Origin of the sequence: Parvimonas oralis, from assembly GCF_047608425.1 — a bacterium.
Taxonomy (GTDB): Bacteria; Bacillota; Clostridia; order Tissierellales; family Peptoniphilaceae; genus Parvimonas.
In genome coordinates this window covers 1-57,671 of the sequence record NZ_JBLKRS010000004.1, presented here as the reverse complement: position 1 = coordinate 57,671, position 57,671 = coordinate 1, and the positions used below count along the sequence as shown (strand labels likewise).

The window sequence follows — 57,671 nt, the reverse complement described above, 5'->3', positions numbered from 1 at the left end:
TTGTGAGATAAAGATAAAAGCTACTGTTAAACAAGAGCAAGGTTCTGTGTCATTTGATTCAGAAACGAAATTAACTTATTCTGATATAAATAAAGTTGAACCGATAAAAATACCGGATGAAGTTAAAAATGCTCCGGAAATGAAATAAAAAGGCAATTAAAAATATATTACTATATAGTTACACATTGACTAAGGAGGTTAATTATGAAAAAATTACAAAGAATATTAATGGCTCTTGCTCTTTGTTCTCTTTCTATTGGAGCAGTAGGCTGTTCATCAAATAGTAAGATGAGTAATGAAGAAATTGTCAAGAAGATTGACGAATCTTCGAAATCGGTAAAGAGTTCGAAGTCAAAAGTGGAAAGTAAATTAAGTGTTAATCTTTCAGGTAAAAGCATAGTTACAACTGTTACAATGGACGCAGAAGCTACTGAAAATCCATTTGTCGTAAAAATAGATGGAAAAGTAGAAACAGGCGGGAAAAGCAGAGATATTAATATGTATATGCTGGGAGAAAAGATATATATAAAAAATATTTACAATCAGTGGGTACCTGCTAAAGATGCAAATTTAAGAAAAGCATTTGAAGACAGAAAAAATACTGCTAATTTTAATAATATGATAGAACTTCTAAAATCTGTTGAAAAGAATTTGAAGGTAGAAGAAAAGGGTTCAAATTATGAAATTACTTATTCAGGAACGGATGCTTCAGCTAAAGAATCCTTGAAAAAAGCTATAATTTCAACTCAACAAAACTCAGAAAAAATTCTTAAAAATATGGAAATTGAAAAACTTGAAATAAAATACCTAATTGATAAAAAGACATTTTATCCAACAGACTGTGAAATAAAGTCAACAGTTAAGGTTTCGCAAGGAACCAAAGAAATATCCTTTGATATGGATATAAAAGCAAATTATTTCGACATCAATCAAGTTAAAGAAATAGCAATTCCTGATGAAGTAAAAAATGCAAAATAATTGAAGAAAATAGAGAAAAATAATTTAATGCAGACTAAATGTCTGCATTTTTGCTTCAAAACTTATATTTACATTTTATTAAAGATATATTAAAATGTAATTAGCATTTTTTTTGGAGGTGTGATATGAAGATAATACAAAAAATTCTAGTATTTTTAACTATTTTTTCGTTTTTTATTATAGCAGTAGGTTGTTCGTTTAATAGAGATAATACTGTAAATGAAGATTTAATTAATAAAATTAGTAATGCCACAAAATCAATAAAAAGTACAAATGCAAAAATAGAAACTAAACTAAATTTCACAAATCCGGATCAAAATGTAAAGGCAATTATAACTTTAAACAGCTCCATAACTACAAATCCTTCCATTGTAAAAATTAGTCGTAATGAAGAAAGAAATGGACAAAAGGTAGATAATATATTTTATATTACAGACGATACGGTTTATATAGAAGATGTAAAAACTAACACTTGGAAGAAGGTTATAAACGAAAAGTTTAGACAATCGTATAACCGTAGAATAAGCCTTACAAACTTTGAAAGTGTAACAGAATTTTTAAACTCCATTAAAAATAAAATGAAAGTGTCTGAACAGGACTTGTTTTATGAAGTTAATTATTCAGGAAGTGAACTTTCTGTTAAAGAAGTCTTGGCAAAAATTACAACCTTGATTCAACCGGATATAGATAGATTAATAAAACAGCTATTGCCTGAAAAAATTGAAGTAAAATATATAATTGATAAAAAGACATTTTTACCGATAGAATGTGAAATAAAAGCCAAATTTGCATATTTTAAAGATGGAAAAAGAGTTGAGGCAATATCTTTGGATGAAGAAATTATAATAAAATATTCTGAAATCAATGAAGTTGAAGAAATAATAATACCTGATGAGGCTAAAGACGGAAAATTTATAGAAGATGAACTATCTTATAATTAACGATTGGACATTTAAGGAGTGAAAATTATGGAAATAGCAGAGGGCATTATAAAAGCTATAGTTTTAGTTATTTTAGTAGTTATTTTGATGTTTTTGGCAAAAGAATCTACAGTTGAAAATAAATTTACAATGAAAAAATATATAAAATGGATTTTTCTTATAGAAATCATCTTAATTGTTTATGTAACATTAATGCGATTATATTTTGAATACAGTTTTCTTTCATATACATTTGTTATTGGAATAATCATATCAGTAACTATGGCATATCGACTTATGGTTTATATTAGAGAGATGGCTTGGCTATGGTTTTTTAAAAAATATGGAGATTATAGTAAAGGAAAAAATCTATTATACTACTTTAAATATCATCTTTACAGTCTCTTTTTTGGAGAAAAAGGAGATCATTACCTTATTTTTGGATTTGTTGAGATAATACTTATACTATTTCCAATGGTAATATTGTCTAATTTACTAGCTTTTCTAATATCAAATTTAATTTTAGGAAACGGCTGGAGTATTGTTATATAAATAGGAAAATTAAGCAAACAACAAAAAATGCAGATAAATATTATCTGCATTTTTTAATAATTAATTACTATTTTATATCTTGTTGTTTGAAGATATAGATGCTTAAAAGTGAGCAAACTACAATCCATACAAACATTGAAATTATAAAAGTTGTCGTTGATTTTGATGATGCTCCTGATGATGTAATAGTTGATACAAAAGTAGGGGAAAATTTTCCTAGATTTTTTATTTTAAAAATTATTTGAGCTAAGTTAATGAATAATTCTCCAAATAAAGTAAAAACTATTGAAATTGCAATAGCAGCTCCTGAACTCTTTACTAAAAAGCTAATTAAAGTAGCGATTGAGGCAAAGGCACAAAGCGCAATAATTGCAATTCCTGTTAATTTCATTAGTTCTACAAAATCTTTTGATTTTATTGAAGTTTTAGAGAATAATATTAATACTATTAATCCTGCAATTACTGAACAAATCATAAAAAGAATAGCCAAAACGAAATTCCAAATCAATTTTGAAATTACTATTTCTTCTCTTTTAATTCCTTTAGATGCAATATTTTTAATAGTTCCTGTTTTAAAGTCATTTCCAACAAATATACAAGGAATTATTAAAAATACTAAAGTTACAGGATTTGTAATAGATCTATATTGTGCAAATGGAAGATTTGACATTCCTAAACTTGATGCGAAATTTATCATTACAAATAAACCGATAGTATTCATAGCTATTGCAACTAATATACAAATCCACCAAAATTTAGTTTTTTGTAATTTATATTTATCATAATTTAAAACTCTATTCATGTTTACCTCCTATAAGTTCCATAAAATAATCTTCCAAATCAATATTCTTAAATCCATAAGAAGCAGGGATTACACCCCTTGCAGTTATTTGTTTTAGAATTTCATCGGAATTTTCTTCGCCGGAGATAGTAAATTTAGATTTTTCTCTATCTAATGAATAATTTATATTACTTTCTTTGAAAAACTCTTCTATGTTTTCAATATCAGCTTCTTTAACTTTTATTTCAAAGCCTGCTTCGGTTTTCTCATCAAGCTCTTTAGCGGTAAATTCTTTGATAAGTTTTCCGTTATCTATAACTCCATATCTTGTTGCCAATTTATGAAGTTCTCCTAAAATATGACTTGAAATTAAAACCGTAATATTTTTTTCTTTATTCAAGCTTAAAATCAAATTTCTAATATCTCTGATTCCTTCCGGATCAAGTCCGTTAGTAGGTTCATCGAGAACTAAAAATTCAGGGTTTCCAACTAGTGCAATAGCAATTGAAAGTCTTTGCTTCATACCGAGTGAAAAATCTTTAGTTTTCTTTTTCATTGATGAATCAAGCCCAACAGTTTTAAGTAAATCATCAATTTCTGTATTACTAAGCTTTATTCCTACAACTTTTGATTGAGCAATTATATTATCTTTAGCAGTCATCTTTGGAAATATTGCAGGATTTTCGATAATACAACCTATTTTATCTCTTCCTTCAAGCAGATTAGTTGAACCGAAAAGTTCTACTTCACCACTATTTTTCTCACAAAGACCCAGTAAAATTCTAATTAAAGTTGTCTTACCTGCACCATTTCTTCCGATAAATCCGTAAATATCTCCGCGTTTAATATTCATATCAACATTATCTACTGCATAATTTTGTCCGAACATTTTAGTAAGACTCTTTACTTGTAAAATATTTTCCATAAAAAAACCTCCTTATAAAGCTTTTTTTAATTATTTTAGCATAAAGAGGTTTTAATATCAATATTATTCGTCAAAAGCTGTGTTTGTTACAGTAGCTTTGTTATTTTCAAGAAGTTTTGAGCTCATTCCCACAAACCAAGCTAATAGTATAGGAATTTCTTAACTAAGACTCAAACTGTAAAGGGAATATTTATAATCAAGTTTATGAAAAGTGGTAAATTTACTGTATTAAAAATATGAATATTTGTTGATTTTATTTATAATAAATGTTAGAATAAAAATTACAAAATGGTTTAAGGAGGTTTAAATGAAAAAGAAAGATATTAATTTAGAAGATTTAAAAATTTTTTCTGATTTGTCTATAGAAAATATTGATACTTTCAGAGATGAATTAAATATAATGAAATATAAAAAGAATACATTTTTATTTAAACCCGGAGATAAAGCAGATACAATGTATATAATAGCCAGCGGTAAAATAAAAGTTTACACGATAAGCAGTTCCGGAATTGAACAAATGCTCTATATCTATCAAAAAGATGACTTTATCGGTGGGCTTAATCTTATAAAAAAGACTGGTTATATTTACTATGGTCAAGCCATTGAAGATACAATGGTAATCTCTCTTTCTAAAGACTGTTTTGATAAAATTATAAATAAATATCCGAAAGTTACTATAAAGATTTTAGAAGAATCATTTTTAAGAATAAGACATGCAGAAGATTTGGTAACAAGACTTATAGAGAACAGTGCAGATGTAAAAGTTGCATCACTTCTTTTGAGTCTGGCTCGAAATTTTGGAGTGAAAAAAATTGACGGAATTTTACTTGAATTAAATATAAGCCGTGAAAATATGGGCTCATTTGCAGGACTTACAAGAGAAACCGTAACTCGAAAACTTGCAGAACTAAATGCAAAGGGAGTTATAGAGTTAATCGAAACGAAAAAAATACTAATAAAAGATGTAGACTACTTAAAGAATATAATAGGATAGAGATAATGAAAATTATCTCTTTTTTATTGCTAAAAATTCACAACATAATATTGGATAAAAAGAAATAATTCACAGCACAATACTTTGCAAAGAAATTTCCCTAACAACAGTTCGACTGAAACGGAACATAGTGAAGTGAAGCGAATCTAGCCCTAACTTTAAACAAAAGTAGGTCTGACGGAGCAATTGTATCTTTAGATAAAATTGTACTGGAGATCTCATACTATTATTTGTTTACAAATAATAGTGAGTCCTGCAAAGGACCAAAAAATAGTTAAATAAAATTACTATGTAAATCTAAAGCTACCTTATTATGAAAAAATCCATAATATATATCTACGATATATTTACTTTTGATTATATGCCCCACAAGATACTTATATAAATCTTAATTTACAAAATTTATTATCTTAAAATATATACAACAAATAAAAAACATTTTTTGCTTAAAAATATGACGATATTTCGGTTTTAATATTTTAAAACAAACATAAAATAAAACACAAAACAATATTGTTAAAATAATTGACAAAATAATATATTTATGCTATATTTAGCATAAGCTGGTTAGTTTACAAATTAATTGTAAACTTAAAGGGATAATTTTTAACCGTTAGGTAGAAAGCGAGGAGCTTATGACAAAGAAAAGAAAAATTATCTCCATTTTAGTGGTAGTTTTAGTGGTTTTTGCTGGAGTATTTTTGTTTTGGAGATATAAAACGTCTAATCAAAGTTTAAATACGCCAAAAATAACAGAAGAACAGAGAAGTAAACTTCTATTTGGAATTGTCAAAACTACAAATTTTACAAAAAAAACAACAATACTAGGTTATGATAAAGATTTGAATTTGATTACAGATATAGATTTTCCTTTTACAAATGTAGGTCATTTTGCAAATCCTACTACTTTTAATAAAGATTCTTATTTTGGACAGGTTATTGGTCATGAGTATAAGCATAATGGAAAAGAAATTTTAGAAGTAAATTTAAAAGATTTTTCATATAAAACTTATGAGGTAGAACCTTTTGGACTATTTACTATTGCTGAAAATAAGACAAATGTTTTTGGAACGACAAATTCAAATGGAATATCTTATATTACTGTAACAAATAAGGATAATGGAAAGAAAAAAACAATAGAACTAAAAGCTGAGTATATCTCTTTAAGTTTTGCAAATGACGAACATTTATTTGTAATTTCTGCTAAAGACGATCTTACTAAAGAAAGTAAAATAGGAGAGACACTTTTGTATGTATATAATAATGACTTGGAACTTGTAAAAAGCATTGAACTAGAACAATATAAATTTGATAGACTAAGCAAAATAGGAAATAAATATTATTTTGCAAATGACGAGAATGATGATAATAAATATATGATGTATATTTTTGATGAGAATACATTAGAAATTGAAAAAGTCGATTTGCAGACAAAGAATGTTGTTGATGTTGAAATTTCAGGAGATTATTATATTCTAGGGAGTGCGAAGTTTTTACCACCTTGTAGTGGAGGAATTACTTTTAAAAACATAAAGACGGGAGAAGAAATATTTCACAAATTAGATTCGGGAGCAACTAGAATGTTCAAAGTTGATAATTATCTATATGTATTTCATATATTTGAAGATAATAAAGAGGTTTTAGCAAAGTATGAAATAAATGGAACGGAAATAAAGAAAGTAAAAGAAGTACCTTTAAAAAAAGACGATGTTCCTAATGACAATCAATTTGTAACAGGTATGTTCTTATTCGAAAAGTAAATAATTAGATATTAAGAAAAGCAGACAAATGAGTCTGCTTTTCTTTTGCTTTTTTCAAGCAATAGTTTATCTACTATACATTTATATTTGCTTGTAAACAAGCAAATATATGAGATCTCCACAGTCGATTGTACCAAATCAAAGATTTGGACAATCTTTGCGTCAGACCTACTATTGCTTGTAAACAAGCAAAGTTAGGGCTAGATTCGCTTCGTTTCGCTTTGCTCCACTCCGGTCGAGATGACGTATAATGGAATTATCTTCGTTTAATAGCTAGACGTTAAAAGTAGATAGGCATCAAATTATCTTTATAAATATAATAAAAAAAAATAAAAAATTTATATAATTTTATTTAAACATAATATGAAACAAAATAGTTCACGTCATAATACTTTGCAAAGAAAAGCCCCCAACACGTCATCTTGAGCGTAGTCGAAAGATCTCAACTATTGCTTGCTATCAAGCAATAGTATTTCTGAAAGAAATAAAAATTAAAATATCTATATGTATCTACGATACATTTACTTATTCTTGTAAACAAGAATAAGTGTGAGATTTCCACAGTCGATTGTACTCAAATCAAAGATTTGAACAATCTTTGCGTCAAAAATAAAAATTAAAAATTCTATATGTATCTACGATACATTTACTTTTGCTAAAGCAAAAGTATGAGATCTTTCGACTTCGTTACACTTCGCTCAAGATGACGTATATAGTAATAGTCTTCGTTTAATAGCTAGACGTTAAAAGTAGATAGGCATCAAATTATCTTTATAAATATAGTAGAAAAAATATAGTAAAAAATAAAAAATTTATATAATTATTAAAAACCCCACATCCGCATCGGTTATTTTTACTAATATCGTTCGACTATTTTAGAAACAACTTAACCATAGTTATTGACTTGCTTCTCTTTAAATGTTAAAATTTATTTGACTAAAAGTCAAATATATTATAAGGAGTATTTTATGAAAAAATTATTAAGAGTATTTTTAGTTTTAACTATGATTTTTGGATTTACTGCTTGTTCTTCAAAACCTGCAGATAAGAAAGAAACTACAGTTGAAAAGACAGAAAAGAAAAAATTGACAGTTTTTTGTGCAGCCTCAATGACTGAAACAATGGAACAAATCAAAAAAGTATATGAAGAAAAACATAAGGATATTGAATTAGTTTATACTTTTGATTCTTCAGGAACTTTAAAGAAACAAATCGAACAAGGAGCTGAAGCGGATATTTTTATTTCAGCAGCTCAAAAGCAAATGAATGCTTTGGATAAGTCAAAGACTCCTGAAGCTAATGTAGTTATTGACGAAGCAACTAGATTTAATCTTTTGGAAAATAAAGTTGTACTTGCAGTTTCAAAGGGAAATTCTTTAGGACTTAAAGATTTTACAGATTTAACAAAGGCTGAAATTTCTAAAATCGCTCTTGGAAACTCTGACGTTCCTGTTGGACAATATTCAGAAGAACTTTTGAAAAACTTAAAAATTTGGGATGAAATTCAAAAGAAAGTTACTTTCGGAAGCAATGTTAAAGAAGTTACAACTTGGATTAAAGAAGGAGTTGCAAACTGCGGTATAATCTATGCAACTGATGCTTATTCAGCTGGACTAGAAGTTGTAGCTACTGCAAAAGAAGGAATGATTAAGACTCCTGTTTTATATCCTGCAGCAGTTTTGAAAAATTCTAAAAACTCTAAAGAAGCTAAAGAATTTTTAGAATTCTTAAAAGGCGATGAATGTAAGGCAATTTTTGAAAAAGTTGGCTTTACAATGGCTAAGTAAATAATAGTAATAATAATAGTAGTAATATGAAAGGGAAGTGTTTATGGATTTTTATCCTCTTTTAAATTCGCTGAGAATTGCATTAATATCTTCCGTGATAACTTTTTTTATCGGTATATTCTTGGCATATTATATTTCAAAACTTAATAGATTTGTAAGGGGAATTTTGGATGTTATCTTAACACTTCCTTTAGTATTACCACCGACGGTTATCGGCTTTTTCATTTTGAGATTATTATCTCCGAGAAGTGCAATCGGAAGTTTTTTCTTGGAAAAATTTTCAATAAGACTTGTTATGAATTGGTATTCTGCAATCTTTGCAACTGTAGTCGTAACTTTTCCTCTAATGTATAGAATAGCTAGAAGTTCTTTTCAAAATTTTGATATAAATTTAAAATATGTTGCTCAAACACTTGGAAAGAGTAATACTTGGATTTTTTGGAGAATTACTTTACCTAATTGTAAACAGGGTATTTTAGCGGGACTTGTTTTAAGTTTTGCAAGAGCCTTGGGAGAATATGGAGCGACAAGTATGGTTTCAGGCTACACTCCGAAAGATACGGCAACAATTTCTACTACCGTTTATCAACTTTGGAGAACGGGAAATGATGCTTTGGCTTATAGATGGGTGCTTGTAAATATTGTAATTTCATTTACAGTTCTTATAATTATAAACATGTTGGAAAAGAAAGCAGTTAAAGATTAATTTTAAAAATTGGAGTAATTTATGATTTATGTTGATATTGAAAAAAATTTTGGAAAATTTAATTTAAGAACGAAATTTGAATTTGACAATGAAATAATGGGACTTTTGGGAGCATCAGGAAGCGGAAAAAGTCTTACTTTAAAATGTATTGCAGGAATTGAAAAACCCGATAAAGGAAGAATTGTATTAAATGATAGAGTTCTATTCGACTCTGAAAAAAAGATAAATATTTCACCAAAAGACAGAAAAATAGGTTATTTATTTCAAGATTATGCCCTTTTTCCCAATATGAATGTATATGAAAATATTAAAGTGGGTATAAGAGAAAGAGAAAATTTTGATAAATTAATTATGGAAAAACTTGAAGAGATGAAAATTTCTCATTTAAAAGATAAGAAAATTTATGAAATTTCCGGTGGAGAAAAGCAAAGAGTTGCTCTTGCGAGATTACTTATAAACAAGCCGGAAATTATCCTTTTAGATGAGCCTTTTTCAGCATTGGACGACTATTTAAAATGGAAGATAGAATTGGAAGTTTCTGAAGTTTTAAGAAAATATAAAATTCCTACAATTCTAGTTTCTCATAGCAGGGAAGAAGTATATAGACTTTGTAAAGAAATCTGTGTAATGTCTAAAGGTAAAAGCGAAGAGCTTATGAAAAAGAAAGAGCTTTTTAAAAATCCAAAAACTTTTTCGTCCTGTCTGATTTCCGGTTGTAAAAACTTTTCTGAAATTGAAAAGATTTCAGAAAATAGACTTATTGCAAAAGACTGGAATGTTGAGCTCGATACTTCAGATAAAATTTTAGAAAATCATAAAGTTTTAGGAGTGCGTGCACATTTTATTGAATTTGTAAAATCAGATGAAAATTCATTTGAAGTTGAAATAGATAAGGTTATTGAAGATGTCTTTACTTATATAATCCTAGTTCGTAAAAAAGGTGCAAGAAAATCCATAAGGGTTGAAGTAACAAAGGATATTTGGAAAAAGGTTGAAAACGAAAAAAATCTTTTTATAACTTTAAAAAAAGAAGATTTAATTTTGCTGGAAGAGAAAAATAATTAAATAAATCGAGATAGGAGATTATATGAAAGATAGATTTGGAAGAGATATCACCTACCTTAGAATTTCAGTTACCGATTTATGTAATTTAAGATGCAAATACTGTATGCCTGAAAGTGGGGTTAAAAGTCTTTGTCATAGTGATATTCTATCCATTGAAGAAATTGTTGAAATAGTTAGAATTGCATCTAAAAATGGAATAAAAAAAATTAGGTTAACAGGCGGGGAACCTTTGGTTCGTCGCGGTTTTATTAATTTGTGTAAACAGATTTCTGAAATTAATGAAATTGAAGATATTGCAATAACTACAAATGGAGTTTATCTAAAAGAGATGGCAGATGAGCTTTTTGAAAATAAAGTTAGAAGAATAAATTTCAGCCTTGACACTTTGGTAAAAGAGAAGTACAATGATATAACCCGAAGAAATGATTTTGATAAGACTATGGAGAGTCTTTTTTATGCTATAAAAAAGGGCTTTAAGGTCAAGATAAATGTAGTTCTAATCGGTGGCTTTAATGATGATGAGATACAGGATTTTGTAAATTTAGCAAATAAATATGAATTGGAAGTTCGTTTTATCGAGCTTATGCAAATTGGAGAAACGGCAAATTGGTCTAAGGATAAATTTGTTTCAAATAAAATTGTTTTGGAAAAAGTTCCTGAATTGGAGTTTGACGGAGTTTCAGGAGTTGCAAAAATTTATAAAATAAAGGGACAAAAAGGTAGAATAGGACTCATAAGCCCTATAAGTTGTTCATTCTGTGAAGATTGCAATCGTATAAGATTAACAAGTGATGGAAAACTAAAACCTTGCCTACATTCAAGAGATGAAATAAATCTTAAAGGCTTAAGTGGAGAAGAGCTTGAAGAAGTTTTCAAGAGAGGAATTTATGAAAAACCTGAAAAACATCATCTTGAAGACGGAAAAAGTGAAAGTGCAAGAGATATGAATAAAATCGGAGGTTAAAATGGAAGAAAAAGTTTTAACTCATATTAATGATCAAGGTAGAGCAAAAATGGTCGATGTTGGAGAAAAAGAAAAAACTAAAAGAATTGCCAAGGCTTTTGCAAGAGTTAAATTAAATGAAGAAACTTTTAATATAGTTGTCAATGGAAAAGCTAAAAAGGGAGATGTTTTAGCCGTTTCTCAAGTCGCAGGAATTATGGGAGCGAAAAAAACTTCTGATATAATTCCAATGTGCCACCCGATAAATTTAGTTGGTGTTGACATTGAATTTAATATGGATTATGAAAACTTTGAAATAGAAATAATTGCCACAACTAAATGTGTCGGGGAAACAGGGGTTGAAATGGAAGCACTATCAGCTGTTTCAATATCAGCTTTAACGATATATGATATGTGCAAGGCAATTCAAAGGGATATTGAAATAACGGATATTAAATTATTAGAAAAATCAGGTGGAAAAAGCGGAGATTTTGTGAGGAGTAAGTAATGAAAGTTTTAGCAGTAAGTATAAGTGAAAGAAAGGGAACAAAAAAACATCCTGTAGAGTACATAGAATTAATTGAAGATTACGGAATAGACGGCGATGCTCACGCCGGGAAATGGCATAGACAAGTAAGTTTGCTTGGAGTTGAAAGTATGGAAGCTATGAAAGAAAAACTTCCTACACTTTCAGCAGGAGATTTTGCAGAAAATATCTTAACTGAAGGAATTGTCCTTTACAAATTGCCGATAGGGACAATCTTAAAAGTAGGAGAATGTACACTTGAAGTTACACAAATAGGAAAAGAATGTCATCTAGGCTGTGAAATCAGACATATTGTTGGCGACTGTGTAATGCCAAGAGAGGGAATTTTTACTAAAGTTTTAAAAGGCGGAAAGATAAAAGCAGACGATAAAATTGAAATCGTAGAAAAATAGATTATATTTAAGACATCTAAAATTTAGATGTCTTTTTTATTGCGAAGCAACAAGGTTCCCGGGTACCCAGCCGATGCAAAGCATCGTGGAAGGGTGGGGTTCTTATAAAATTTTTATGAAAATATAAGAAATTAATTTCATTAAAATTTTTTATGGTTTAAAAAATTCATTAAAAATTCATTAATTAAGTTTTTACAACTTGTAAGATTATTCAAAAATGTTTTTTAGATTAATATATTATATTGATACTGACTTATTAACATATAATATAGAAGATTACAAGTTCATAGTAGAATAAAAATAGTATTAATGTAGATATAAATTTAATTTTTAATAAAATAATTATAAAAATGAATAATTATGCATTATTAAAATGCCCTATCATTAGGAATAACAAACTTTAAAAATGTTTTCAGGGTACTTGATTATTCATTTTAAATATTGTATAATTATAGATGAATTTATAACATAGGTACATTTATTGATAAAAATTGATTTATTTTCAATTGATTTTTATTTTATAGGGAATTATTTAAAATGTTTTTTATTCCTTTTTACTTTAGTTTTTAATATAAATATAGAAAACAAAATGTATTTATGAAATTATAGAGAATAATACCAAAACACAAAGTTAGGGGGAGAGAATCTATGGATCAAAAAGAATTACTTTTGGAAATTAAAGATCTACACACAAGTTTTAGAATCCGTGATGATTATTTTGACGCAGTAGATGGCGTTAATATGAAATTATTCTCTGATGAAATACTAGCTATAGTAGGAGAAAGTGGTTGTGGTAAATCGACTTTAGCTACTACAATAATGGGTTTACATAATCCGAACTTCACTCGTTCAACAGGTGAAATACTGTTTGAAGGAAAGAATTTAGTAGGTTTGTCAGAAAAAGAATTTAATGAAATTAGAGGAGAAGGCATTGGAATGATTTTCCAAGATCCGCTTTCATCTTTAAATCCTTTACAAAGAATAGGAAAACAAATCGAGGAAGGCTTGATTTATCATACAAAAATGAATGCTGAAGAAAGAAAAGCCAGAGTTTTGGAATTGATTGAACAAGTAGGTATTCCTAACCCACCTCGTGTTGCAAGACAATATCCACATGAATTATCAGGTGGTATGAGACAAAGAGTTATCATCGCAATCGCTCTTGCTTGTAAACCTAAGATTATTATTGCGGATGAACCGACAACTGCACTTGATGTAACAATTCAAGCACAAATTTTGGACCTTTTAGTTGAAATTCAAAAGGAAATTAATGCAGGAATTATCTTAATCACTCACGATTTAGGAGTTGTTGCTCAACTTGCTGATAGAGTTTGTGTAATGTATGCGGGACAAATAGTTGAAGAAGCACCTGTTTTGGATTTATTTACAAATGCAAAACATCCTTATACTAGAAGTTTGTTGAACAGTATTCCACAAATGGATGCAGACGATGAAGATTTATATGTAATTCAAGGTATGGTTCCTTCATTAAAGAACTTACCAAGACAAGGTTGTAGATTTAAAGCCAGAATTCCTTGGATTGCTGATGAAGAACATGAAGAAAATCCTACAATGCATGAAGTTGAACCCGGACATTTTGTAAGATGTACTTGCTATAAGAATTTTCATTTTGATGAAAAGGGGGGTAATTAATGAGCTTTTTAGAAATTAAAGACCTTAAGGTTCACTATCCTATAAGAGGAGGTTTTTTCAATAAGATAATAGACCATGTACTAGCTGTTGACGGTGTAGATATGGTTATCGAAAAAGGAAAAACTTACGGACTTATCGGAGAAAGTGGTAGTGGTAAGAGTACTATAGGTAAAGCTATAATCGGTCTTGAAAAAATTACAAGTGGACAAGTTATTTTTGACGGGAAACCTCTTACTAAAAAAATGGTAAGAAAAGATAAAGAATTTACAAGAGATGTTCAAATGATTTTCCAAGATAATATGGCGAGTTTAGACCCTAAAAAGAGAGTTATAGACATCATTGCAGAGCCTTTAAGAAACTTCGAAAAAATGACTGTAACAGAAGAAAGAAAAAAAGTTTTAGAACTTTTAGACATAGTTGGTATGCCGGAAGATGCATTATATAAATACTCATTCGAGTTTTCCGGTGGTCAAAGACAAAGAATTGGGGTTGCCAGAGCAATAAGTTTAAATCCTAGACTTATAATTGCCGACGAACCTGTTTCAGCACTTGACCTTTCAGTTCAAGCACAAGTTTTGAACTTTATGAAAAAAATTCAAAAAGATATGGGACTGTCTTACCTTTTCATTTCTCACGACCTTGGGGTTGTAAAACATATGTGTGATTACATAAACATTATGTACAGAGGAAGACTTGTAGAAAGAGGAACAAAGGAAGATATTTATAAAAATCCACAACATATCTACACAAAGAGATTAATTGCAGCTATTCCGGAAACGGATCCAAGATTGAAAGAACAATTAATTGAAAACAGAATTAAAGTAGAACAAGAATATAAAGAATTAGAAAAAGACTACTATGATGAAAATGGTAAAGTATTTGATTTGATTAAACTTACAGATAGTCATTATGTAGCAAAAAAGGAGGTAAAATAGTATGTGGAAAACCGTGTTAAGAAGATTCCTTCTAATGATACCTCAATTAATAATATTAAGTATTATAGTATTTATTTTAGCTAAGATGATGCCGGGGGATCCTTTCACAGGACAAATCACTCCGACAACTGATCCAAAGCAAATAGAAGCATTAAGAATAAAATATGGTTTCTATGATCCATGGTATCAACAATATTGGAGATGGATTACAAATATGTTCCATGGGGATTTTGGAACAAGTTATTCATTCAAATTACCTGTATCTACACTTTTAGGACAAAGAATTGGAAATACTTTCTGGTTATCACTACTTTGTGTAACTTTCTTATATGCATTGGCATTACCGCTTGGTATTTTCTCCGGTAGATATAATGGAGGTAAGTTTGACAAAGCTGTTACATTGTATAACTTCGTAACTTATGCGATTCCGGGCTTTATTTTCTACTTACTTATGATTTTATTATTCGCTTACACATTACATTGGTTCCCTGCATCAGACTCTGTGGATCCCGGTGTTTCAGGATTTGGATATATTATAAGTAGATTAAGACATATGATATTACCTGCAATTTGTTATGCAATGATAGCTACAACAGGAACTGTTCAATATTTAAGAAATGAAATTATAGATGCTAAAGGTTCAGACTATGTAAGAACTGCAAGAAGTAAGGGAGTACCTATTGATAAAGTTTATACACATCATATCTTTAGAAATTCTCTTTTACCAATAGCTGCATTCTTCGGTTTCACATTGACAGGACTTATCTCAGGTTCAGTATTTATGGAAACAATCTTCGGATATCCTGGAATGGGAAAATTATTCATTGAAGCTATTCAATCAAGAGATTATTCAGTATTGACTACATTAATTATGATTTTTGGATTTATGACTTTACTTGGAAGTTTGTTATCAGACATCATTATGAGTATAGTTGACCCAAGAATAAGAATAGAATAATAGGGGGAGTGATAAAATGAGTAAAGAAAAAGAAATAAAAAAAGATGCTTCCCTAAATAAGCAAGAAATTACACCAAGTGCTTTTAAAGTAATTGTTAGGGAATTTAAAAAAGATAAATTAGCAACATTTTCACTTGCATTTTTAACTTTAATAATTTTAACAGTATTTATAGGAAGTATGTTCTTCGATGTAGAAGAAGTAATGAAAGTTAATCTTATGGATTCATTCCTAAGACCGGGAGAAGGCGGATATGTTTTAGGAACTGACCAAGCCGGTAGATCTCTTTTAGGACAACTTTTCATCGGAACTAGAAATTCAATCATAATTGGTGCATCAGTAACAGTTTTAACTAATGTAATTGGTATTATTGTCGGTTTGATTATCGGATACTATGGCGGTATTGTAGATAATATCATTATGAGAATTATAGACTTTATCCAAGTATTACCAATTCTTATGCTTATCATAGTATTCGTAACATTAGTTCCTTCATACAACATGGTTACATTCGTATTCATTATGAGTATATTCTATTGGGTAGGTATTGCAAGACTTGTAAGATCAAAGGCTCTTTCAGAAGGAAGACGTGATTATATAAGTGCTTCTAAGACAATGGGAACACCTGCTTGGAAGATAATGTTTGGTGGAATTTTACCAAATATCAGCTCAATTCTTATAATAAGTGCTATTTTGGACTTAGCAGGAAATATGGGAATTGAAATCGGACTTACATTCCTTGGATTCGGTTTACCACCGGGAGTACCTTCACTTGGAACTCTTATCAACAAGGCGTTAGACCCTACAATCTTAAGAGATAGAATGTATATTTGGTTCCCTGCATCAATGTTAGTACTTGTTCTAATGCTTTCAATCAACTATGCAGGACAAGCAGTAAGAAGAGCATCAGATGCAAAACAAAGATTAGGTTAGAAATAATTTAATATTTATAAAAATTAAGCGTAGAGAAATCTACGCTTTTTTATTGTGAAACAACAAGGTTCCCGGGAACCCACCCGATGCAAAGCATCGTGGAAGGGTGGGGTTCTTATTTTGAAACAACAAGGTTTTCGGGTAGCCGACAGAAATGAAGCATTGTGGAAGCATAGGGTTACTATCTAATAAAACTATGTTTTATATTCATTTTTAGAAAGACGAATTCTACAATTTACTATTCAAAAGTTTAAAACTATGTTTACAAACACTATTTTATATGATATAATGAATATACTGTAATAGTTTATCTAATAACTGTATAGAATTAAAGGAGGATTAGTTATGAAAAAAGTTAGTAAATTTGTAGTAGCAGGTATGTTAGGATTTATTTTATCTGATTGCTTAAGAGATATAATTAAAGCAAATTCACATAAACCAACTATTCCTCGACATAGAAGAAGATGGATAATATTAAAATTAAGTTATAGTAATTCTACTCCTCAACCATATATTTATTATAGTGAAGGTGGATATCATGGATATTTACAATATATGGGATTATCTAATAGACAAGGGATTGCTAAATATGGAGGTTATATTTCTAAGTTAGCCTATAAATATTAGACTGACATTATTGAAATTTAATAAAAGACAAAGCATAGAATTTTTAGTCAAATTATTATGAATTTTACTGATTTAGATTAAGATGTAGATTAAATAAATTTATAAAAAAAGATGGTTGCTTTCGCATCCATCTTTTTAGTTTAGAAAAAAATATTACAGCAGTTGAATTTGTACTTATCATGGGAGGATTATAAAGAACAAAAACTTGCTGGTAATATGTAGTGTGGTAGAAAAGAAAAGGAAAACTTATGGGAGGAGTTTATTATCTTTAAATACTACCACACGATATATATATACCTAGAAATACAATTTTAAAACATAAAAAAGTAGTTTAAAAAATTTATTTGTGAGATAATTTAGTAACTATTTTTCAAACTATAATAAATTTGATATTTTTTAACAAAAGATTACAATATAACAATAAATTTTGATAACAGATAGGATGAAACTAAAATTTATAAGATTTTATTTAAGTATAATATAGAAAGAAAAAGTTCACCACATATTACTTTATGTATAAAAGCTACAACAACATCTCGAGCATAGTCAATCTAGTCCTAACTTTGTTTGCTAGTAAATAAAAGTAGGTCTGACGCAAAGATTGTTCAAATCTTTGATTTGGGTATAATCGACTATGGAAATCTCAACTATTGCTTGCCAGTAAGCAATAGTATTTCTGAAAGAAATAAAAAATAAAATTTTCATATAATGTATCTGCGATACATTTACTTTTGCTAAAGCAAAAGTATGAGATCTCTCCGCTCCATTCGTTTCACTCATTACGGTCGAGATGACGTATAGGGGAATAGTCTTCGTTTAACAGCTAGACGTTAAAAGTAGATAAACTTCAAAATATCTTTATACATATAGTAGAAAAAATATAATAGAAAAAATAAAAAATCTCATAACTTTGTTTACTTGTAAACAAAAGTAGGTCTGACGAGTCAATTGTATCTTTAGATACAATTGTATTGAAGATCTCAACTATTGCTTGCCAGCAAGCAATAGTATTTCTGAAAGAAATTAAAAATAAAATTTTCATATAATGTATCTGCGATACATTTACTTTTGCTAAAGCAAAAGTATGAGATCTCTCCGCTCCATTCGTTTCACTCATTACGGTCGAGATGACGTATAGGGGAATAGTCTTAGTTTAACAGCTAGACGTTAAAGGTAGATAAACTTCGAATTATCTTTATAAATATAGAAAAAATATAATAAAAAAATAAAAAATCATATAATTTTATTTAAATATAGCATATAAAACAAAATAGTTCACGTCAAAGTCTTTGCAAAGAAAAGCCCCCTACACGTCATCTTGAGCGTAGTGTAACGAAGTCGAAAGATCTCAACTATTGCTTGCTAGCAAGCAATAGTATTTCTGAAAGAAATAAAAAATAAAATTTTCATATAATGTATCTGCGATACATTTACTTATTCTTGTAAACAAGAATAAGTATGAGATCTCTCCACTGCTCTCAGCTACGCTTCGTTCCGGTCGAGATGACGTATAAGGGAAGAATCTTCGTTTAACAGCTAGACGTTAAAAGTAAATAAATATCAAAATATTTTTTGCTCTGGAAATCTCAACTATTGCTTACTTGTAAGCAATAGTATTTCTGAAAGAAATAGAAATTAAAATTTCCATATAATATATCATAGATACATTGAAGACATAAAAAAAACTCCACTTGTGTGGAGTTTAATCAACTTTTACTTTTTATCTTTTTTATATAAATCCGGTAGGCATCTGTAAGTTACATTGTCTTCTTCATCTAAAATTGTATTTTCATCTACGACAACCAATTTATATTTAAAATCTTTGGCTACAATGTATTTTTTGCCATCTCTTTCTTCAATTTTTACACCGGAATATTCTTTTGTTATACTTTTTTCATATTTATCTCTATTCTTTTCAATATCTTCCGGATTTGTATTTGGTGTAATAGGACTTGGACCTTGAAATCTAAGTTTAGGAGATTTGAAATTCTCCTTCATTACTACTAACTGAGCTCCTTTTTCTCCATCATAAACTCTGTTCTCAATATTTTTTAACATACCTGAAGATGCACAAGAACATAGCATCAAAGAAACTAACAACAAACTAACCAGTTTTTTTAGCTTAGCCATAAAATCCCCCCTAGCAAAATAATTTTTTTGAAATTATAACGCTTTAGCTTCTCAATAAACTGAAACTTTAATATAATTTCAAATACATCATAGCACCTTTTTACACTTTAGTCAAGCGTTTTTTTAAATAATTAGTAAGAATATTTTTATTGGCTTGTTTATGTAATTGCCTTTGTTTGATTGACTTTTTTTGATGAATTTAGTATAATTACTTGAATAGAGTTAAAATTTTTAAGGAGAAATATTATGGACGAAAAAGAAATATTTTTAACTGCCGAAGGCTTAAAAAAATTAGAATTGGAATTAGAAGAATTAAAAACTGTTAAGAGAAAAGAAATAGCAGAGAAGATAAAGATAGCAAGAGATTTTGGAGACCTTTCTGAAAACTCTGAATATGATGAAGCTAAGAATGAACAAGCTCAAATAGAAGAAAAAATTGTAAAACTTGACAATATGATTGCAAATGCAAAGATTATTGATGAAGTTGAGATAGACACAAATACAGTAAATGTTGGGGCTACTGTTACTTTGGTTCAAGTTGCAACAAAGAAAAAGATAGAATATACAATAGTAGGTTCTGCTGAAAGTAATCCGCTTGAAGGTAAAATTTCAAATGAATCACCTGTTGGTAGAGCTATTTTAGGAAAGAAAAAGGGAAATAAAGTTCAAGTACAATTACCGAACGGAAATGTTGTAGAATATAAAATAGATAATATTAAGAGAAATTAAGGGGTGATATTGTGGAAGAACAAAATTTGAATGAGATGCTCTTGGTTAGAAGAGAGAAATTAAAAGAATTGGTAGAAGCCGGAAAAGATCCACACGAAATCGAAAAGTTTGAAGATACAATTTATTCAAAAGAAATTAAAGATAATTATGATAATTATGAAGGAAAAGTTGTAAGACTTGCCGGTCGTATCAGAACTAAAAGAGGTCATGGTAAAGTTTGTTTTATGGACTTACAAGACTTTAGCGGAAAGATTCAACTTTTCAATAAACTTGATGTTTTAGGCGAAAGTTATGAAGAAGTTAAGACTTTGGATATTGGAGATATTGTAGGGGTTGAGGGAGAAGTTTTTACAACTCATGCAGGAGAAATCTCAATAAGAAGTTCTAAAGTTGTTTTACTTACAAAATCCTTACAACTTTTACCGGAAAAATTCCACGGTTTAAAGGATGTTGACTTAAGATATAGACAAAGATATGTAGATTTAATTGTAAATCCTGAAATTAAAGATGTTTTTGTTATGAGAAGTAAAATTATTTCTTCTATCAGAAAATATCTTGATAGTAGAGGATTTTTAGAAGTTGAAACTCCAATTTTAAATACAATTGCCGGTGGAGCTAATGCAAGACCTTTTATAACTCATCACAATACTTTAGATATTGATATGTATTTAAGAATTGCGAATGAATTATATTTAAAGAGATTGATTGTAGGAGGTTTCGATAAGGTTTATGAAATGGGAAGAATGTTCAGAAATGAAGGTATGGATAAACTTCATAATCCTGAATATACTGCAATTGAATTGTATCAAGCCTATGTTGGCTATGAAGAAATGATGACACTTTGTGAAGAAATGGTTTATACTATTTGTATGGAAGTTGTCGGAAAGTCTGAAGTTGAGTTACAAGGGAAAGTTATCGACTTTAAACCGCCTTGGAGAAGAATTTCAATGGTTGACGCTGTTAAAGAATATGCGGGAGTTGACTTTGAAACTATTTTAACTGATGAAGAAGCAAGAAAGATTGCTATTGAAAAGAGAATTGAAGTAACAGAACATACTACAAGAGGAGAAATTATTTCTCTATTCTTTGAAGAATTCTGTGAAGAATATATGGTTCAACCTACTTTTGTTACAAAGCATCCGGTTGAAATCAGTCCACTTGCAAAGAGAGATCCTAAGGACAAGAGATATACTCAAAGATTTGAGGCTTTTGTAAATTGTGGAGAAATCGCTAATGCTTTTAGTGAGTTAAATGATGCTATAGATCAAAAACAAAGATTTTTAAAGCAAGTTGAAGCTAGAGAAAATGGAGATGAAGAAGCACAAATGATGGATTATGATTTCATCAATGCGCTTGAAGTAGGTCTTCCACCAACAGGTGGTATGGGAATAGGTATTGACAGACTTATTATGTACTTAACTAATCAAGAATCTATAAGAGATGTACTACTTTTCCCTACAATGAAGCCTATGGTTGAAAAGGATAGTGAATAGGAGTTCGTTATGAAAAAGAGAAATTTATTGCCAATTTGTTTACTTTGTCTTTCTTTTGCGGGTTGTCAAAGTTTCCATACAGGAAAAGTTGTTATTGATAACCAAAAATCAGGGGAAAAGGTTCAAAATGTTGAATATTTGGTAGTTGATGAAGAAGATAAGGAATCTTTGATTAGAAATATTAAATCAGGAAAAGGTGCTGTTGTTGATAGAAAGAAAAAATCAAGTTTGGAAAAAACTGAAGAAAGTGCCGATGTAACTAACGACGCTAATAAAAATAACAATGACAGTAATAACAATAATAGATAGGATAGTGATTATATGAGAATAGAATTTTCTCCACCGGATATTACCCAATTAGAGATTGATGAAGTTGTTGATACTTTAAAATCAGGTTGGATAACAACCGGTCCAAAGACAAAAAGATTGGAACAAGAGCTTTCAGTTTTTACAAATACAGATAAAACTGTTTGTTTAAATTCTGCAACTGCTGCTATGGAGCTTACTTTAAGAGTTCTTGGAGTGGGAGAGGGAGATGAAGTTATAACTTGTGCATATACTTATACTGCATCTGCAAGTGTTATTCATCATGTAGGAGCAAAAATTGTCTTGGTTGATAGTAATAAAGAAGATAAGTTTATGGACTTAAAAGCTTTAGAAGATGCAATTACAGAAAAGACAAAGGTGATTATTCCTGTTGATTTAGCAGGAAAGCCTTGCAAATATGATGAAATTTTTGAAATTGTAGAGAGAAAAAAAGCTTTATTTAGACCAAATAATAAATTACAAGAAAAAATTGGTAGAGTTGTGGTTATGGCTGACGGTGCTCATTCACTTGGAGCTGAATATAAGGGTAAACCAAGTGGAAGTGTTGCGGACTTTACATGTTTTTCTTTCCACGCCGTTAAAAACTTTACTGTTGGTGAAGGTGGCTCTGTTACTTGGAATAGAGCTTTAGGTTTAGATGACGATGAAATTTATAGAGAATTTCAACTTTTATCTTTACACGGACAATCAAAGGACGCTCTTTCAAAGATGAAACTTGGAGCTTGGGAATATGATATTGTTGCTCCTAACTTCAAATGCAATTTAACTGACATTGCTTCAGGAATTGGTCTAGCTCAGTTAAAGAGATATCCAAATCTTTTGAAAAGACGTTTTGAAATTGTAGAAAGATATAATAGAGGATTTGAAGGAACAAGAATTAAACCTTTTGTTCACTTTGAAGAAGATAGAAAATCCTGTTGCCATCTTTATATTGTTAATATTGAAGATATAAGTGAAGAAGAGAGAAATGAAATAATTGTAAAAATGGCTGAAAAAGGAATTGCAACAAATGTTCACTACAAGCCATTACCTATGCATACAGCTTATAAAAATTTAGGCTTTGATATTAAAAATTATCCAAATGCTTATAATAATTATAAGTCACAAATTACTTTGCCACTTCATACATTATTGACAGATGAACAAGTTGATTATATAATCGAGAATTTAAGGGCATTGGTGTAATTATGAAGATAAAAAAAGTAGTTATTCCAACAGCCGGACTTGCAACTAGGATGTTCCCTGCAACAAAGGGAGTTCCAAAGGCGATGTTGCCGATTTTTGATAAACCGACTTTGCAATATGTTATTGAAGAAGTTGTAGAAGCTGGAATTGATGAAGTAATTTTGATTGTAAATGAAGATTATTTTACAATTGATAAACATTTTAACTCTGAAATTGACTCAAGAGTTAAAAATTCTAATAATGTTTTGAAAAAAGACATTGAAATTTTAGAAAAAATATTAAAATGTAAGATAAGTTTTATTATCCAAAAAGAACAAAAAGGATTAGGACATGCGATTCTTTGTGCAAAAGAAGCTGTAAATGGCGAAGATTTCTGCGTTGTTTTGGGTGATGTTATAATTGACTGTAAAAATAGTTCTTGCACAAAAGAGCTGGTTGATATTTATAACAAATATGAAAAAACAGTGGTAGGAGTTGAGATTATACCTGATGAAAAAAGACATAATTACGGCATTTTGGAAGGGGAAGAAATAGAAAAAAATGTTTTTGACTCTACAAGACTTATAGAAAAACCGAATATTGATGAAACGAATTCAAATTTAGCAATGGTTGGAAGATATATTGTTAAAAATGAAATATTTGAAATTCTTGAAAATCAAAAAGCGGGGAAAAACGGAGAAATACAATTTACAGACTCCTTAAATGAATTGACTTTAAAGGGAGAATTACTGGGTTATAAATTTGACGGAAAAACTTATGACGTTGGAAATAAACTTGGAGTTTTGATTGCAAGTATTGAATATGGCTTGAAAGATGAAGCAAATCAAGAAGCTATAAAGGAATATTTACAAAAATTAGTTTCTTCGGATTTTAAAATGGGAGAATAATAATGGCCAGAAAATTATTTTTAATAATATTGGATATTATAGTTATAAATTTTTGCTACTACTTGGGATTTTTATTAAAATTTGACTGGCATATTCCTGCACATTATTGGGATATGTATATCAAATGGATAGTGCCTATAGTTTTAATTAAAATTGTGGTTTTCGCACTATTCGGATTATACAGAATAATGTGGAGATATGCAGACTTTAAAGAGCTATTTAGAATTTTTATGGCAATAGTTGTCGCAAATGTTCTAACAGCCGGGCTTTTAATCTCAATGAATGTAGGATTTCCAAGAAGTGTTATGGCACTTGTACTTGTAATAGATATGTTCTTTGTTACAGGCACGAGATATCTTTCAAAGGCTAGAAAAAATTTAGTTTTTTCAATTCCTGTGGATAGGCTTAAGAGGGTTTTGATTGTAGGTGCCGGAGATGCCGGTGTATTGGTACTTAATGAACTTAGAAAACATAAGGAATTAGGTTATAAGGTTGTAGCTTTTATCGACGACGATAAAAATAAAGTTGGAACTGAAATTTTAGGAATTCCCGTAGTTGGAGGAAAGGAAAAAATAATTTCAGCTATAAGTAATTATAGAATAGATGAAGTTATTTTGGCAATGCCTTCAGCAAATAGAGAAATTCAAAAAGATATTTCTGATATTTGTTCAAAACTTTCTATGAAGATTAAAATAATTCCCGGAATGTATGAATTAATTGACGATCAAAAATTAAATATAAGAGATTTAAGAGATGTTGAAATTGGAGATTTGCTTGGACGTGATGAAGTTAAATTGGATCAAGAAGTGCTAAATGACTTTTTGAAAGATAAAACTGTTTTGGTAACAGGTGGAGGCGGTTCAATCGGCTCCGAACTTTGCAGACAAATAGCAAAATTCAGTCCTAAAAAATTGATAATTTTGGACATCTATGAAAATAATGCCTATGAAATCCAAATGGAACTTGTAAGACATTATAAGGACTTAGACTTGGTTGTAGAAATTGAATCAATTAGAGATGCTGTAAGAATGGATATTATCTTCGGAAAATATAAACCTGATGTAGTATTTCACGCAGCAGCTCATAAACATGTTCCACTAATGGAAAACAGTTCAACTTCTGCAATTAAAAATAATGTTTTCGGAACATTAAATGTTATAAGAGCCTGTGATAAACATGGTGTTTCAAGATTTGTTTTAATTTCAACAGATAAGGCTGTAAATCCGACATCTGTAATGGGAACTACAAAGAGAATTTGCGAAATGTTAGTACAAACATACAATGAAAAATCTAAAACAGAATTTGTAGCTGTTAGATTTGGAAATGTATTGGGCTCAAACGGATCTGTAATTCCACTTTTCATCAATCAAATTAAAGAGGGTGGACCTGTTACAGTTACTCACGAAGATATAATAAGATACTTTATGACAATCCCTGAAGCTTGCCAACTTGTATTACAAGCAGGAGCAATCGCCAAAGGGGGAGAAATCTTTATACTCGATATGGGCGAGCCTGTTAAAATTCTTGACTTGGCAAAGAACCTTATCAGACTTTCAGGCTTTGAACCTTATAAAGACATAGACATTAAAATTACAGGACTTAGACCCGGAGAAAAACTTTATGAAGAATTACTATTAAATATGGAAAATTCAGTTGCAACTGACTACGAAAAAATATTTATAGAAAAACCGATAGTTCACAATGTAGAAGCACTAAAAGACGGACTTGAAAGACTTGATAAAGTTAAAAACACTCTGGATAAAAAAGATATTACAGATATCTTAAAAGATATGGTTCCGACATTTAAACCGGACTTATTGAATAAATAATTCCAACTCCACCCAAAAGGTGGAGTTTTTTTGTGAAACTTTTGTAAATCTATTGACTTTATAATTCTATTATTGTATAATAGTCAAAGAAAATTTGACGGAGGTAAATTTTATGACAAATTCAGTTAAAATGTCAGTTTTTAATAGCAAAAATAATTGTTTAATAGACTCTTCTGTTTTTGGTCTTAAATTTTCTCGTTTTAATAATTTTGGTATTTTTGTCGGTAATTCATTTTTTAAAAATGATATTTCCGACATTTTTTTTGAGTTTATAAAATCTCCTTTTGTTAAAGCTGTTAGAGGCTTTTTAAAGGGCTTTTATTCTCATTTTTATTCAATATTTGTTTTTAATGATTTTAATTTTAGGAAATGACTGTTTGTTATTTCCTTTTTTTGTGTATGACAAAATGACTTAATAGGAGGAATTGTATGAAAGAATTTAGAAATTTAGTTAGTAGTGAAGACTTTTCTTGTGAAGAGTTACTTGAACTTATGGAGTTAGGAGCAGAAATTTATAATAATCCTGAAAAATTTTCAGAAAAATGTAGGGGAAAAGTTTTAGCTTCATTATTTTTTGAACCGTCAACAAGAACAAGATTGAGCTTTGAAGCAGCTATGCTTAGACTTGGCGGAAGTTGCATAACTGTTCCGGATCCTAAAGTTTCATCAGCGACTAAAGGTGAAAGCCTACAAGATACAATAAAAACTGTTAGTTGCTATTCAGATATTATCGCTATGCGTCATCCACATGAGGGTTCTGCAGAGCTTGCAAAAGAAGTTACACTTGTTCCTTTTATTAATGCGGGAGACGGTGGACATCAACATCCAACTCAAACTCTTACAGATTTACTTACAATTTCACAATATAAGAAAAGTTTGGAAAATATGACTATCGGGCTTTGTGGGGACTTGAAATTCGGAAGAACTGTTCATTCACTTGTTAAGACACTTTCAAAGTTTAAGGGAAATAAATTCATCTTTATTTCACCGGTTGAGCTTGTTATTCCAGAATATATCAAGATGTATCTAAATGACCATAATGTTGAGTTTATCGAAGTTAGAACAATTGAGGAAGTTATGGACAAACTTGATATTCTATATATGACAAGAGTTCAAAGGGAAAGATTTTTCAATGAAGCTGATTATGTAAGACTTAAAGATACTTACATTTTAGATAATAAGAAGATGAAAACCGCTAAGGAAGATATGATAATTCTTCATCCATTGCCAAGAGTAAATGAAATTGCAACAGAAGTTGATGAAGATCCTAGAGCAAAGTATTTCAATCAAGTTAAATTCGGTATGATAATCAGAATGGCATTAATCTTAAAGTTATTGGAGGTAAAATAATGTTAAATATAAATAGTATTTCAAATGGAATTGTAATAGACCATATTAAACCGGGTCTTGGCTATGAAATTTTTAAACTTTTAGAATTGGATAAGGCTGACTACACAGTGGCACTTATAATGAATGCAGATTCTAAAAAATATGGCAAAAAAGATATGATAAAAATTGAAAATGTAATTGATGTTGACCTTGCGATTTTAGGCTTGATAGATAAGGATTTGACTGTAAATATCATAGAAAACGAAAAAATAAAAGAAAAAGTTTCAATGATTTTACCTGAAAAGGTAGAGGGTTTTATAAAATGTAAAAACCCACGTTGTATAACTTGCCACGAAAATGTTCAAAATAAATTTATATTAGTTAATAGAGAAAAGGGAATTTATAGATGTAATTACTGTGATAATTTATATTCTTGTGGAGGACATAATGAAAAAAATAATTAAAAATGCAATTTTAGTGGATAAAGATATAAATAGAGTCGGAGAGATAAAAATTGAAGACGGCAAGATTGTAGAAATTGGCGAAAATTTGAGTTTTGATGACAGTTATGAAATTATAGATGCGAAGGGAAAGACTGTTATGCCTGCATTTGTGGATTTGCATGTGCATTTTAGAGATCCGGGTTTTACTTATAAGGAAGATTTAAAAACAGGCTCACTTTCAGCTTTAAGAGGTGGATATACAACTGTAAATACAATGGCAAACACAAAGCCGATTTGCGGTGATTTGGAAACTTATAATGATATAATGAAGAGAGCAAAGGAATTGGATTTAGTAGATATAAATCAAATAGTTGCAGTTACTAAAAATTTTGACGGAAAAAATTTGGTTGACTATTCAAAATTTGAAAATGCAAAATTTTTATCCGATGACGGTAAGGGTGTGCTTTCCGAAACTACAATGTATAGAGCGATTTTAGAGGCGAAAAAATATGATAAAATTATAATGATACATGCAGAAAGTGAACTTTCTCCAATTGATTATAGAATAGCGGAAGACCTTATGACTTTAAGAGATGTTTATCTTGCAAAGAGATTGGACGGAAGAATTCATCTTTGCCACGTCAGTACAGTTGACTCTTTGGAAGCTGTAAGACGTGGAAAAAAAGAGGGCGTAAAGGTTACTTGTGAAGTAACTCCACATCATATTGCACTTTGGGATAATTCCTACAGAGTAAATCCGCCAATAAGAGAAAAGTCAGATGTTGAAGCTCTAATAGATGGAATTGTAGATGGAACTGTTGATGCGATTGCAACAGATCATGCACCACATACTGCAGAGGATAAGGCAAATGGAAGTCCGGGACTTGTTGGACTTGAAACTGCCTTTGCGATTTGTAATACAAAATTGGTTAAAGAGAGAAATATCGACATAAGAACTTTGTCAAAGGTAATGTCCTATGGTGGAGCTAATTTAATGGGAATTAAAAAAGGTCTTTTAAAAGAGGGATATTTTGCAGATTTGGTTATAGTTGATACTGATAAAAAAATTGTTGTAGATTCAAGTAAATTTGCGTCAAAAGCGAAAAATACACCTTTTGATAAAATGGAACTTTACGGAGAAGTGCTTATGACAATTAAAGCGGGAGAAATTAAATATAAAGGAGAATTTTAATGATAGTAGATAGATTATATGAAGCAGTAAAAGAAAAAGGATTTGTTTGTGTTGGACTTGACAGCCATTTAGATTATATTCCAAATTATATTAAAGAAAAACACGAAAAAATTTCAGATATAATTTTTGAATATAATAAGACAATAATTGATGCAACAAGTGATATTGTAGCAATCTATAAACCACAAATTGCATATTATGAAGCAAACGGACTTGAAGGCCTTATTGCTTACCAAAGAACTTTAAGATATCTTAAAGAAAAGGGACTTTTAAGTATCGGAGATGTTAAAAGGGGAGATATTGCAAGTACTGCAAAGGAATATGCAAAGGCACATTTTAAAGGAGAGTTTGAAGCGGACTTTATAACTCTTAATCCATATATGGGAATGGACAGTATCACACCTTATTTAGATTATTTAAAAACCGGAGAAAAGGGAGTTTTCGTATTGCTTAGAACTTCAAATGAGGGAGCAAAGGACATTGAATGTCTTGACTACAACGGCGAGGCTCTTTATTTTCAAGTTGGAGATGAACTTAAAAAATTTGCTGATGAATTGACTTCTGAATGTGGATATTCTCCTTTGGGATTTGTTGTTGGAGCAACTCATAGCGAAGAAGCTAAAAAGATAAGAGAAAGATATAAAAATATTTTCTTCTTATTACCGGGATATGGGGCACAAGGTGCAAAAGCAGAAGACATCAGAACTTATTTGAATGACTTTAATGGAGGAGTTGTAAACTCTTCAAGAGGAATTATAAAATACTATCAAAAATTTGAAGACGGCGAAGAAAAATTTGCTCATTACACAAGAGAAGCCGTTTTGAATATGAGGAAGGATATTTATGGAGAATAAATCATACGAAAAAGTTGAAATAATTTTAAATGAAAAAATTTCTGAAGGCATTTACAAAATGGATGTCAAGGGAGAATTTAAAGCTAAAGTCGGACAATTTTATATGGTTAAATGCTTTGAGGACGGGACTATGCTTCCCCGTCCGATAAGTATCTGCGATATGGAGGACAATAAATTAACTTTTCTTTATGCAGTTGTGGGAAAAGGAACAAAGATTATGTCTGAAAAGAAAATTGGAGACAGCATAGAAATTTTAGGTCCACTTGGTAACGGCTTTCCGATTGATGAATATAATGGCAAAAAAGTTGCTCTTGTAGCAGGGGGAATTGGAATTGCACCAATGCTATATCTTGCAAAGAAATTGGAAGCGGATGTCGATTTATATGCAGGCTTTAGAGATGAAATATATTTTACTGAAGAATTTAAGGAATTTACAAAAAATACATATATCGCAACAAATACAGGAAGTGTAGGACATAAGGGTTTCATAACTGAAATAATAAAAGATGATTATGATGTAATCTATTGTTGCGGTCCAAATCCTATGATGAATTCTGTAAAAAATTTAGGATTTGACATACCTGTCTATGTTTCTTTAGAGAGTAGAATGGGTTGTGGAATCGGGGCTTGTCTAGCTTGTAGTTGTAAAACTAAAAATGGAATGAAAAGAATTTGTAAGGAAGGTCCTGTATTTGAAGTCAAGGAGGTGAATTTTTAATGTTGGAAGTAGATATTTGTGGAGTTAAATTTAAAAACCCCGTTATCGGAGCGTCAGGAACCTTCGGCTTCGGCAGAGAATATGCTGAATATATCGACTTAAATAGAATAGGTGGTATTTCTACAAAAGGACTTACTTTTGCGGGTAAGGACGGAAATACGGGAATTAGAATTTACGAAACACCTGCAGGAATAATGAACAGTATTGGACTTCAAAATCCGTCAGTACCGACTTTCATTGAAGAAGATTTACCTTTTATGGAAAGTTTTGATACACAGATTTTAGCAAACATTGGAGGTTCACAATTAGAGGATTATTTAAAATCAGTTGAACTTATCAATAAGACAAATATAAAAATAATTGAATTAAATATATCCTGTCCGAATGTAAAATCAGGCGGAATGGCTTTTGGAATAAAATGCGACATTGCAGAGGGAATCGTAAGAAAAGTTAGAGAAAACACCGATAAAATTCTTATGGTAAAATTATCTCCAAATGCTGAAAATATAAAAGAAATGGCAAAAACTTGTGTTGAAGCGGGAGCGGATTGTCTTTCACTTGTAAATACATTTAATGCTTTGGCAATAGATATTTATAATAGAAAAGCAGTTTTCGACAATGTAACGGCAGGACTTTCAGGAGCTTGTATAAAACCTATTGCTTTAAGAATGGTAAGAGATGTCGCTTCGGTTGTAGATGTTCCAATTATCGGAATGGGTGGAATAATGAATTGGCAAGATGCGATTGAATTTATTATGGCTGGAGCAACCGCAATTCAAGTCGGAACAGCAAACTTTATCAATCCGAGAGTTATGATTGATATAATTGAAGGAATGGAAAAATTCTGTAAAGAACAAAATATAAAAAATTTAGAAGAAATTAGAGGAATTATTTAGGAGGAAATTATGGAACAAAGAGTATTGGAATTATTAAAAGAAAGTGAAGCATTATTAGAAGGACATTTCTTATTATCATCAGGGAAACATAGCGACAAATATGTTCAATGTGCAAAACTTTTGATGTATCCTGACAAAGCTGAAGAAGTTTGTAAGGTAATAAAGAAAAAACTTGAAGATGCAAATGTAAAAGTTGATGCGGTAGTTGGACCTGCAATGGGTGGAATTGTAATTGCTTACGAATTGGGAAGAGCCTTGGGAGTAAGAGCAATGTTCACAGAAAGAGAAAATGAAATGATGACTCTAAGAAGAGGATTTTTTATAAATGAGGGAGAAAATGTTCTTGTAGTTGAAGATGTTGTTACAACAGGAAAATCTTCATTAGAAACAATAAAAGTACTAAAAGAACATGGAGCAAATATTGTTGGAATTGCTTCAATAGTTGACAGAACAAATGGAAAATCAGATATCGAATATCCACTTTTCCCGGCAATTTCATTAAATGTTCAAGCCTTTGAAAAAGATGATTGTCCACTTTGTAAAGAAGGAAAAATTGAACTTGTAAAACCCGGAAGCAGAAAAAAATTCTAAAAATATTTTCATAAAAAAGCGTACTCGATGTATTATACTGGAGTATGCTTTTTTATTGTTTTAAAATATAATTTTCATCAAAGTACTTTGTAAAGATCAATCATATAGCATTATTAAATTTTTTAAACCATTGAAAATCTAAAAAATAAATATTTGTCTTATTTAATATATAGCTTATTTTATTTTTTAAAGATATATTTTGTTGAATATCATTGAAAATTAGCTAATTATATTAAAATAAATACTTATTAATATTTACAATAAAAACATATTATAATAATGTAACATAATATTATATTGTTAATTAAATACATAAACAAATTAATAAAAACTTGATTAATTGTGTAAATTTTAACTTTGTTTTAATTTCCGGGTAGAGAAATACGAAATAATTTATTGCCGTTAAGCGGTATAAATTTAAATATATATTTAGCATATTTGATTTAAAATCGCAAAAATGTTATTATTAGTACGTATATTAAATAGTATTTCATTAAGGGTATGAAATTTATTTAAGTTTAGTTATTAGTTTAGGCTTCTAATAACAATGTATTTAAAAAGGATTGATATTTTTAAGTTAAAATATTAATCGCTACTATTATTATTCTATGAGGAGGAGCGCAATGAAAAAAAGAATTTATTGTATGCTATTAAGTGTTCTTATGGTGTTGGGCACTTTATTACCTGCTTTTAAAGTTTCAGCAGAAGATAGGGCTAAAAACATTACGCCAAATGTAAATATTACAGAGTTTAAAATTCTAAATGGGCAGGGACAAGAATTAAATAAAACATCACGTTGGAGCAGATTTAAAATTAAATTAGTATGGGATGCAAAAAAATATGGAAATGCATTGAAAAATGGTGATTATTTTGAAATCGAATTACCGGATAATTTCAGATTTATAGAAGATTCTGCAGCTGTTAATTTCCCAATTTATGGAGTAGATGGAACAACTGTTTTCGGACAAGGTAAAATTACAGTAAAAAAAACCGGTGGAGGAACAGTAAGAGTAACTTTAAATGAAAAGGTTGAAAATCTTTATAATGTTAAGGGAACTGTTTCTATGGAAGCTTCATTCAATCAAGATAAAATTACTCTTGGAGGAAAAAACAAGTTTATAATAGAATTGAATGGTAAAAAACATGAGACAGAAGTTGAAATAGGAAAACCGGGTTCAGTAGAAAATGAAATTTTAGCTAAATGGGCTAATAGAATTCATGATAAAGTTGATGAATTAAGCTGGACTGCTCGTATAAATGTAAAGAAAGATAAATTTAAGAAGGTTGTATTTGAAGATGAATTAACTGTTACTGAAGGAAGTTTTGATGGACTTCGTTATAAGAGAGGTAGTTTCGAACTTAGAAAAGTTGAAATTGATAAATTCGGAAATATTAAAAAAACTTTCTGGAAGAAAAATGTCTCAGATAAAATTAAATTTTCAAATAATTTTACAAAATTCAGATATGAATTTGGGGATATAAATGGAGAACAATATATCTTAACATATAGATCAACTTATAAGCCTAATGTTAAAGTAAAAAACATTCTAAAAATGTTTTCTCAAGGAAAAACACATATTTCACAAAGTGAATATAAGAGTGCGATTTCAAATGGAACTATTGAAGGTGATTTACTTGGTAAAATAAAGATTATTAAAGTTGACTCCGAAAATAATCAATTACTTTTAAAAGGTGCAAAATTTAAAATTACTAATAAGGCAACAAATAAAACTTTCGAATTAGTAACTAATGATAATGGAGAAGCTGTTTCTGATAAATTAGTTCAAGGAACTTACAAAATTGAAGAAATACAAGCTCCTGCAGGTTGGATAAAAAATGAAGATATAATTGAAGTTGAAGTAAAAGATGATGTAGCCGTAATAAAAACAATAACTAATAAGAGAGAAAAAACTGAAGTAAGTGTTAATAAAACTTGGATAGGAAAAAAAGCTTCAAGTGTCAAAGTTAATTTATTAGCTGACGGTACAAAGGTTGCTGAAGTTACTTTAAACGAACAAAATAATTGGAAGCACACTTTTAAAAACTTAAATAAATTTAAAGATGATGGAAAAACTGAAATTAAATATACTGTTGAAGAAGAACAAATTAACGGATATGATAAAGAAATAAAAGAAAATTCAAAGAATAATTTTACAATTATTAATAAGAGTAACGAAAAGGTAAAAATTCCTGTAGAAAAGAAATGGGAAGATAATAATAACCAAGACGGTAAGAGAGTTAAAGAAATAATTGTAAAATTATTAAAGAATGATAAGCCTACAGATAAGACTATAAAATTAAATGAGCAAAATAATTGGAAAGGCGAATTTACTGATCTTGACAAATATGATGCACAAGGAAATGAAATTAAATATACTGTTAAAGAAGAAACGGTAGTAGAGGGATATGACACTGAAATAGTTGCGGGACATGTAGATGGAGTTGCCGGATTTATAATCAAAAATAAACATAATGTTGAAAAAACTGAAATTCCTGTAGAAAAACGTTGGGTTGGACCTGCAAGTGTTGAAGAAGTAACAGTGAAATTATTTGCTAATGATAAAGATACTGGAAAAACTTTAACTTTAAAGAAGAGTGAAAATTGGAAAGGCAAATTTACAAATCTTGACAAGTATAAAGATGGTAAAAAAATAGTTTATACAATAAAAGAAGTTAAAGTTGACGGATACGATAGCAAGATAGAAGGAAGTGCAGAAAATGGCTTTGTAATCACAAATAAGAATGTAGCAAAGACAAAAATTCCTGTAGAAAAGAAATGGGAAGATAATAATAACCAAGATGGTAAGAGAGTTAAAGAAATAATTGTAAAATTAGTAAAGAATGATGTTCCTACTGATAAGACAATAAAATTAAATGAACAAAATAATTGGAAAGGCGAATTTACTGATCTTGACAAATATGATGCACAAGGAAACGAAATTAAATATACTGTTAAAGAAGAAACAGTAGTAGAAGGATATGATACTGAAATAGTTGCAGGACATGTAGATGGTGCTGCTGGATTTATAATCAAAAACAAACATAATGTTGAAAAAACTGAAATTCCTGTAGAAAAACGTTGGGTTGGACCTGCAAGTGTTGAAGAAGTAACAGTGAAATTATTTGCTAATGATAAAGATACTGGAAAAACTTTAACTTTAAAGAAGAGTGAAAATTGGAAAGGCAAATTTACAAATCTTGACAAGTATAAAGATGGTAAAAAAATAGTTTATACAATAAAAGAAGTTAAAGTTGACGGATACGATATCAAGGTAGAAGGAAGTGCAGAAAACGGCTTTGTAATCACAAATAAGAATGTAGCGAAGACAGAAGTTCCAGTAGAAAAGAAATGGTTAGGAAAAGCTGTAGATGAAATCGAAGTAAAACTTTTAGCTGATGGAAAGGAAGTACAAACAGCGAAGTTAAATGAAGCAAATTCTTGGAAACACACATTCAAAGATTTACCTGTATATGATGAAAACGGAAAAGAAATAGAATATACAGTAAAAGAAGTTAATATTGACGGATATGAAAGTAAGATAGAAGGAAATGCAAAAGATGGCTTTGTAATTACTAATAGAAATGTTCAAAAAACAGAAGTTTCAGTAGAAAAGAAATGGATAGGAAAAGTATTAAAAGAAATTGAAGTGAAACTTTTAGCAAATGGAAAAGAAATTCAAACAGCGAAGTTAAACGAAGCAAATTCTTGGAAACATACTTTCAAAGATTTACCTGTATATGATGAAAATGGAAAAGAAATAGAATATACAGTAAAAGAAGTAGAAGTTAAAGGATATGAAAGCAAGATAGAAGGAAATGCAAAAGACGGTTTTGTAATTACTAACAAAGAAAAACCGGTGCCTAGAGTTCCAAAAACATCAGTTGGAACACAAATGTTTGGATACATTGCAATGGCTGGATTAAGTCTTGGACTTTTACAAATTTCAAGAAAGAAAAGAAATAAATAGTTAACTAAAAAAGAGAGTTTGTGCTCTCTTTTTTATTTTACAATTCATTTTACAGCATAGTAATTAGATAAGAAAAGCTCCCAACACGTCATTTCGACCGAAATGACGTTTAAAGGTGAATACTTCGTTTTATGGCTAGACGTTAACAGTAAATAAAAATCAAATTATTTTTATAAATAAAATAGAAAAAAATTAATATTATTGTATTTTAACATATTATATAGAACAAAATAATTCACGTCAAAATGTTTTGCATAGAGATATTCCTAATACGTCATCTCGACTGTAGCGGAGCAAAATGGAGAGATCTCATTACTATTATTTGTTTACAAATAATAGTAAGTACTATAAAGGACTTAAAAAAAGCACACTCATTTTTATTGAGTATGCTTTTTGTTTTAATTTATTTATTAAAATTTTCCTACATCTTCTCTGTAGAAGAAAGAGTCAGTTTTTAATTTTTCTATATCTCTGTAAACTAATTCTCTTGCTTTTTCAAAATCTTCTGCCATAGCTGTTACGATTAAATTTCTTCCGCCTTTTGCATAGATTTCATTATTTTTTTCTTCAACACCCATAAAGTAAATATCACTTTCTACGGGAACGAGATTAATTTTATCTTGACATTTTTCTTTTGACGGATAACCATTTGATGCAAGAACTACACCTACGCAAACTTTATCATTCCATTTGATTTCAGGCTCTTTGTCGTCCATTACGTCAAGAATATTTTGAACAAAGTCTGATTCTAAACGTGGTAATAACACTTCTGCTTCAGGATCTCCAAGTCTTGCATTGAAGCTTAGAACTTTTATTCCGTCTTTTGTTACAACAATTTCGCCGTATAAAAATCCTTCAAAGCCATAACCGTCTTCATACATTGATTTTGCCATCGGCTTTAAGATTTTTTCTACAACTTGTTCAATTTCATTATCTGTAATTTTTGCAACAGGACTACAAGCTCCCATACCACCGGTATGTTCAGCCTCGTCGCTATCTGATGTTCTCTTATAGTCTTTAACTATTTGTAATGGATAAACTTTGTTATTTTTTACTAATGCAAAGATTGAAAATTCTTTACCTATAATATATTCTTCTACTAAAATTTTTGAATTTTCGTTTTCGTCAAATATTTCATTAACTATATCTGTTGCCATTCTATTGCTTCTTGCAATAAAAATTCCCATATTCTTTGGAATTGAGTCAATTTTTATAGTTACAGGGAATTTTTCAATTCCGGAAACGAATTTTAAGGCTTGTTCTCTATCTGTAAATACAACATATTTAGTTGTAGGAATTTTTAATTTTTCCATAAGTTGTTTAGTAAAATATCTGCTGGATTCAATTCTTGTTGCAGATTTTGTAGGTCCGAACAGTCTTAAGCCGTTTTTGTTGAATTCATCTTTTATTCCAAGTGCTAAAACATCAGCCGGTCCTACAATTGTTAAGTCGATATTTTCTTTTATTGCAAAATTTTTAATTTGTTCAATATCAAACATATCTATATCTACCTTTGTAGCACCTTCCATCTTGCAATTTCCCGGTAAAACATAAATTTTTTCAACTAATTTGCTTTTTTGACATGCTTTTAACATTGCATGTTCACGACCACCCTTACCTATAATAAGTATTTTCATAAAATCACCTCTTTTTGTATTTTTATATCTAAATTATAAAATAATTATTAGCTTAAATTCATAATATGTTCTATTTTTGATAATCTAATTAAATTTACTAAATCGTGTTTCCGATTAGATAAATTTTTTAGGGTAAACACGATGAAATAAATATAATTTAACAAAGTTCTTGGATAATTATATCGTGTTTCCGATTAGATAAATTTTTTAGGGTAAACACGATGAAATTAATATAGTTTAACGAAGTTAAACTATATTAATTATATCATATTTTCTTTTTGATAACTAAATTAAGGTAAATATGATGAAATATGTATAATTTAACAAAGTTAAATTATACATATTATATCATCAGAGCCAACTTTTTTCAACTTTAATTTTTTAAAGTAATTGGAATTGATAATTTTTCTATGTTCAATTAATTTTTTATATAAAAGGGTATATTATTCTTGTGTTAAGAATTTTATTTTAGTAAAGGAGGACGGGAATGTTACAGCTTAAGAATATCAGTAAAAGTTATAAAACAGGGGATTTAATTCAAAAAGCATTAGATAATGTATCTCTTAATTTTAGAGATAATGAATTTGTCTCTATTCTTGGTCCGAGTGGTAGTGGAAAATCTACTTTATTAAATATAATAGGTGGATTAGATAAATATGAACAAGGTGAGCTTTTAATAGATGGAATTTCAACCAAAAAGTACAAAAATGAAGATTGGGACAGCTATAGAAATCATACAATAGGTTTTGTTTTTCAAAGTTATAATTTAATTTCTCATCAGACTGTTTTAGCCAATGTGGAATTGGCTTTAACCATTTCCGGAATATCTAAAGCTGAAAGAGAAAAAAGAGCTATTGATGTGCTTGATAAGGTTGGGCTTAAAAGTCAAATGCATAAAAAGCCTAATCAGCTATCCGGTGGGCAAATGCAAAGAGTTGCCATAGCCAGAGCTCTTGTAAATAATCCCGGCATTGTACTTGCAGATGAGCCTACAGGCGCACTTGATTCAGAAACAAGTGTTCAAGTTATGGAGTTACTTAAAGAAGTTGCAAAAGATAGACTTGTAATAATGGTTACTCATAATCCAAAGTTGGCAAATGAATATTCAACTAGAATTGTTGAATTAAATGACGGACAAATTATTTCTGATTCAAATCCTTTTATTTTAGAAAATGAGAGCAATGGAGTTCATAAAAATTTTGGAAAATCTTCTATGTCATACTCTACAAGTATAGCTTTGAGTTTTAATAATTTGAAAACTAAATTTAAAAGAACTCTAATGGTTGCAATTGCAGGGTCAATCGGAATAATCGGTATAGCTTTAATTTTGGGTTTATCCAATGGTGTAAATCAGTTTATTAAGGATACCGAAGAGGAAACTATGGTTTCATATCCGATAGAGATTGACAGCAGTAGTTTTTCAATGTCTAAAATCTTTGAAAATTCAAGTAAAGAAGATGATGGAGATATAAGCGAAGTAAAAACTATTCAAAAAATGTTAAAAGCAATTAATAAAAATGATTTATCTTCTTTAAAAGGATATTTTGAAAATGACGGGAAAGCTATTTATGATTATTCAAAGGCGATAGAATATAAATACGATATTACACCTATTATTTATACTTTAAATAATGAAAAATATGTTAAAGTAAATCCAAATGAGGCTTTTAAGTCTATGGGTTTTTCATCTAATAATTTTATGTTTTCAAGAAATTCTATGAGGGCTTTTTCTAAATTACCTAAAGATGAAGAAATATATAAGGATAAATATACTTTAAAATTCGGCTCTTGGCCAAGTAATGAAAATGAAGCTATAGTAATAACTAATTCAAAGGGTTCTCTATCCGATTTTATTTTTTATTCATTAGGACTTCGTGATAATGATGAGCTTTCAAAAATGGCAAAAAAATTTGAAAAGAGAGAAGAAAATGTTATAGAAGAGGATAATATTTCTTGGAAATATGAAGATATAGTTGGTAGAGAATTTAAAGTTTTAAGTAGCTCACAGCTTTATTCTTATGACTCTAAAAATAAAGTATATATAGAAAATTCTTCAGATTTGTCATTTGTTGAAAATCTTTTAAAAAACAAGTCAATAAATTTAAAAATAGTTGGAATAGCTTCTCCAAATAGTGATGAAAATTCTTCCATTTTGCCAACAGGTATTTGGTATAGAGATGAGTTAGAAACAAATTTAAGAAAAATATCTAAAGAAAGTGAAGTTGTAAAGGCTCAAAAAGAAAACCCAAATACCAATATTTTAACAAATGCTCCTTTTGGAGAAAAAATTAAACAAAATTTAGACTTTGCAAAATTATTTTCAATAGATCAGAAAAAACTATCTGAAGTATTTAAAATAGATACTTCTAAATTAAATTTTAATGTAAATTCAATGAATAATATTGATTTTTCAAAAATTTTGAATAATATCGGAAATAATGATTTTTTAAAAAATTTAGATATTAAACTTGATTCGGATAAATTAATTCGATTAATCAGTGATATTTTAAAAGGATATTTAGAATTTTCTTCTAAAAATCCTTCAACTAATTATATTGAATTGCCAAAGTCAATAAGTGATTATATGAAGACTGATGATGCAAAAAATATTCTAAAGGAATTTTTTGGAAAGATGATTTCTAAAAATAGTGGAACTTTGATTACAAATGAAAAGATAACTGATATAATGAAATCTATTTTGTCAGGCTATCCGGAATTTGCGAAAAAGAATAATTACACTGATCCTAATAAATTTAATGAATATTTATTAGAGTATTTTAAAACTCCTGAAGCTAGAGGAAAAGTTTCAGCTGAAACTAGAAAACTATTAAATTCTTTAGGAGAAAATTTAAAACTCGATAATAAGGATATAGCAGAATTATCAAAGGCTCTGTCAAATGGATATTTGAAATATGCCAAAGAAAATAATAAGCCTGATCCATCTAAATTAAAAGAGTCTTTTAATTCTTATATTGGAACAGCAGATGCAAAAAATATGATTTCTTCAGGAGTAAAAGATTTAATTAATTCCAGTTTATCAGGAAATCAAAATTCTTCACAAAATTTTGTAGATGGTTTAATTAAAAATCTTTCATCAGCAATAGCTAATAGCATTAAAGAGGCTCTAACATCTTCTATGAAAAATTTGCCACAGGCAATATCAATAGATCCAAGTAAATTAGGCAATGCCTTTTCTATGAACTTAAATGAGGAAGAGATAAAATCACTAATTACTGCTATGACTAATAGTAATGAAAGTTCTTATGAGAACAATATGAAATTATTTAACTATGTTGAAGATAAGGATATTTCTAAAATCAGTATTTATCCTAAAGATTTTGAAGCAAAACAGTCAATAATTTCTCTACTCGATAAATACAATGAGATGAGAAAAAATAACTCAGAAGATGATAAAGTGATAACTTATACAGATTTAGTCGGAACAATACTTTCTTCTGTAACGACAATTATAAATGTAATAAGCTATGTACTAATTGCATTCGTATCCATATCTTTGATAGTTTCTTCTATTATGATTGGGGTTATAACATATATAAGTGTACTTGAAAGAAAAAAAGAGATTGGGATTTTAAGGTCAATCGGAGCTTCAAAGAAAAATATATCACAGGTCTTTAATGCAGAAACCGGAATAATCGGCTTATTCGCTGGGATTCTTGGAATTGGAATAACATATTTATTACTAATACCGATAAATATTATAATAAGAAAAGTTACCGAAATGCCGAATATAACTGCTTATCTATCAATTCCACAGGCTATAACTTTAATATTAATCAGTATGATTTTAACTTTAATTGGTGGATTTATTCCTTCAAAGAGTGCTGCAAAACAAAATCCTGTTGAAGCTTTGAGAACAGAATAGTAAATTTAGTAAAAAACTAAGGATAATCTCCTTAGTTTTTTTGTTGGATATATTTTATTGGTTTTATATTTATATAAAAATATCTTTACAATAAAATGAAGATTAAAGACGAAAAATGAGTTGATATATTATTTCAAAAGATTTTCTGTTTAAAATTTTACAGGACAACGATATTTTTAATGACAAATAGTATTAATAGACAAATAAAAGTTTTATAGCTTTAAAAAAGATATTACAAATTCTGCTTTATTATTATAATATTATTTGAATTATTTATCCGTATATGCCATATAAAAATATTAATTTTTTTAATACAGGGTGTTGTAAAGTGATTAAAATTGATGTATAATAACATTTGGATAGTAAAAACTTTACCCAATGATTTTGAAAGGAGAATGAATAATGAAAAGGATTTTAATGACAGGAGCACTTGGACAAATAGGTACTGAATTGGCTCTTTATTTGGGGGACATTTATGGAAGAGAAAATATATTAGCTACAGACTGTTCAGATGCAAACAAAGCGGCTATCGAAGATATTCGTTTTGAAACATTAGATGTTACTGATCCAAAGAGAATGTTTGAATTAGCGAAAGAATTTAAGGCTGATACAATTGTAAATTTAGCAGCAATACTTTCTGCTAGAGGAGAAAGTATGCCACAATTAACTTGGAAGGTTAATGTTGACGGGGTAGTAAATACTTTAGAAGTTGCAAGAGAATTAAATGCAAAAGTATTTGTTCCTTCATCAATAGCAGCATTTGGAGTTGGTACTCCACTTGATAATACACCACAAGTTACTATTCAAAGACCTAATACTATGTATGGAGTAACAAAGGTTTCAGGAGAACTTTTATGTGATTACTATTTTAATAAATTTGGAGTTGACGTAAGAGGAGTTCGTTATCCGGGAATTATTTCTTATAAAACACTACCTGGTGCAGGAACAACTGACTATGCAGTTCATATTTATTATGAAGCAATTAAAAACAAAGCTTACACTTCTTATATAGGTAAAGGAACTCAAATGGATATGCTTTATATGCCTGATGCACTTAAAGCAGTTGTTGATTTAATGGAAGCTGATCCTACAAAACTAAAAGACAGAAATGCTTTCAATATTACAGCTATGAGTTTAACACCGGAAATTTTAGAAGAAAGTATCAAAAAATATATGCCTGAATTTAAACTAAGCTACGATGTAGATCCAATTAGACAAGCTATAGCTGAAAGCTGGCCAAATTCATTAGATGACTCTGCAGCAAGAGAACAATGGGGTTGGAAACCAAGTTTTGATTTAGACAAAATGACAGTTGATATGTTAGAAAACTTAAGCAAAAAATTAAAATAGTTATAGATAGGAGATAGAGATATGAGTATTCATGATTTAGAATTTTTACAAGAAAAAGTTAATAAGTTAAAAGAAGATGGAGTTTATCGTACATTACCTGTATTAAACGGAAAGAATTCATCAACAATTATTCTTGACGGAAAAGAAATGGTAAATTTATCAGCAAACAACTATTTAGGACTTGCTAATAATCCTGTTTTAAAGAAAAAAGCTCAAGAAGCTATTGAAAAATATGGTGTTGGAGCAGGTGCTGTAAGAACTATCATCGGAAATATGGATTTACACGAAGAATTAGAAAAGAAATTAGCAACTTTCAAAAAATCTCCAAGAGCATTCATTTTCCAATCAGGTTATGATTGTAATATAGGAACTATCCAAGCAATTACAGAAAAAGGCGATTTAATTATCTCTGATGAATTAAACCACGCTTCAATTATCGACGGTATTAGAATGACTAAAGCTGATAAAGCAGTTTTCAAACACAGCGATATGGAAGACCTTGAAAGAGTTTTAGTTGAAGCTCAAGGAAAATATAAGACAATCTTAATTATTACTGACGGTGTTTTCTCAATGGACGGAGACCTTGCAAAATTACCTGAAATTGTAAAATTAGCTGAAAAATATAATGCATTAACTTATGTTGATGACGCTCACGGTTCAGGAGTAATGGGAAGCCACGGAAGAGGAACTGTAGATCATTTCGGATTACATGACAAAGTTGACTTTGTTATAGGAACTCTTTCAAAAGCTATCGGAGTTAAAGGTGGATATGTTGCTTGTAACGAAGTTGCTTACGAATGGTTAAACCACAGAGCAAGACCTGTACTATTCAGTACAACTTTATCTCCTGGAGATACTGCAGCTTGTATAGCTTCTGTTGAAACTTTAATTGAATCAGATGAATTACAAAAGAAACTTTGGGATAATGCTAAATACTTTAAAGAACAATTAGGAAAATTAGGATTTAATACTGGTCACTCAGAAACTCCAATTACTCCTGTAATTATCGGAGAAGAAGCTAAGACTATGGAATTTTCTAAAAAATTAAGAGAATACGGAGTATTCGGTTCAGCTATAGTATTCCCAACTGTACCAAGAGGAACAGGAAGAATTCGTTGTATGATTTCTGCAGCTCATAGTAAAGAAGAATTAGATAAAGCTGTAAAAGCATTTGAATTAGCTGGAAAAGATATGGGAATCATCTAGTATAAATAATAGTTTTTCATAATATTATCAAAATTTTTAAAGAGGAGAAAAAATCTCCTCTTTTTTTAACTTCATTTAAGTTTTTAACGATATAATGTTTACAGTTGATAGAGAATACATATATTTTATCTTAAAATTCATTGTATTACACTATCGGCAAGTAAAATTATTTTTTGAATATATTTTTAAAAAATTTTTAAAAAAAGTTTTTTCTTTAAGTTTACTTTAAGGTTGACAGATTATAATATATTCAAGATAATAAATGATATTTAAAAACGAGGTGATTTATTATGGATAATAAAAGAGATAATATTTTTGATGAAAATGAAAATAATACTGAAAATATAAAAGAAAATATAGAAGAAACTTCAGAAAAAGTAGAAGAAGTAAAAGATATAATAAATGAAGAAGTAAAAGATGATATTACTGAATCATCTGATATAGACGAAATAAATGAAATGTCTAATATGGATGAAATAAATGAAACACAAAAATTGTTCAATCAAGATGATATAGATGAAATAAATAATATAAGTGATGAAGATTATGGAGAATATATCGAAGAACAGATTGAAGAGCCTTATGATTGTTCCGTTGAACAGGAAATTTACGATGAAGAATATATGGAAGACTCAAATGAAAAAGATAAAAAATTTGAAGCTTATGTTGACGGACTTGTTCAAAAGGAATTTGAAAAAAGAAAAAAAGGAAATAGACTTAAATCTTTCTCAAAATTTGTTTTAGCTATAATCTTAGCTAGTTCAATTAGTATAGGTGGAACAAGTTATTATCTAAAGAAAAATAATAGTGAAAAATCAGCTTTAAATCAAGCTCCAACTGATCAAAATGCAAATACAACAAATGCAGATACATCAGGCGGAACAACTGTAGAAAAAGCTGTTGCACAAAAAGCTATGCAATCAGTTGTAGGGATAACAACTGTAGGGGTTTCCGAAGATATGTTCTCAACTCAAAAACAAACAAGTGGACTTGGCTCAGGGGTTATCGTAAGCAAAGAAGGTTATATTTTAACTAATAATCACGTTGTTGACCCTTCAAAGACAAAATCCGTAACAGTAATATTGAGTGACGGAACTAAAAGAGAAGCCAAAGTTCTATGGAGTGATAAAACTTTAGACTTAGCAGTTATTAAGATAGATCCTAAAGGACTTGATTTAAAACCTGTTGAATTTGGAGACAGTTCAAAAGTTTCAATAGGGGATAAAGCTATAGCAATAGGTAATCCGCTTGGTATAAATTTAAAATCAACTTTAACTTCCGGATATATTTCAGGAAAAGATAGAGTTATAACACTACAAGACGGCTCAACTATGGAAGGTTTATTCCAAACAGATGCGGCAATAAATCCTGGAAATAGTGGTGGTGGATTATTTAATGATAAAGGACAACTTATCGGAATAAATACAGCAAAAGCCGGAAATAGTGACGGAATCGGATTTTCAATTCCTTCAAATTTGGCAAAACCGATTTTGGAACAAATAATTAAAAACGGTAAGTTTGAAAGTGTATCACTTGGTATAAGAGGTATAGATGTATCAAGATATAATGTTCTAGGACAAGAAAAATTACCTGTTGACTCAGGTGTATATGTTCATGAAGTCCTATCCGGTTCTCCGGCAGAATCTGCAGGATTAAAACCAAAAGACATTATAACAAAAGTTGGAGATACAAAGGTTACATCAAACTCAACTTTAAAAGCTGCCTTATTGAACTATAAGATTGGCGATAAAGTTAAAATTGAAGTTTACAGAGATGGAAAGACAACTACAATAGAAGTTAAATTCTCACAATTTGACTTAAATAAAGTTGAGAATAAGACAAAACAAAATCAAAATCAAAACAGTTTTAATCCAAATCGTAATCGTAACAATGACAATTACAATGGAAATGAAGAAGATTTTGATGGAAATGATGATAACAACAGTAACAACAACAATTAATTAGCATATTAGTAGAGATTTTTTTATAAATCCTCCGTAAAAATAAATAAATAAATGCGAAAAAAGTTATGAAAATAATTCATAACTTTTTTTGTTGTAAGTTTTATTTATTTAATTATTATTTGTAAATGCTATCTTTTGATAATTTAAATTCATAATTGTCATCTTCATCAATAATTGTTTCATCATCTACAAATGAAAGTTTGTATTCCAATTTATCTGCTGTTAAATATTTTTTATCGCCTTTTTTTACGATTTTAGGATTTTTAAATGTCGCTGCATTTTCTTTTTTCATTTTATCTTTTGCTTTATTAATATCTTCAGGAGTTGAATTCGGATTTATTTTACTCGGTTCTCCTGAGTATATCACAACTTTTTCGGTAATAATAATATCTCCGCCGTTTTTACCAACAAATTTTCTTCCGTAATAATTTTTAATTTCATTACTTCCCGTACAAGAAGTTAAAAGTAAAATCATAAAACATAATAATACTTTACTAATTTTTTTCATATCTTACCTCCCACTAAAAATAAAACAATACTAATCAACTACTAAATTTAAAAAGACTTAATAAATCTCCGTTTTTATACCTACTATAGTTAATGTAAAACATACTACCCTCCCAAAAAATTTTACATCATTAAGGTGAACCGATTTCTTACTACTATAATATCACAAAAAAAAACAAAGTCAATGTATTATACATTTATATATAAATTAATTTTTTAACAATTAACTTATTATCGAGATTTATCCACAATTTTTGTGGATAAGTCTAATAAATTGTAGATATTACTTGAAAATAGATATCTTTTTATGGTATAATATACACTTGAGCAATCAAGGAGTAATTATACTCCTAAATTTTTTGCTCGTAATATGTCGTGATGTTTAATGTGTAGTTTGTTTTTGTCTTTTTCTTTCGGAACTAACGTTAAGGTTCACGAAAAAAGAAAGGAAAAAATATGATAGAAAATTTTAATGATTTTAATTTGTCGAAGGAAGTTTTAAAAGCCGTTGTTGAAATGGGTTTTGAAGAACCTTCTCCAATTCAAAAACAAGCTATTCCAACTATGTTAAATGATGAAGACATTATCGGTCAAGCACAAACGGGAACAGGAAAGACAGCATCTTTCGGTATTCCGATAGTAGAAAAAGTAAATAAAAACAATAAAACAACTCAAGCAATGGTACTTTGCCCAACAAGAGAATTGTCAATTCAAGTTGCAGAAGAAATTTCAAAACTTGCAAAGTATAAGGGAGTTACTGTTGTTCCAATTTATGGGGGACAACCAATAGAAAGACAAATTCGTTCTTTAAAAATGGGAGTACAAGTTGTTGTAGGAACTCCTGGACGTGTTATTGACCATATTAAGAGAAAAACTCTAAAAACAGAAAATATTAGAACTTTTGTATTAGATGAAGCAGACGAAATGTTTGATATGGGATTTAGAGAAGATATTGAAAAAATTATAGGCTTTTTGCCTTATGAAAGACAAACAACTTTCTTCTCTGCTACAATGGATCAAGAAATTATGGACTTTGCAGCAAGATATCAAAGTGAGCCGAGACTTATAAAAGTTGTACCAAAGGAATTAACAGTTCCAAAGGTAACTCAATACTATTTTGCACTTAAACATAATATGAAACTTGAAATCTTATCCCGTATTTTAGATGTTCAAAATCCAAAGCTTACTGTAGTTTTTTGTAATACTAAAAAAATGGTTGATGACTTAACTGCAGGACTTCAATCCCGTGGATATTTTGCGGACGGACTTCATGGGGATTTAAAACAAATCCAAAGAGATGGGGTAATGAATAAATTTAGAAATTCTACAATTGATATTCTAGTTGCGACAGATGTTGCAGCCCGTGGTATAGACGTTGATGATGTAGATTTAGTTATAAACTACGATATGCCTCAAGATGTGGAATACTATGTTCACAGGATTGGAAGAACTGCAAGAGCAGGTAGAGAGGGGACTGCAATAAGTTTTGTTTCTCCAAGAGAAATGAATACTTTATCTCAAATTCAAAAATACACAAAAACTAAAATAGAAAAAAGAGATATGCCAACGCTTAAAGACTTGATTAAAAGACATGAAGAAAGATTTATGGAAGACATCAAGGAAGAAATTAATAAAAATGAACATACAAAAGAGTTAAATCTAATAAATATTCTAATGAGTGAAGACTATTCACCGATTGATATTGCAGCTTGTCTTTTAAAACATTATAATGAAAATAATAAGCTTAACAATCACGAAGAGCTTATGGATGTTGATATTAAGAAAAACAACAAGAAAAAAGGAAATGATAAGACTTCCATTTCAAACAAGGGTGGAAAGTCAAATGTTACTGAAAAGAATTCCGGAAGAATTTATATCAACATAGGTTCAAGAAAGGGAGTTTCTCAAAGACATATTGTTTCTGCGCTTTGTAATGATGCGAATATAAGTTCAAGAGATATTGGAGATATTGAAATTTTTGAAAAGTTCAGCTTTGTAAATATTCATAAAAATGCACTTAAAGATGCAGTAAACAACTTAAACAATGCACATATTAAGGGCTTTAAGGTATTAGTTGAACTTGCAAATAAAAAAGAAGACTCTTCTAAATTTTCTGCTAAACCGAAAGATAAGAAAAATAAGAAAGATAAAAAAGACAAAAAAGGCGAAAAGTCCAAACGTGATAAAAAGAGAAGATAATTTTTCAAGAAAATTAAGGTAAATTATATGGAATTTTGTAAATATAAAAAAGATTTGAATTTTTCATACACAATGGGAGCTTTCCCGACAATTGAGCTTTTACAGTCAAAAAATTACAAGACAATAGCTGTTTTGGTACATTCAAAATATGACGATAAAGCAGGACTTGAAAAAATTTGTGATGAAAAAGGAATTAATTTAATTTATAATGATAAAATTGTAAATAAACTTCAAAGCAAAGAAAATACATTTGTTATTGGAGTTTTTGAAAAAAACTTTGTAAAGATAAAAAAAGACAATCACATACTATTATGTGAGCCGAGAGATAAGGGAAATTTAGGTACAATTTTACGAACTGCATTGGGCTTTGGCTTTAAAAATATTGCAATAATTGACGGTTGTGATGTTTTTGACCCTAAGACTGTTAGAGCTTCAATGGGAGCAATTTTTAAAATGAATGTAGAAATCTTTAAAACTTTTGAAGAATACAAAAAAACTTTTGAAGAAAATAATATCTACTCTTTCATTTTAAATAAGGATTCAGTTTCACTAAAAAATGTAGAAATTAAAAAGCCTTTTACATTGATGTTTGGAAATGAATCACATGGACTTGAAAACTTTGACTTAAAAGGAACAACTCCCGTATTCATAGAACAGAGTGAAGACATAGACAGCTTCAATTTACCAATTGCAAGCTCAATAGCAATGTATAAATTTACGGAAAAAGGATAAAAAATAAAGTAAAAAGCAGGTGAAATCCCTGCTTTTTTGTTACATTTCTATAAAATAAACTATGGAAATTTCATATTTTTGATTTAGCAAAACTAAATATATAGAATATACATCAATAATATGAGTATAAAACAAAATTTTTTACGTCATAATCTTTGAAAAAATTTCCTCTAACACGTCATCTCGACCGGAGTGAAACGGAGCGGAGAGATCTCATACTTTTGCTTTAGCAAAAGTAAATGTATCGAAGATACATACAATGTAAAAGATTTATTAATCAAAAGTCTTTTGGATAATTTCGTTGTAATTATATATAGCTGTTTTATTTTTATATAAGTCCTTTACAGGACTTACTATTATTTGTAAACAAATAATAGTTGAGATTTCTCCACTTCACTTCACTACGTTCCGTTTCGGTCGAAATGACGCGTTGGGGGTTTTTCTTTGCTGGGTGCTATGACGTGAAATATTTCGTTTCATATATGATGTTTAAATACTATATTATGAGATTTTAATTCTTTTCTATTATACTTACAGAGATAATTTAAAGTTTATTTACTGTTCACGTCTAGCTACTAATCAAAGATATCTCCCCAACACGTCATCTCGACCAGAGTCAATCTAGCCCTAACTTTGTTTACTTGTAAACAAAAGTAGGTCTGACGGGGTCGTTGTATCTTTTGATACAATGACTCTGGAGATCTCATACTTTTGCTTTAGCAAAAGTAAATGTATCGAAGATACATCAAAGACACATATTGTTTTACTAAAGTAAAAAAGCAGGGAAGTCCCTGCTTTTTTGTCTTAGTATGGATGCGTTTAAGCATTAATAAAGTTTTCTAACTTTTCTTTTAATTCGTCGTATTCAAATCCACCTTTAATAGCAATCATTTCAAGAGTTGCAATATCTTTCATCATTGCAAAAAGTTCTTCATTGTCAAGATTTGAATATTCTGGACTTAAAGTCTTTAAGAAGTTTTTAACTTCTGGATATTTTTCAACTAATTCACCAATTTTTGTACTTTTTTCTAATTTCATAGTATTTCTCCTTTTCTCTAATCAATTTAATTACTCTTTATACGATTTATTATTTATGTTAATAATATTATAGCCTAATTTATATTGAAAATCTGTTGCATTTGAAACAAAAGAAAAAATTTTTAAAATTTTTTACATAAAAAAAATTCCTATGAGTAAAACTCATAGGAATTGGTCGGGGTGAGAAGATTCGAACTCCCGGCCCCATGGTCCCAAACCACGTGCGCTACCAAACTGCGCTACACCCCGATACGATTACCTATATATTATATAACTTTTATTCATTTTTGTCAACACTTTTTTAAAAATTTTTTAATTCTTTTAGGATTTATCGTTATTATAATATGTTAAATCGTAATTATTTATTTTTTTGATGTAGGTTTTTTATGTCCTGTTCTGTTGGTTTATCATACAGAAAAGTTTTTACAACTGCAAAAGTTTCTCTTACATATGACGAAATAGTTGCACCTGCCGGAGTTTTTGCAGGAACAGTTCTTGCTAAAACTCCAAATCTGTAAAGTATAAATTTTGCTCTAAATAGATGATAGCTTGATGAGATTACCATAATTTCTGACGGTTTTTTATCAAGTTTTTCGAGTGCAAATTTTATGTTTTCAAAAGTATTTTTACTTTCTGTTTCGGCGATAAGTCTTTCTTTTGGTATTCCTTTTTCAATAAGATATCTTTGCATATATTCGGCTTGGGAGTATTCATTATTTTTTTCTTTTCCACCGCATAAAACAGCTTTTGCAGTTTTGTGTTTATTTAAATATTCAATTGTTGTATCAAGTCTGTTGATTAAAGTTTTTGAAAGTTTTCCGTTGTTTGCCTTTGCTCCAAGGACTAATACATATTCTTCATAAGTATTTATTTCATTTTTTTGAGAATGATAAATTAAAGCTTGAATGAAGATAATCAAACACAAACCTATGAAGAATAAAAATTTAAAAAGTTTTTTCATATTAACCTCCTTATATATGAGTTTCCAGTTGTTTAACAAACGCCTCCAGATAAGTTTGCTCTTCTTTTGAAAATCTATTGAAAATAGGGGAATCTATATCCAAAACTCCAAAAAGTTTTTCATTTTTAAAAATTGGAATAACAATCTCTGAATTACTTTTTCCATCACAGGCGATATGACCTTCAAAATTGTGGACATTTTCAATATTTAAAGTTTTTTTAAGGCTTGAACTTGTTCCGCAAACTCCTTTTCCGTTTTGTATTCTTACACAGGCAGGAAGTCCTTGAAAGGGTCCGAGAACCAGAGTATCTGTTTTTTCATCTAATATATAAAAACCGACCCAATTAATTTTTTCTAAAAAGAAATTTAATAGGGCGGATGCATTTGCTAAATTAGCTATTGTGTTTTCTTCATTACTACATAATTCATACAAATCTTTTATTAAATAGGAGTATTGTTCTCCTAAATTACCTTCGTATTTAATCGGATTAAACATAAAAGCCTCCTTTGTAATTTATATAATTATATTAACATAAAAATCTATTAATTTCCAGTTTGATACTCAATTTAATACAAAAAGCTGACCATTCAAGTCAGCTTTTAGTTAAATCAAGTCTGATAAATTATTCATATTAAATTCGTTTAACAAGTCTTTTAATCCTGTTTTTATTTCATCTCTTTCAAAATTATGTTCATTTAAGAATTTAGAATCTTTTTCGTTGAGATATGAGTAAAAAAGGAGACCCATTAACAAGCTGTCTTGAGTTTTGAATTTCAATATATCAAATAAAGCATCTTCAGCTTCATTTATATTTCCATTGTCTATTTTTAATTTTAAGTCTTTTAAAATTTCAGTGCTTGCTTCTAATTTTAATAGTTTTTCAGGTGAAGAACTTTTGTCGATTTTAAAGACAAATTCTAAAATCATACTTATCCATTCTTCAATTTTTCTCATTATATAATCATTTTTTAACATTTTATCTCCTAGTCTATGACTTCAAGATATGATACAAAAAAGTATAAAGTTGAAATGATTAAACTTAGATTTAAAAATAACCATAATCCTACTTTTTTTGAATATCTTGAAAAATAAGCACCCACTGCTCCGATTAATTGTGGGAAAAAGAATCCCAAATAAAAAAGATAATTTGGAAGGTGAATTCCCTGTCCTGTTTTAAAGGATTTCACATATAGTAGCAAAATTAATTCTATTATTGTACCGAGTAAAAACAAAATTGTTGATGGATTTTCTTTTTTCATATCAAACCTCCTAAACTTAATATAAAAAACATTATAGGTTTAATATTAAATGTAATTAAGAAAAGAATTACACTTATTATAGAATAAATTTTACTTAAATTTCTTGTAAAATACATTGAGAGCCCAAGCAAAATAAAAGTTGTTATATATAATATATAAAAATATATCGAACTCAAATTATCTACCCAATTTGTAAAATGAATTACAATAAATGATAATACTATGATACAAAATGAAATCAAAGATAGAGTAAAAACTATTTTTGGTAAATTAGTTTTTTTGTTTCCATATTGACCTCCTTTATTTATATTTAATTCGTTTAATAATTATTGTATCTCCTAACCAACTGCTTCAACAAAGGCTACATAAAAGTAGGTAGCAGAAAGCATCAAACCTATGTTTAAAAACAACCACAATATTTGTATTTTTGCATATCTTGAATATAAAGCTCCAATTGCACCCATTACTTGTGGAAAAAGTACTCCAAAATATTTAAGATAATTTGAAAGGTGAATTCCTTGTCCTGTTTTAAAGGATTTTACATATAGCAACAAAATTATTTCTACTATAGTACCAAATAAATATATTATCATAGATAAATTTTCTTTTTTTGCTTTCATAGCTACTCCTTTATTAAGAAAAATCTAAAAAAGTTTTTTAAATTCCTCTTGTGCTAAAATAAGCTCGTGAGTCATTGCAGGATCGAAAGAAGTATGACCGGAAATTGGAAAAATCAATTTTGAATTATTTAGTTTTTCGTGCAATAAATAAGCCCCAACAGGTCTGCAATCTACATCATATCTGCCATGAACAATTATTGTAGGAATATCTTTTATTTTTTCAACATTATTTAAAATATAATTTTCTTCAAAGAAACAATGATTTACAAAGTAATGGCATTCCATAATTGCCATTGAAATATCTTCATCAGTGATTTCTTCTGAAATAACTCTCGGTTCAAGAGCAACAACTGAATTTTCAAATGCACTAAAAGATTTTCCGTATTTTTTCTTTGTTTCATAGTCATCTGAAGTTAAGTATTTGTAATAACTTTGAACATAATCTTTTCTTTCTTCTTCATTAAAAGGAGATTTAAAGATTTCAAAAGCTTCAGGGAAAAACATTCCTGCTCCGCCTTGATACAACCACTTAATATCTTCATCTCTTCCCAAGAAAATTCCTCTAAGAATTAAGCCTACAACACTTTGTGGATAATTTTCTGCATAGTATAAGGATAGAGTAGTTCCCCAAGAACCGCCATAAACAAGCCATTTATCTATCTTTAAATGTTCTCTTATCTTTTCCATATCCTCTGCAAGATTTTGTGTATTATTGTCTTTTAATTCCAAAAATGGTTTACTCTTACCGCAACCTCTTTGGTCTATTGTTACTATTCTATAAAAAGATGGATCTAAAAATCTTTTAGATTTTTCTCCACAACCACAACCTGGACCACCGTGAACGAATACAACTGGAGCTCCATTTGGATTTCCTGATTGTTCGTAATAAATTTCGTGAATATCATCAACCTTTAGATATCCAAAGTCAAATGATTCAAATTCGGGAAAAAGTGTTTTAAATTCCATATTTACCTCCTAATTTATATGTTATTTAGTCTATACTATAATAAATAAAATCTTTTGTCAAGTTGTATTTTTTAGTCGAAATATGGTAAAATCATTAAATGAAATATTAGGAGGTTATATGATAGGAATAGTAGCGGCTTGTCTTACAACTTTTGCATTTGCACCGCAAGTTATAAAGATAATAAAAGATAAAAATACACAATCTCTTTCTTTGATTATGTGTATTATGCAAACAACAGGAATTTTCCTTTGGCTAGTTCATGGATTAAAGATAAAAGATTTTGCTCTTATTTTTGCTAACAGCATTTCTTTTGTTTTAGTTTTAATAATACTTGTTCATAAAATTAAATATAAATAGATTTATATAGAAAAATATGTTAAAATATAGCTAGAGTAAAATTTACTTAATAATTTTTAAGGAGCGAAGATATGGATTTACAAAAATTTAACAGAATCAAAAACGATGAAGGTTTTATAGCGGCTTTGGATCAAAGTGGTGGAAGTACACCGAAAGCACTTAGATTATATGGTGTAAATGAAGATGCTTATTCAAATGAAGCTGAAATGTTCGATTTAATTCACGAAATGCGTACAAGAATTGTTACTTCAAAGGCTTTTACTAAAGAACGTATATTAGGAGCAATTTTGTTTGAAATGACAATGGAAAGAAAAGTTAACGGTAAATTCACTCCGGATTATTTATGGAATGAAAAAGGCATTGTTTCATTTTTAAAGGTTGACAAAGGTCTAGCTGAAGAAAAAAATGGTGTTCAACTTATGAAAGAAATTCCAAACTTAGCTGAAACTGTAAAAAAAGGCGTTGAATATGGAGTTTTCGGAACAAAAATGCGTTCTGTAATTAAAAAAGCAAATGAAGAAGCTATCAAAGAAGTTGTAGCACAACAATTTGACTTTGCAAAACAAATTATCGCAGGTGGACTTGTTCCAATTGTTGAACCAGAAGTTGATATAAATTCAGCAGAAAAGGAAAAATGCGAAGAAATTTTAAAAAGGGAAATATTAAAAGAACTTGATAAATTAGAAGAAGGACAAGAAGTAATGTTAAAACTTACATTACCAACTGTTGCTGATTTCTATAAAGAGTTAGTTGACCATAAGAAAGTTGTTAGAGTTGTTGCTCTTTCAGGTGGTTACTCAAGAGAAGAATCAAATGAACTTCTTGCTAAAAACCACGGAGTTATAGCAAGTTTCTCAAGAGCTTTAACAGAAGGACTTAATGTAAATCAAACTGGGGAAGAATTCGACAAAATGCTGGACAGCTCAATTCAAAGTATATTTGAAGCATCAAGAAAATAATTTTTTAAAACAAAGGACTGTGAATCTAAATTCATAGTCTTTTTTTGGAATTAATTGAAATATTAGATTATATAATGTAAAATATAAATTAGTAAGGGTTTTGAATTTTATATTATAAAGGAGAGAATTTAAAATGAGAAAAATAAATTTTAGATATAACAAAAACACTCCAACTTTGCTACATATTATGGTTATTATAGGAATAGTGATAGGAATTCTTCTTTGTTATGAGTTTCTTATTTATTTAGGATTTGCAAGTACAAATGAGCCACAATATTTTAAAGACCATCCTAAGCATGCAGTATATTTGATTTTTGGATTAATTCCGATTTCTATGTTAGTACCTTTTTGGATTGTCTTTAAATTTTGGAGTAGAGAAGATGAAGATGCAGAGCTTGAACTATATGACGATTATGCAATTTTAAAGATGAAAAATGAAAAAATTAAAATTCAAAAGGGAGAATTGGAGATTAAATTTCCACAACCACAGGCAATTTTATATACTACATATATACTAAAATTACCTGACCAGAAAATTGTCTTTGTAGGCTCTTTAAAAGAAAAGAAAAAATCAAAGCTATCTTTAAACATTGCAATAAAAGAGCTATCTGCTTATAAAAAGAGAAAATATTTAAAGAAGATAAATTTATTTAAACAGTAGAAATTAAAAAGCTACTGTTTTTTTATTGTGATTTGCTTTTTTAATTTCAATGTAGTATAATAAGTATGAATAAACATACTTATTATACGGAGGTAGATATGAAAAGTAAAAAAGATGAAAAACTTCACGCTTGGACTGCGAAGGTAGGAACTAAAGGACAGATTGTTATTCCAAAAGAGGCAAGAAAAATTTTCTCCATAGAAACTGGAGATAATTTGTTAATTCTTGGAGATGAAAGAAGAGGGTTAGCCATTATGAATGGAGATGTGGCAACAAAAGTTTTGATGAATATTCAAGGTGATTTAAGTGAAGAAGATTAAAATATTGAAATTTATAGTGATATTACTTTTAGTTATAGTTGTTTCTGTTGTAATATATGCAATTTATAATCTAAATTATGACTATTCTGGTGAAAAGTTCAGAAAGAATAAGGCTTCAAGTTTAGGATTGGAAGAAAAACAATTTAATTTAAAAAATGGTAATGTAATAAATTATGTTGAAGGTCCAAATAATGGTCCGGCTATTCTATTATTACATGGACAAATGGTAGATTTGAAAGATTATCGTACTGTATTTCCTGAATTAGTAAAAAAGTATCATGTATTTGCACTTGATTATTATGGACATGGAAAGTCAAGTAAAAATCCTGATTTATACAATATTGAAAGCATAGGTTCCGATATTGCATCATTTATTCAAGAAAAAATTGGAGAAAAAACAATTATTTCAGGACATTCATCAGGTGCACTTATTACTGTTTATATAGGTGCTAAATTCTCGAAAAATGTAAAAGCGATTATTTTAGAAGACGGACCATTTTTTGCAACAGAAAAAGGACGTGCCGAAAATACATTTTCTTATAAAACTTTTGAAAATATTCACAATTATTTAACTGAAAAACCTAATACTACTTATTTTGAACATTATCTAAAGAATGATCCGATGCGAAAACTGTTTAATGAGGGTGGAAAAGATAATTGGGATAAAATTGTGGCTAAACCTGCAATGAAAAGATTTCAAAAGGATAAAACTAAGATACCGGTTGTTTGGTATTATCCACCAAAGTTAGGAGTAAATACTTTACTTCAATTAACAGCTAATTTACAAGATAAAACAGGTGATTATGACTTAAGATTCGGAGATGCATTCTATGATTTCAGTTTCTTTAAGGGAATAAAACAAGAGGAATTGTTAAAAGAAATTAAGGTTCCAACTTGTATATTACATGTAAAGGCACCGAAAAACACAGCTCCTTCTTATTATAATAAAGATGGACTTCTGATTTCTGCAATGGATGAAAAAGATGCAAAGCGTGTTAAAGAATTAATTAAAGGTAGTACTTTAA

Annotated in this window: 55 protein-coding genes and 1 tRNA gene (1 of these 56 running past the window's edge); 43 read left to right on the top strand and 13 right to left on the bottom strand. The window is 29.2% G+C overall.

Going from position 1 to position 57,671, the window contains the following annotated elements:
* The 4 genes from ACMX2D_RS05545 to ACMX2D_RS05530 all read left to right on the top strand — a co-directional run.
* Nucleotides 1-148, top strand: the end of a protein-coding gene (locus ACMX2D_RS05545) for a DUF6612 family protein (RefSeq protein ID WP_414973063.1). 695 nt of this gene lie to the left of the window's left edge; only the last 148 of its 843 coding nucleotides appear in the window; its start codon lies off the left edge, out of view; the stop codon is at nt 146-148.
* A 56-nt stretch (nt 149-204) separates the two neighbouring features.
* Nucleotides 205-978 (top strand): DUF6612 family protein, encoded by a 774-nt coding sequence (locus ACMX2D_RS05540; protein ID WP_414973062.1) that lies wholly within the window; start codon nt 205-207, stop codon nt 976-978.
* A 125-nt stretch (nt 979-1,103) separates the two neighbouring features.
* Nucleotides 1,104-1,919: a DUF6612 family protein gene (locus ACMX2D_RS05535; RefSeq protein WP_414973061.1), complete on the top strand. Its 816-nt coding sequence runs from the start codon at nt 1,104-1,106 to the stop codon at nt 1,917-1,919.
* Between the two features lie 27 nt (nt 1,920-1,946).
* Nucleotides 1,947-2,450, top strand: coding sequence for a hypothetical protein (locus tag ACMX2D_RS05530; protein ID WP_414973060.1), 504 nt, complete (start codon nt 1,947-1,949; stop codon nt 2,448-2,450).
* A gap of 67 nt (nt 2,451-2,517) precedes the next feature.
* On the opposite strand, the gene ACMX2D_RS05525 is transcribed toward ACMX2D_RS05530, so the two are convergent.
* Complete coding sequence (locus ACMX2D_RS05525) at nt 2,518-3,252, bottom strand: ABC transporter permease (RefSeq protein ID WP_414973059.1); 735 nt, start codon at nt 3,250-3,252, stop codon at nt 2,518-2,520.
* The gene (locus tag ACMX2D_RS05520) at nt 3,245-4,156 is read right to left on the bottom strand and encodes an ATP-binding cassette domain-containing protein (protein ID WP_414973058.1); all 912 of its coding nucleotides are present in this window, start codon (nt 4,154-4,156) and stop codon (nt 3,245-3,247) included. The genes ACMX2D_RS05525 and ACMX2D_RS05520 overlap by 8 nt, the downstream gene beginning before the upstream one ends.
* Before the next feature lie 307 nt (nt 4,157-4,463).
* Between ACMX2D_RS05520 and ACMX2D_RS05515 the strand changes: the two genes are divergently transcribed.
* From ACMX2D_RS05515 to ACMX2D_RS05455, 13 genes are all read left to right on the top strand, one after another.
* The gene (locus tag ACMX2D_RS05515; protein ID WP_009448090.1) at nt 4,464-5,150 is read left to right on the top strand and encodes a Crp/Fnr family transcriptional regulator; all 687 of its coding nucleotides are present in this window, start codon (nt 4,464-4,466) and stop codon (nt 5,148-5,150) included.
* A gap of 635 nt (nt 5,151-5,785) precedes the next feature.
* A complete protein-coding gene (locus ACMX2D_RS05510; RefSeq protein WP_414973057.1) occupies nt 5,786-6,910 on the top strand; it encodes a hypothetical protein in 1,125 nt (374 codons plus the stop codon).
* Between the two features lie 968 nt (nt 6,911-7,878).
* Nucleotides 7,879-8,697, top strand: a complete 819-nt coding sequence (modA, locus tag ACMX2D_RS05505; protein ID WP_414973056.1) for a molybdate ABC transporter substrate-binding protein — start codon at nt 7,879-7,881, stop codon at nt 8,695-8,697.
* Between the two features lie 43 nt (nt 8,698-8,740).
* Nucleotides 8,741-9,403: a molybdate ABC transporter permease subunit gene (modB, locus tag ACMX2D_RS05500; RefSeq protein ID WP_414973055.1), complete on the top strand. Its 663-nt coding sequence runs from the start codon at nt 8,741-8,743 to the stop codon at nt 9,401-9,403.
* A gap of 21 nt (nt 9,404-9,424) precedes the next feature.
* Nucleotides 9,425-10,468 carry a sulfate/molybdate ABC transporter ATP-binding protein gene (locus ACMX2D_RS05495; protein WP_414973054.1) on the top strand — a complete coding sequence of 348 codons (1,044 nt, stop codon included), beginning with the start codon at nt 9,425-9,427 and terminating at the stop codon, nt 10,466-10,468.
* A gap of 22 nt (nt 10,469-10,490) precedes the next feature.
* A complete protein-coding gene (gene moaA / locus ACMX2D_RS05490) occupies nt 10,491-11,432 on the top strand; it encodes a GTP 3',8-cyclase MoaA (protein ID WP_414973053.1) in 942 nt (313 codons plus the stop codon).
* Between the two features lies 1 nt (nt 11,433).
* Nucleotides 11,434-11,919 carry a cyclic pyranopterin monophosphate synthase MoaC gene (moaC, locus tag ACMX2D_RS05485; RefSeq protein ID WP_414973052.1) on the top strand — a complete coding sequence of 162 codons (486 nt, stop codon included), beginning with the start codon at nt 11,434-11,436 and terminating at the stop codon, nt 11,917-11,919.
* The gene (locus tag ACMX2D_RS05480; protein ID WP_414973050.1) at nt 11,919-12,350 is read left to right on the top strand and encodes an MOSC domain-containing protein; all 432 of its coding nucleotides are present in this window, start codon (nt 11,919-11,921) and stop codon (nt 12,348-12,350) included. The genes moaC and ACMX2D_RS05480 overlap by 1 nt, the downstream gene beginning before the upstream one ends.
* A gap of 648 nt (nt 12,351-12,998) precedes the next feature.
* On the top strand, nt 12,999-14,003 hold the full coding sequence (locus ACMX2D_RS05475) for an ABC transporter ATP-binding protein (RefSeq protein WP_414973048.1): 1,005 nt from the start codon (nt 12,999-13,001) through the stop codon (nt 14,001-14,003).
* A complete protein-coding gene (locus tag ACMX2D_RS05470; protein WP_009448458.1) occupies nt 14,003-14,938 on the top strand; it encodes an ATP-binding cassette domain-containing protein in 936 nt (311 codons plus the stop codon). Before ACMX2D_RS05475 ends, ACMX2D_RS05470 begins: the two co-directional genes overlap by 1 nt.
* Nucleotide 14,939: 1 nt before the next feature.
* Nucleotides 14,940-15,896, top strand: coding sequence for an oligopeptide ABC transporter permease (gene opp4B, locus ACMX2D_RS05465; RefSeq protein WP_414971706.1), 957 nt, complete (start codon nt 14,940-14,942; stop codon nt 15,894-15,896).
* A gap of 16 nt (nt 15,897-15,912) precedes the next feature.
* The gene (locus ACMX2D_RS05460; protein ID WP_414973046.1) at nt 15,913-16,827 is read left to right on the top strand and encodes an ABC transporter permease; all 915 of its coding nucleotides are present in this window, start codon (nt 15,913-15,915) and stop codon (nt 16,825-16,827) included.
* Nucleotides 16,828-17,172: 345 nt separating this feature from the next.
* Nucleotides 17,173-17,454, top strand: coding sequence for a hypothetical protein (locus tag ACMX2D_RS05455; RefSeq protein ID WP_414973044.1), 282 nt, complete (start codon nt 17,173-17,175; stop codon nt 17,452-17,454).
* A 1,713-nt stretch (nt 17,455-19,167) separates the two neighbouring features.
* Here ACMX2D_RS05455 and ACMX2D_RS05450 read toward each other — a convergent pair.
* Nucleotides 19,168-19,584 (bottom strand): hypothetical protein, encoded by a 417-nt coding sequence (locus ACMX2D_RS05450; RefSeq protein ID WP_414973043.1) that lies wholly within the window; start codon nt 19,582-19,584, stop codon nt 19,168-19,170.
* A 246-nt stretch (nt 19,585-19,830) separates the two neighbouring features.
* Between ACMX2D_RS05450 and greA the strand changes: the two genes are divergently transcribed.
* The 15 genes from greA (at nt 19,831) to ACMX2D_RS05375 (ending at nt 36,025) form a co-directional block, all read left to right on the top strand.
* Nucleotides 19,831-20,313, top strand: a complete 483-nt coding sequence (gene greA / locus ACMX2D_RS05445; protein ID WP_414973041.1) for a transcription elongation factor GreA — start codon at nt 19,831-19,833, stop codon at nt 20,311-20,313.
* Between the two features lie 35 nt (nt 20,314-20,348).
* Complete coding sequence (lysS, locus tag ACMX2D_RS05440; protein ID WP_414973110.1) at nt 20,349-21,806, top strand: lysine--tRNA ligase; 1,458 nt, start codon at nt 20,349-20,351, stop codon at nt 21,804-21,806.
* A gap of 9 nt (nt 21,807-21,815) precedes the next feature.
* Complete coding sequence (locus ACMX2D_RS05435) at nt 21,816-22,115, top strand: hypothetical protein (RefSeq protein WP_414973039.1); 300 nt, start codon at nt 21,816-21,818, stop codon at nt 22,113-22,115.
* A gap of 12 nt (nt 22,116-22,127) precedes the next feature.
* Nucleotides 22,128-23,318, top strand: coding sequence for a DegT/DnrJ/EryC1/StrS family aminotransferase (locus ACMX2D_RS05430; RefSeq protein ID WP_414973037.1), 1,191 nt, complete (start codon nt 22,128-22,130; stop codon nt 23,316-23,318).
* Between the two features lie 2 nt (nt 23,319-23,320).
* On the top strand, nt 23,321-24,205 hold the full coding sequence (locus ACMX2D_RS05425) for a UTP--glucose-1-phosphate uridylyltransferase (RefSeq protein ID WP_414973036.1): 885 nt from the start codon (nt 23,321-23,323) through the stop codon (nt 24,203-24,205).
* A 2-nt stretch (nt 24,206-24,207) separates the two neighbouring features.
* Nucleotides 24,208-26,034, top strand: coding sequence for a polysaccharide biosynthesis protein (locus ACMX2D_RS05420; protein WP_414973035.1), 1,827 nt, complete (start codon nt 24,208-24,210; stop codon nt 26,032-26,034).
* Between the two features lie 112 nt (nt 26,035-26,146).
* Nucleotides 26,147-26,407, top strand: a complete 261-nt coding sequence (locus ACMX2D_RS05415; protein ID WP_009448251.1) for a hypothetical protein — start codon at nt 26,147-26,149, stop codon at nt 26,405-26,407.
* A gap of 56 nt (nt 26,408-26,463) precedes the next feature.
* Nucleotides 26,464-27,384, top strand: a complete 921-nt coding sequence (gene pyrB / locus ACMX2D_RS05410; protein WP_414973033.1) for an aspartate carbamoyltransferase — start codon at nt 26,464-26,466, stop codon at nt 27,382-27,384.
* A complete protein-coding gene (locus ACMX2D_RS05405) occupies nt 27,384-27,827 on the top strand; it encodes an aspartate carbamoyltransferase regulatory subunit (RefSeq protein WP_414973031.1) in 444 nt (147 codons plus the stop codon). The genes pyrB and ACMX2D_RS05405 overlap by 1 nt, the downstream gene beginning before the upstream one ends.
* A complete protein-coding gene (locus ACMX2D_RS05400) occupies nt 27,811-28,998 on the top strand; it encodes a dihydroorotase (RefSeq protein WP_414973029.1) in 1,188 nt (395 codons plus the stop codon). Before ACMX2D_RS05405 ends, ACMX2D_RS05400 begins: the two co-directional genes overlap by 17 nt.
* A complete protein-coding gene (gene pyrF, locus ACMX2D_RS05395; RefSeq protein ID WP_414973027.1) occupies nt 28,998-29,852 on the top strand; it encodes an orotidine-5'-phosphate decarboxylase in 855 nt (284 codons plus the stop codon). The genes ACMX2D_RS05400 and pyrF overlap by 1 nt, the downstream gene beginning before the upstream one ends.
* Nucleotides 29,842-30,570 (top strand): dihydroorotate dehydrogenase electron transfer subunit, encoded by a 729-nt coding sequence (locus tag ACMX2D_RS05390; protein ID WP_414973025.1) that lies wholly within the window; start codon nt 29,842-29,844, stop codon nt 30,568-30,570. Before pyrF ends, ACMX2D_RS05390 begins: the two co-directional genes overlap by 11 nt.
* Complete coding sequence (locus tag ACMX2D_RS05385) at nt 30,570-31,466, top strand: dihydroorotate dehydrogenase (RefSeq protein WP_414973023.1); 897 nt, start codon at nt 30,570-30,572, stop codon at nt 31,464-31,466. Before ACMX2D_RS05390 ends, ACMX2D_RS05385 begins: the two co-directional genes overlap by 1 nt.
* 9 nt (nt 31,467-31,475) lie before the next feature.
* A complete protein-coding gene (gene pyrE, locus ACMX2D_RS05380; protein WP_414973021.1) occupies nt 31,476-32,057 on the top strand; it encodes an orotate phosphoribosyltransferase in 582 nt (193 codons plus the stop codon).
* A gap of 623 nt (nt 32,058-32,680) precedes the next feature.
* On the top strand, nt 32,681-36,025 hold the full coding sequence (locus ACMX2D_RS05375) for a Cna B-type domain-containing protein (RefSeq protein ID WP_414973019.1): 3,345 nt from the start codon (nt 32,681-32,683) through the stop codon (nt 36,023-36,025).
* A 410-nt stretch (nt 36,026-36,435) separates the two neighbouring features.
* On the opposite strand, the gene purD is transcribed toward ACMX2D_RS05375, so the two are convergent.
* Nucleotides 36,436-37,662 (bottom strand): phosphoribosylamine--glycine ligase, encoded by a 1,227-nt coding sequence (gene purD, locus ACMX2D_RS05370; RefSeq protein ID WP_414972709.1) that lies wholly within the window; start codon nt 37,660-37,662, stop codon nt 36,436-36,438.
* Nucleotides 37,663-38,149: 487 nt separating this feature from the next.
* On the opposite strand from purD, the gene ACMX2D_RS05365 reads away from it, so the two are divergent.
* The 4 genes from ACMX2D_RS05365 (at nt 38,150) to ACMX2D_RS05350 (ending at nt 46,062) form a co-directional block, all read left to right on the top strand.
* A complete protein-coding gene (locus ACMX2D_RS05365) occupies nt 38,150-41,545 on the top strand; it encodes an ABC transporter ATP-binding protein/permease (protein WP_414972710.1) in 3,396 nt (1,131 codons plus the stop codon).
* Nucleotides 41,546-41,947: 402 nt separating this feature from the next.
* Nucleotides 41,948-42,895, top strand: coding sequence for an NAD-dependent epimerase/dehydratase family protein (locus tag ACMX2D_RS05360; RefSeq protein WP_414971355.1), 948 nt, complete (start codon nt 41,948-41,950; stop codon nt 42,893-42,895).
* Nucleotides 42,896-42,916: 21 nt separating this feature from the next.
* A complete protein-coding gene (locus tag ACMX2D_RS05355) occupies nt 42,917-44,101 on the top strand; it encodes a glycine C-acetyltransferase (protein WP_009447816.1) in 1,185 nt (394 codons plus the stop codon).
* Between the two features lie 290 nt (nt 44,102-44,391).
* The gene (locus tag ACMX2D_RS05350) at nt 44,392-46,062 is read left to right on the top strand and encodes a S1C family serine protease (RefSeq protein ID WP_414972711.1); all 1,671 of its coding nucleotides are present in this window, start codon (nt 44,392-44,394) and stop codon (nt 46,060-46,062) included.
* A 118-nt stretch (nt 46,063-46,180) separates the two neighbouring features.
* Here the strand turns inward: ACMX2D_RS05350 and ACMX2D_RS05345 are convergent, their stop codons facing one another.
* On the bottom strand, nt 46,181-46,573 hold the full coding sequence (locus tag ACMX2D_RS05345) for a hypothetical protein (protein WP_414972712.1): 393 nt from the start codon (nt 46,571-46,573) through the stop codon (nt 46,181-46,183).
* A gap of 455 nt (nt 46,574-47,028) precedes the next feature.
* On the opposite strand from ACMX2D_RS05345, the gene ACMX2D_RS05340 reads away from it, so the two are divergent.
* Nucleotides 47,029-48,771: a DEAD/DEAH box helicase gene (locus ACMX2D_RS05340; RefSeq protein WP_414972713.1), complete on the top strand. Its 1,743-nt coding sequence runs from the start codon at nt 47,029-47,031 to the stop codon at nt 48,769-48,771.
* Between the two features lie 27 nt (nt 48,772-48,798).
* Nucleotides 48,799-49,503: a TrmH family RNA methyltransferase gene (locus ACMX2D_RS05335; protein WP_414972714.1), complete on the top strand. Its 705-nt coding sequence runs from the start codon at nt 48,799-48,801 to the stop codon at nt 49,501-49,503.
* A gap of 819 nt (nt 49,504-50,322) precedes the next feature.
* Here the strand turns inward: ACMX2D_RS05335 and ACMX2D_RS05330 are convergent.
* The 8 genes from ACMX2D_RS05330 to pip all read right to left on the bottom strand — a co-directional run bounded on the left by ACMX2D_RS05330 (nt 50,323) and on the right by pip (nt 54,348).
* Nucleotides 50,323-50,541, bottom strand: coding sequence for a DUF1858 domain-containing protein (locus tag ACMX2D_RS05330; RefSeq protein ID WP_414972715.1), 219 nt, complete (start codon nt 50,539-50,541; stop codon nt 50,323-50,325).
* Nucleotides 50,542-50,713: 172 nt separating this feature from the next.
* Nucleotides 50,714-50,790, bottom strand: a tRNA-Pro gene (locus ACMX2D_RS05325).
* Between the two features lie 109 nt (nt 50,791-50,899).
* Nucleotides 50,900-51,502, bottom strand: a complete 603-nt coding sequence (locus ACMX2D_RS05320) for a YdcF family protein (protein ID WP_414971362.1) — start codon at nt 51,500-51,502, stop codon at nt 50,900-50,902.
* A 10-nt stretch (nt 51,503-51,512) separates the two neighbouring features.
* On the bottom strand, nt 51,513-51,998 hold the full coding sequence (locus ACMX2D_RS05315; RefSeq protein WP_414972717.1) for a GAF domain-containing protein: 486 nt from the start codon (nt 51,996-51,998) through the stop codon (nt 51,513-51,515).
* A gap of 108 nt (nt 51,999-52,106) precedes the next feature.
* A complete protein-coding gene (locus ACMX2D_RS05310; RefSeq protein WP_414972718.1) occupies nt 52,107-52,478 on the bottom strand; it encodes a DUF6483 family protein in 372 nt (123 codons plus the stop codon).
* Nucleotides 52,479-52,486: 8 nt separating this feature from the next.
* Nucleotides 52,487-52,762, bottom strand: coding sequence for a hypothetical protein (locus ACMX2D_RS05305; protein WP_414972719.1), 276 nt, complete (start codon nt 52,760-52,762; stop codon nt 52,487-52,489).
* Nucleotides 52,763-53,100: 338 nt separating this feature from the next.
* Nucleotides 53,101-53,382 carry a hypothetical protein gene (locus tag ACMX2D_RS05300; protein ID WP_009448113.1) on the bottom strand — a complete coding sequence of 94 codons (282 nt, stop codon included), beginning with the start codon at nt 53,380-53,382 and terminating at the stop codon, nt 53,101-53,103.
* Between the two features lie 24 nt (nt 53,383-53,406).
* On the bottom strand, nt 53,407-54,348 hold the full coding sequence (gene pip / locus ACMX2D_RS05295) for a prolyl aminopeptidase (RefSeq protein ID WP_414971366.1): 942 nt from the start codon (nt 54,346-54,348) through the stop codon (nt 53,407-53,409).
* Between the two features lie 118 nt (nt 54,349-54,466).
* Here pip and ACMX2D_RS05290 point away from each other — a divergent pair, with 118 nt between their 5' ends.
* The 5 genes from ACMX2D_RS05290 to ACMX2D_RS05270 form a co-directional block, all read left to right on the top strand.
* Nucleotides 54,467-54,706 (top strand): SemiSWEET transporter, encoded by a 240-nt coding sequence (locus ACMX2D_RS05290; RefSeq protein WP_009448346.1) that lies wholly within the window; start codon nt 54,467-54,469, stop codon nt 54,704-54,706.
* Nucleotides 54,707-54,777: 71 nt separating this feature from the next.
* On the top strand, nt 54,778-55,665 hold the full coding sequence (locus tag ACMX2D_RS05285; protein ID WP_414972720.1) for a fructose bisphosphate aldolase: 888 nt from the start codon (nt 54,778-54,780) through the stop codon (nt 55,663-55,665).
* Between the two features lie 133 nt (nt 55,666-55,798).
* A complete protein-coding gene (locus tag ACMX2D_RS05280; protein WP_414972721.1) occupies nt 55,799-56,326 on the top strand; it encodes a hypothetical protein in 528 nt (175 codons plus the stop codon).
* 98 nt (nt 56,327-56,424) lie between these two features.
* Nucleotides 56,425-56,646: an AbrB/MazE/SpoVT family DNA-binding domain-containing protein gene (locus ACMX2D_RS05275; RefSeq protein ID WP_414972722.1), complete on the top strand. Its 222-nt coding sequence runs from the start codon at nt 56,425-56,427 to the stop codon at nt 56,644-56,646.
* Nucleotides 56,633-57,671, top strand: a 1,039-nt coding sequence (locus tag ACMX2D_RS05270) for an alpha/beta fold hydrolase (protein ID WP_414973017.1), incomplete at its 3' end; no start/stop codon positions are given. The genes ACMX2D_RS05275 and ACMX2D_RS05270, both read left to right, overlap by 14 nt.

What these genes read in the sequence shown, in the direction of transcription:
- ACMX2D_RS05540 (WP_414973062.1), top strand. Translation starts at nt 205, where the DNA reads ATGAAAAAATTACAAAGAATATTAATGGCTCTTGCTCTTTGTTCTCTT.
- ACMX2D_RS05535 (WP_414973061.1), top strand. Translation starts at nt 1,104, where the DNA reads ATGAAGATAATACAAAAAATTCTAGTATTTTTAACTATTTTTTCGTTT.
- ACMX2D_RS05530 (WP_414973060.1), top strand. Translation starts at nt 1,947, where the DNA reads ATGGAAATAGCAGAGGGCATTATAAAAGCTATAGTTTTAGTTATTTTA.
- ACMX2D_RS05525 (WP_414973059.1), bottom strand. Translation starts at nt 3,252, where the DNA reads ATGAATAGAGTTTTAAATTATGATAAATATAAATTACAAAAAACTAAA.
- ACMX2D_RS05520 (WP_414973058.1), bottom strand. Translation starts at nt 4,156, where the DNA reads ATGGAAAATATTTTACAAGTAAAGAGTCTTACTAAAATGTTCGGACAA.
- ACMX2D_RS05515 (WP_009448090.1), top strand. Translation starts at nt 4,464, where the DNA reads ATGAAAAAGAAAGATATTAATTTAGAAGATTTAAAAATTTTTTCTGAT.
- ACMX2D_RS05510 (WP_414973057.1), top strand. Translation starts at nt 5,786, where the DNA reads ATGACAAAGAAAAGAAAAATTATCTCCATTTTAGTGGTAGTTTTAGTG.
- modA (WP_414973056.1), top strand. Translation starts at nt 7,879, where the DNA reads ATGAAAAAATTATTAAGAGTATTTTTAGTTTTAACTATGATTTTTGGA.
- modB (WP_414973055.1), top strand. Translation starts at nt 8,741, where the DNA reads ATGGATTTTTATCCTCTTTTAAATTCGCTGAGAATTGCATTAATATCT.
- ACMX2D_RS05495 (WP_414973054.1), top strand. Translation starts at nt 9,425, where the DNA reads ATGATTTATGTTGATATTGAAAAAAATTTTGGAAAATTTAATTTAAGA.
- moaA (WP_414973053.1), top strand. Translation starts at nt 10,491, where the DNA reads ATGAAAGATAGATTTGGAAGAGATATCACCTACCTTAGAATTTCAGTT.
- moaC (WP_414973052.1), top strand. Translation starts at nt 11,434, where the DNA reads ATGGAAGAAAAAGTTTTAACTCATATTAATGATCAAGGTAGAGCAAAA.
- ACMX2D_RS05480 (WP_414973050.1), top strand. Translation starts at nt 11,919, where the DNA reads ATGAAAGTTTTAGCAGTAAGTATAAGTGAAAGAAAGGGAACAAAAAAA.
- ACMX2D_RS05475 (WP_414973048.1), top strand. Translation starts at nt 12,999, where the DNA reads ATGGATCAAAAAGAATTACTTTTGGAAATTAAAGATCTACACACAAGT.
- ACMX2D_RS05470 (WP_009448458.1), top strand. Translation starts at nt 14,003, where the DNA reads ATGAGCTTTTTAGAAATTAAAGACCTTAAGGTTCACTATCCTATAAGA.
- opp4B (WP_414971706.1), top strand. Translation starts at nt 14,940, where the DNA reads ATGTGGAAAACCGTGTTAAGAAGATTCCTTCTAATGATACCTCAATTA.
- ACMX2D_RS05460 (WP_414973046.1), top strand. Translation starts at nt 15,913, where the DNA reads ATGAGTAAAGAAAAAGAAATAAAAAAAGATGCTTCCCTAAATAAGCAA.
- ACMX2D_RS05455 (WP_414973044.1), top strand. Translation starts at nt 17,173, where the DNA reads ATGAAAAAAGTTAGTAAATTTGTAGTAGCAGGTATGTTAGGATTTATT.
- ACMX2D_RS05450 (WP_414973043.1), bottom strand. Translation starts at nt 19,584, where the DNA reads ATGGCTAAGCTAAAAAAACTGGTTAGTTTGTTGTTAGTTTCTTTGATG.
- greA (WP_414973041.1), top strand. Translation starts at nt 19,831, where the DNA reads ATGGACGAAAAAGAAATATTTTTAACTGCCGAAGGCTTAAAAAAATTA.
- lysS (WP_414973110.1), top strand. Translation starts at nt 20,349, where the DNA reads ATGCTCTTGGTTAGAAGAGAGAAATTAAAAGAATTGGTAGAAGCCGGA.
- ACMX2D_RS05435 (WP_414973039.1), top strand. Translation starts at nt 21,816, where the DNA reads ATGAAAAAGAGAAATTTATTGCCAATTTGTTTACTTTGTCTTTCTTTT.
- ACMX2D_RS05430 (WP_414973037.1), top strand. Translation starts at nt 22,128, where the DNA reads ATGAGAATAGAATTTTCTCCACCGGATATTACCCAATTAGAGATTGAT.
- ACMX2D_RS05425 (WP_414973036.1), top strand. Translation starts at nt 23,321, where the DNA reads ATGAAGATAAAAAAAGTAGTTATTCCAACAGCCGGACTTGCAACTAGG.
- ACMX2D_RS05420 (WP_414973035.1), top strand. Translation starts at nt 24,208, where the DNA reads ATGGCCAGAAAATTATTTTTAATAATATTGGATATTATAGTTATAAAT.
- ACMX2D_RS05415 (WP_009448251.1), top strand. Translation starts at nt 26,147, where the DNA reads ATGACAAATTCAGTTAAAATGTCAGTTTTTAATAGCAAAAATAATTGT.
- pyrB (WP_414973033.1), top strand. Translation starts at nt 26,464, where the DNA reads ATGAAAGAATTTAGAAATTTAGTTAGTAGTGAAGACTTTTCTTGTGAA.
- ACMX2D_RS05405 (WP_414973031.1), top strand. Translation starts at nt 27,384, where the DNA reads ATGTTAAATATAAATAGTATTTCAAATGGAATTGTAATAGACCATATT.
- ACMX2D_RS05400 (WP_414973029.1), top strand. Translation starts at nt 27,811, where the DNA reads ATGAAAAAAATAATTAAAAATGCAATTTTAGTGGATAAAGATATAAAT.
- pyrF (WP_414973027.1), top strand. Translation starts at nt 28,998, where the DNA reads ATGATAGTAGATAGATTATATGAAGCAGTAAAAGAAAAAGGATTTGTT.
- ACMX2D_RS05390 (WP_414973025.1), top strand. Translation starts at nt 29,842, where the DNA reads ATGGAGAATAAATCATACGAAAAAGTTGAAATAATTTTAAATGAAAAA.
- ACMX2D_RS05385 (WP_414973023.1), top strand. Translation starts at nt 30,570, where the DNA reads ATGTTGGAAGTAGATATTTGTGGAGTTAAATTTAAAAACCCCGTTATC.
- pyrE (WP_414973021.1), top strand. Translation starts at nt 31,476, where the DNA reads ATGGAACAAAGAGTATTGGAATTATTAAAAGAAAGTGAAGCATTATTA.
- ACMX2D_RS05375 (WP_414973019.1), top strand. Translation starts at nt 32,681, where the DNA reads ATGAAAAAAAGAATTTATTGTATGCTATTAAGTGTTCTTATGGTGTTG.
- purD (WP_414972709.1), bottom strand. Translation starts at nt 37,662, where the DNA reads ATGAAAATACTTATTATAGGTAAGGGTGGTCGTGAACATGCAATGTTA.
- ACMX2D_RS05365 (WP_414972710.1), top strand. Translation starts at nt 38,150, where the DNA reads ATGTTACAGCTTAAGAATATCAGTAAAAGTTATAAAACAGGGGATTTA.
- ACMX2D_RS05360 (WP_414971355.1), top strand. Translation starts at nt 41,948, where the DNA reads ATGAAAAGGATTTTAATGACAGGAGCACTTGGACAAATAGGTACTGAA.
- ACMX2D_RS05355 (WP_009447816.1), top strand. Translation starts at nt 42,917, where the DNA reads ATGAGTATTCATGATTTAGAATTTTTACAAGAAAAAGTTAATAAGTTA.
- ACMX2D_RS05350 (WP_414972711.1), top strand. Translation starts at nt 44,392, where the DNA reads ATGGATAATAAAAGAGATAATATTTTTGATGAAAATGAAAATAATACT.
- ACMX2D_RS05345 (WP_414972712.1), bottom strand. Translation starts at nt 46,573, where the DNA reads ATGAAAAAAATTAGTAAAGTATTATTATGTTTTATGATTTTACTTTTA.
- ACMX2D_RS05340 (WP_414972713.1), top strand. Translation starts at nt 47,029, where the DNA reads ATGATAGAAAATTTTAATGATTTTAATTTGTCGAAGGAAGTTTTAAAA.
- ACMX2D_RS05335 (WP_414972714.1), top strand. Translation starts at nt 48,799, where the DNA reads ATGGAATTTTGTAAATATAAAAAAGATTTGAATTTTTCATACACAATG.
- ACMX2D_RS05330 (WP_414972715.1), bottom strand. Translation starts at nt 50,541, where the DNA reads ATGAAATTAGAAAAAAGTACAAAAATTGGTGAATTAGTTGAAAAATAT.
- ACMX2D_RS05320 (WP_414971362.1), bottom strand. Translation starts at nt 51,502, where the DNA reads ATGAAAAAACTTTTTAAATTTTTATTCTTCATAGGTTTGTGTTTGATT.
- ACMX2D_RS05315 (WP_414972717.1), bottom strand. Translation starts at nt 51,998, where the DNA reads ATGTTTAATCCGATTAAATACGAAGGTAATTTAGGAGAACAATACTCC.
- ACMX2D_RS05310 (WP_414972718.1), bottom strand. Translation starts at nt 52,478, where the DNA reads ATGTTAAAAAATGATTATATAATGAGAAAAATTGAAGAATGGATAAGT.
- ACMX2D_RS05305 (WP_414972719.1), bottom strand. Translation starts at nt 52,762, where the DNA reads ATGAAAAAAGAAAATCCATCAACAATTTTGTTTTTACTCGGTACAATA.
- ACMX2D_RS05300 (WP_009448113.1), bottom strand. Translation starts at nt 53,382, where the DNA reads ATGAAAGCAAAAAAAGAAAATTTATCTATGATAATATATTTATTTGGT.
- pip (WP_414971366.1), bottom strand. Translation starts at nt 54,348, where the DNA reads ATGGAATTTAAAACACTTTTTCCCGAATTTGAATCATTTGACTTTGGA.
- ACMX2D_RS05290 (WP_009448346.1), top strand. Translation starts at nt 54,467, where the DNA reads ATGATAGGAATAGTAGCGGCTTGTCTTACAACTTTTGCATTTGCACCG.
- ACMX2D_RS05285 (WP_414972720.1), top strand. Translation starts at nt 54,778, where the DNA reads ATGGATTTACAAAAATTTAACAGAATCAAAAACGATGAAGGTTTTATA.
- ACMX2D_RS05280 (WP_414972721.1), top strand. Translation starts at nt 55,799, where the DNA reads ATGAGAAAAATAAATTTTAGATATAACAAAAACACTCCAACTTTGCTA.
- ACMX2D_RS05275 (WP_414972722.1), top strand. Translation starts at nt 56,425, where the DNA reads ATGAAAAGTAAAAAAGATGAAAAACTTCACGCTTGGACTGCGAAGGTA.